Annotated in this window: 54 protein-coding genes (2 of these 54 cut by a window edge); 26 read left to right on the top strand and 28 right to left on the bottom strand. The window is 73.6% G+C overall.

The genetic code is table 11. The features are described 5' to 3' along the window. Positions 1–632 carry the 5' portion of a glycosyltransferase family 2 protein gene (locus AMOR_RS24175; protein WP_248354970.1) on the bottom strand. It extends 307 nt beyond the left edge of the window, so only the first 632 of its 939 coding nucleotides appear in the window; the start codon lies at positions 630–632; the stop codon falls past the left edge of the window. A 119-nt stretch (positions 633–751) separates the two neighbouring features. On the opposite strand from AMOR_RS24175, the gene AMOR_RS24170 reads away from it, so the two are divergent. Both AMOR_RS24170 and AMOR_RS24165 read left to right on the top strand, forming a co-directional pair. Continuing rightward, positions 752–1,678: a glycosyltransferase family 2 protein gene (locus tag AMOR_RS24170; RefSeq protein ID WP_248354968.1), complete on the top strand. Its 927-nt coding sequence runs from the start codon at positions 752–754 to the stop codon at positions 1,676–1,678. A 131-nt stretch (positions 1,679–1,809) separates the two neighbouring features. Further along, positions 1,810–2,496 carry a transglycosylase SLT domain-containing protein gene (locus AMOR_RS24165; RefSeq protein ID WP_248354966.1) on the top strand — a complete coding sequence of 229 codons (687 nt, stop codon included), beginning with the start codon at positions 1,810–1,812 and terminating at the stop codon, positions 2,494–2,496. A 10-nt stretch (positions 2,497–2,506) separates the two neighbouring features. Here AMOR_RS24165 and AMOR_RS24160 read toward each other — a convergent pair whose 3' ends face one another. Together AMOR_RS24160 and AMOR_RS24155 are read right to left on the bottom strand one after the other, a co-directional pair. Further along, on the bottom strand, positions 2,507–3,721 hold the full coding sequence (locus AMOR_RS24160; protein WP_248354964.1) for a DUF1015 domain-containing protein: 1,215 nt from the start codon (positions 3,719–3,721) through the stop codon (positions 2,507–2,509). A 59-nt stretch (positions 3,722–3,780) separates the two neighbouring features. After that, positions 3,781–4,002 (bottom strand): hypothetical protein, encoded by a 222-nt coding sequence (locus AMOR_RS24155; RefSeq protein ID WP_248354963.1) that lies wholly within the window; start codon positions 4,000–4,002, stop codon positions 3,781–3,783. Between the two features lie 119 nt (positions 4,003–4,121). On the opposite strand from AMOR_RS24155, the gene AMOR_RS24150 reads away from it, so the two are divergent. The 3 genes from AMOR_RS24150 (at position 4,122) to AMOR_RS24140 (ending at position 8,726) form a co-directional block, all read left to right on the top strand. Continuing rightward, positions 4,122–4,940: a hypothetical protein gene (locus AMOR_RS24150; protein ID WP_248354961.1), complete on the top strand. Its 819-nt coding sequence runs from the start codon at positions 4,122–4,124 to the stop codon at positions 4,938–4,940. 272 nt (positions 4,941–5,212) lie between these two features. Further along, the gene (locus tag AMOR_RS24145) at positions 5,213–7,072 is read left to right on the top strand and encodes a CxxxxCH/CxxCH domain c-type cytochrome (RefSeq protein ID WP_248354959.1); all 1,860 of its coding nucleotides are present in this window, start codon (positions 5,213–5,215) and stop codon (positions 7,070–7,072) included. Positions 7,073–7,283: 211 nt separating this feature from the next. Further along, complete coding sequence (locus AMOR_RS24140; protein ID WP_248354957.1) at positions 7,284–8,726, top strand: CxxxxCH/CxxCH domain c-type cytochrome; 1,443 nt, start codon at positions 7,284–7,286, stop codon at positions 8,724–8,726. Between the two features lie 85 nt (positions 8,727–8,811). Here AMOR_RS24140 and AMOR_RS24135 read toward each other — a convergent pair whose 3' ends face one another. The 10 genes from AMOR_RS24135 to nifA form a co-directional block, all read right to left on the bottom strand. Then, entirely contained in the window at positions 8,812–9,108 is a 297-nt protein-coding gene (locus tag AMOR_RS24135; RefSeq protein ID WP_248354955.1) for a nitrogenase-stabilizing/protective protein NifW, read from the bottom strand. Continuing rightward, positions 9,081–10,592, bottom strand: coding sequence for a nitrogenase cofactor biosynthesis protein NifB (nifB, locus tag AMOR_RS24130; RefSeq protein ID WP_248354953.1), 1,512 nt, complete (start codon positions 10,590–10,592; stop codon positions 9,081–9,083). The genes AMOR_RS24135 and nifB overlap by 28 nt, the downstream gene beginning before the upstream one ends. Then, positions 10,589–11,041: a NifX-associated nitrogen fixation protein gene (locus AMOR_RS24125; RefSeq protein ID WP_248354951.1), complete on the bottom strand. Its 453-nt coding sequence runs from the start codon at positions 11,039–11,041 to the stop codon at positions 10,589–10,591. Before AMOR_RS24125 ends, nifB begins: the two co-directional genes overlap by 4 nt. Positions 11,042–11,583: 542 nt before the next feature. Next, positions 11,584–11,829 carry a ferredoxin III, nif-specific gene (gene fdxB / locus AMOR_RS24120; RefSeq protein ID WP_248354949.1) on the bottom strand — a complete coding sequence of 82 codons (246 nt, stop codon included), beginning with the start codon at positions 11,827–11,829 and terminating at the stop codon, positions 11,584–11,586. 56 nt (positions 11,830–11,885) lie between these two features. After that, positions 11,886–12,269, bottom strand: a complete 384-nt coding sequence (nifX, locus tag AMOR_RS24115) for a nitrogen fixation protein NifX (RefSeq protein WP_248354948.1) — start codon at positions 12,267–12,269, stop codon at positions 11,886–11,888. Position 12,270: 1 nt separating this feature from the next. Further along, on the bottom strand, positions 12,271–15,027 hold the full coding sequence (locus AMOR_RS24110; protein ID WP_248354946.1) for a bifunctional nitrogenase iron-molybdenum cofactor biosynthesis protein NifEN: 2,757 nt from the start codon (positions 15,025–15,027) through the stop codon (positions 12,271–12,273). 69 nt (positions 15,028–15,096) lie between these two features. Further along, on the bottom strand, positions 15,097–16,566 hold the full coding sequence (gene nifK / locus AMOR_RS24105; protein ID WP_248354944.1) for a nitrogenase molybdenum-iron protein subunit beta: 1,470 nt from the start codon (positions 16,564–16,566) through the stop codon (positions 15,097–15,099). A 67-nt stretch (positions 16,567–16,633) separates the two neighbouring features. Continuing rightward, entirely contained in the window at positions 16,634–18,079 is a 1,446-nt protein-coding gene (nifD, locus tag AMOR_RS24100; RefSeq protein WP_248354942.1) for a nitrogenase molybdenum-iron protein alpha chain, read from the bottom strand. A 28-nt stretch (positions 18,080–18,107) separates the two neighbouring features. Next, positions 18,108–18,977, bottom strand: coding sequence for a nitrogenase iron protein (gene nifH, locus AMOR_RS24095; protein WP_248354940.1), 870 nt, complete (start codon positions 18,975–18,977; stop codon positions 18,108–18,110). Positions 18,978–19,351: 374 nt separating this feature from the next. After that, positions 19,352–20,992 (bottom strand): nif-specific transcriptional activator NifA, encoded by a 1,641-nt coding sequence (gene nifA / locus AMOR_RS24090; RefSeq protein WP_248354938.1) that lies wholly within the window; start codon positions 20,990–20,992, stop codon positions 19,352–19,354. A 204-nt stretch (positions 20,993–21,196) separates the two neighbouring features. Between nifA and AMOR_RS24085 the strand changes: the two genes are divergently transcribed. Then, positions 21,197–21,970: an NYN domain-containing protein gene (locus AMOR_RS24085; RefSeq protein ID WP_248354936.1), complete on the top strand. Its 774-nt coding sequence runs from the start codon at positions 21,197–21,199 to the stop codon at positions 21,968–21,970. Positions 21,971–22,033: 63 nt separating this feature from the next. Here the strand turns inward: AMOR_RS24085 and AMOR_RS24080 are convergent, their stop codons facing one another. Further along, positions 22,034–22,945, bottom strand: a complete 912-nt coding sequence (locus AMOR_RS24080; protein ID WP_248354934.1) for a hypothetical protein — start codon at positions 22,943–22,945, stop codon at positions 22,034–22,036. 101 nt (positions 22,946–23,046) lie between these two features. Here AMOR_RS24080 and AMOR_RS24075 point away from each other — a divergent pair, with 101 nt between their 5' ends. Continuing rightward, complete coding sequence (locus tag AMOR_RS24075; RefSeq protein WP_248354932.1) at positions 23,047–24,186, top strand: acyltransferase family protein; 1,140 nt, start codon at positions 23,047–23,049, stop codon at positions 24,184–24,186. Positions 24,187–24,259: 73 nt separating this feature from the next. Here AMOR_RS24075 and AMOR_RS24070 read toward each other — a convergent pair whose 3' ends face one another. Next, positions 24,260–24,661, bottom strand: coding sequence for a hypothetical protein (locus AMOR_RS24070; protein ID WP_248354930.1), 402 nt, complete (start codon positions 24,659–24,661; stop codon positions 24,260–24,262). A 210-nt stretch (positions 24,662–24,871) separates the two neighbouring features. On the opposite strand from AMOR_RS24070, the gene AMOR_RS24065 reads away from it, so the two are divergent. Then, positions 24,872–25,687 (top strand): 3'-5' exonuclease, encoded by an 816-nt coding sequence (locus AMOR_RS24065; RefSeq protein WP_248354928.1) that lies wholly within the window; start codon positions 24,872–24,874, stop codon positions 25,685–25,687. Here the strand turns inward: AMOR_RS24065 and AMOR_RS24060 are convergent. From AMOR_RS24060 to AMOR_RS24050, 4 genes are all read right to left on the bottom strand, one after another. Continuing rightward, positions 25,684–26,373 (bottom strand): adenine nucleotide alpha hydrolase, encoded by a 690-nt coding sequence (locus AMOR_RS24060; protein ID WP_248354926.1) that lies wholly within the window; start codon positions 26,371–26,373, stop codon positions 25,684–25,686. The genes AMOR_RS24065 and AMOR_RS24060 overlap by 4 nt on opposite strands. Positions 26,374–26,576: 203 nt before the next feature. After that, positions 26,577–26,708 carry a hypothetical protein gene (locus AMOR_RS29670; RefSeq protein WP_256468104.1) on the bottom strand — a complete coding sequence of 44 codons (132 nt, stop codon included), beginning with the start codon at positions 26,706–26,708 and terminating at the stop codon, positions 26,577–26,579. A gap of 52 nt (positions 26,709–26,760) precedes the next feature. Further along, positions 26,761–27,864 (bottom strand): DNA topoisomerase IV subunit A, encoded by a 1,104-nt coding sequence (locus AMOR_RS24055; protein WP_248354924.1) that lies wholly within the window; start codon positions 27,862–27,864, stop codon positions 26,761–26,763. 94 nt (positions 27,865–27,958) lie between these two features. Next, positions 27,959–30,037 carry a DNA topoisomerase VI subunit B gene (locus tag AMOR_RS24050; protein WP_248354922.1) on the bottom strand — a complete coding sequence of 693 codons (2,079 nt, stop codon included), beginning with the start codon at positions 30,035–30,037 and terminating at the stop codon, positions 27,959–27,961. Between the two features lie 136 nt (positions 30,038–30,173). Between AMOR_RS24050 and AMOR_RS24045 the strand changes: the two genes are divergently transcribed. Next, positions 30,174–31,106: a zinc metalloprotease HtpX gene (locus tag AMOR_RS24045; RefSeq protein ID WP_248354920.1), complete on the top strand. Its 933-nt coding sequence runs from the start codon at positions 30,174–30,176 to the stop codon at positions 31,104–31,106. Between the two features lie 3 nt (positions 31,107–31,109). Here the strand turns inward: AMOR_RS24045 and AMOR_RS24040 are convergent, their stop codons facing one another. From AMOR_RS24040 to AMOR_RS24030, 3 genes are read right to left on the bottom strand one after another with little or no spacing between them, the layout of a single operon-like run. Then, entirely contained in the window at positions 31,110–31,565 is a 456-nt protein-coding gene (locus AMOR_RS24040) for a hypothetical protein (RefSeq protein ID WP_248354918.1), read from the bottom strand. Between the two features lie 11 nt (positions 31,566–31,576). Continuing rightward, positions 31,577–32,605 carry a zinc-binding dehydrogenase gene (locus tag AMOR_RS24035; protein WP_248354917.1) on the bottom strand — a complete coding sequence of 343 codons (1,029 nt, stop codon included), beginning with the start codon at positions 32,603–32,605 and terminating at the stop codon, positions 31,577–31,579. 17 nt (positions 32,606–32,622) lie between these two features. Continuing rightward, positions 32,623–33,051 carry a hypothetical protein gene (locus AMOR_RS24030; protein WP_248354915.1) on the bottom strand — a complete coding sequence of 143 codons (429 nt, stop codon included), beginning with the start codon at positions 33,049–33,051 and terminating at the stop codon, positions 32,623–32,625. Between the two features lie 117 nt (positions 33,052–33,168). Between AMOR_RS24030 and AMOR_RS24025 the strand changes: the two genes are divergently transcribed. The 3 genes from AMOR_RS24025 to AMOR_RS24010 all read left to right on the top strand — a co-directional run bounded on the left by AMOR_RS24025 (position 33,169) and on the right by AMOR_RS24010 (position 34,386). Then, complete coding sequence (locus AMOR_RS24025; protein ID WP_248354913.1) at positions 33,169–33,582, top strand: NUDIX hydrolase; 414 nt, start codon at positions 33,169–33,171, stop codon at positions 33,580–33,582. A gap of 88 nt (positions 33,583–33,670) precedes the next feature. After that, positions 33,671–34,165, top strand: coding sequence for a peroxiredoxin (locus AMOR_RS24015; protein ID WP_318653826.1), 495 nt, complete (start codon positions 33,671–33,673; stop codon positions 34,163–34,165). Between the two features lie 2 nt (positions 34,166–34,167). After that, a complete protein-coding gene (locus tag AMOR_RS24010; RefSeq protein WP_248354911.1) occupies positions 34,168–34,386 on the top strand; it encodes a hypothetical protein in 219 nt (72 codons plus the stop codon). 90 nt (positions 34,387–34,476) lie between these two features. Here AMOR_RS24010 and ygfZ read toward each other — a convergent pair whose 3' ends face one another. The 4 genes from ygfZ to AMOR_RS23990 form a co-directional block, all read right to left on the bottom strand. Continuing rightward, entirely contained in the window at positions 34,477–35,406 is a 930-nt protein-coding gene (gene ygfZ, locus AMOR_RS24005) for a CAF17-like 4Fe-4S cluster assembly/insertion protein YgfZ (protein ID WP_248354909.1), read from the bottom strand. Between the two features lie 167 nt (positions 35,407–35,573). Continuing rightward, a complete protein-coding gene (locus AMOR_RS24000; protein ID WP_248354907.1) occupies positions 35,574–36,434 on the bottom strand; it encodes a DMT family transporter in 861 nt (286 codons plus the stop codon). Between the two features lie 75 nt (positions 36,435–36,509). Continuing rightward, positions 36,510–37,535: a tRNA epoxyqueuosine(34) reductase QueG gene (gene queG / locus AMOR_RS23995; protein ID WP_248354905.1), complete on the bottom strand. Its 1,026-nt coding sequence runs from the start codon at positions 37,533–37,535 to the stop codon at positions 36,510–36,512. Positions 37,536–37,544: 9 nt separating this feature from the next. Next, positions 37,545–38,501 carry a hypothetical protein gene (locus AMOR_RS23990; RefSeq protein WP_248354903.1) on the bottom strand — a complete coding sequence of 319 codons (957 nt, stop codon included), beginning with the start codon at positions 38,499–38,501 and terminating at the stop codon, positions 37,545–37,547. A gap of 143 nt (positions 38,502–38,644) precedes the next feature. On the opposite strand from AMOR_RS23990, the gene AMOR_RS23985 reads away from it, so the two are divergent. The 12 genes from AMOR_RS23985 to AMOR_RS23930 all read left to right on the top strand — a co-directional run bounded on the left by AMOR_RS23985 (position 38,645) and on the right by AMOR_RS23930 (position 50,454). Then, complete coding sequence (locus AMOR_RS23985) at positions 38,645–39,502, top strand: DNA-methyltransferase (protein WP_248354901.1); 858 nt, start codon at positions 38,645–38,647, stop codon at positions 39,500–39,502. Positions 39,503–39,601: 99 nt separating this feature from the next. Beyond that, positions 39,602–40,450 (top strand): CDP-alcohol phosphatidyltransferase family protein, encoded by an 849-nt coding sequence (locus AMOR_RS23980; RefSeq protein ID WP_248354899.1) that lies wholly within the window; start codon positions 39,602–39,604, stop codon positions 40,448–40,450. Between the two features lie 153 nt (positions 40,451–40,603). Further along, positions 40,604–41,674 carry a CarD family transcriptional regulator gene (locus tag AMOR_RS23975; RefSeq protein ID WP_248354897.1) on the top strand — a complete coding sequence of 357 codons (1,071 nt, stop codon included), beginning with the start codon at positions 40,604–40,606 and terminating at the stop codon, positions 41,672–41,674. Next, positions 41,671–42,216 carry an archaemetzincin gene (locus AMOR_RS23970; RefSeq protein WP_248354895.1) on the top strand — a complete coding sequence of 182 codons (546 nt, stop codon included), beginning with the start codon at positions 41,671–41,673 and terminating at the stop codon, positions 42,214–42,216. The genes AMOR_RS23975 and AMOR_RS23970 overlap by 4 nt, the downstream gene beginning before the upstream one ends. A 10-nt stretch (positions 42,217–42,226) precedes the next feature. Further along, entirely contained in the window at positions 42,227–43,261 is a 1,035-nt protein-coding gene (locus tag AMOR_RS23965; protein ID WP_248354893.1) for a serine/threonine-protein kinase, read from the top strand. Continuing rightward, positions 43,261–44,952, top strand: coding sequence for a glycosyltransferase family 39 protein (locus AMOR_RS23960; RefSeq protein WP_248354891.1), 1,692 nt, complete (start codon positions 43,261–43,263; stop codon positions 44,950–44,952). The genes AMOR_RS23965 and AMOR_RS23960 overlap by 1 nt, the downstream gene beginning before the upstream one ends. Positions 44,953–45,139: 187 nt before the next feature. Beyond that, on the top strand, positions 45,140–45,637 hold the full coding sequence (hoxE, locus tag AMOR_RS23955; protein ID WP_248354889.1) for a bidirectional hydrogenase complex protein HoxE: 498 nt from the start codon (positions 45,140–45,142) through the stop codon (positions 45,635–45,637). After that, positions 45,634–47,307 carry an NADH-ubiquinone oxidoreductase-F iron-sulfur binding region domain-containing protein gene (locus tag AMOR_RS23950; protein ID WP_248354887.1) on the top strand — a complete coding sequence of 558 codons (1,674 nt, stop codon included), beginning with the start codon at positions 45,634–45,636 and terminating at the stop codon, positions 47,305–47,307. The genes hoxE and AMOR_RS23950 overlap by 4 nt, the downstream gene beginning before the upstream one ends. Further along, positions 47,304–48,020: a bidirectional hydrogenase complex protein HoxU gene (hoxU, locus tag AMOR_RS23945; RefSeq protein ID WP_248354885.1), complete on the top strand. Its 717-nt coding sequence runs from the start codon at positions 47,304–47,306 to the stop codon at positions 48,018–48,020. Before AMOR_RS23950 ends, hoxU begins: the two co-directional genes overlap by 4 nt. After that, positions 48,017–48,568, top strand: coding sequence for an NADH-quinone oxidoreductase subunit B family protein (locus AMOR_RS23940; RefSeq protein ID WP_248354883.1), 552 nt, complete (start codon positions 48,017–48,019; stop codon positions 48,566–48,568). The genes hoxU and AMOR_RS23940 overlap by 4 nt, the downstream gene beginning before the upstream one ends. Positions 48,569–48,574: 6 nt before the next feature. Further along, the gene (locus AMOR_RS23935; protein WP_248354881.1) at positions 48,575–49,999 is read left to right on the top strand and encodes a Ni/Fe hydrogenase subunit alpha; all 1,425 of its coding nucleotides are present in this window, start codon (positions 48,575–48,577) and stop codon (positions 49,997–49,999) included. Continuing rightward, positions 49,996–50,454 carry a hydrogenase maturation protease gene (locus tag AMOR_RS23930; protein ID WP_248354879.1) on the top strand — a complete coding sequence of 153 codons (459 nt, stop codon included), beginning with the start codon at positions 49,996–49,998 and terminating at the stop codon, positions 50,452–50,454. The genes AMOR_RS23935 and AMOR_RS23930 overlap by 4 nt, the downstream gene beginning before the upstream one ends. A 221-nt stretch (positions 50,455–50,675) precedes the next feature. On the opposite strand, the gene AMOR_RS23925 is transcribed toward AMOR_RS23930, so the two are convergent. After that, positions 50,676–51,866, bottom strand: coding sequence for an acyl-CoA dehydrogenase family protein (locus AMOR_RS23925; RefSeq protein WP_248354877.1), 1,191 nt, complete (start codon positions 51,864–51,866; stop codon positions 50,676–50,678). A gap of 56 nt (positions 51,867–51,922) precedes the next feature. Here AMOR_RS23925 and AMOR_RS23920 point away from each other — a divergent pair, with 56 nt between their 5' ends. Both AMOR_RS23920 and AMOR_RS23915 read left to right on the top strand, forming a co-directional pair. Beyond that, positions 51,923–52,816, top strand: a complete 894-nt coding sequence (locus AMOR_RS23920; RefSeq protein ID WP_248354875.1) for a hypothetical protein — start codon at positions 51,923–51,925, stop codon at positions 52,814–52,816. A gap of 470 nt (positions 52,817–53,286) precedes the next feature. Then, positions 53,287–54,249 carry a tetratricopeptide repeat protein gene (locus AMOR_RS23915; RefSeq protein WP_248354873.1) on the top strand — a complete coding sequence of 321 codons (963 nt, stop codon included), beginning with the start codon at positions 53,287–53,289 and terminating at the stop codon, positions 54,247–54,249. 18 nt (positions 54,250–54,267) lie between these two features. Here AMOR_RS23915 and AMOR_RS23910 read toward each other — a convergent pair whose 3' ends face one another. Next, positions 54,268–55,536: the 3' portion of an alpha/beta hydrolase family protein gene (locus tag AMOR_RS23910; RefSeq protein ID WP_248354871.1), read on the bottom strand. Its footprint extends 540 nt past the window's final position; 1,269 of the gene's 1,809 nt are visible here — the last part of the coding sequence; its start codon lies beyond the right edge, outside the window — the gene reads right to left on this strand; the stop codon is at positions 54,268–54,270.

Here is a 55,536-nt window from a genome sequence, read left to right as displayed (position 1 = left end):
GGCAGGCCGCGGAGCGTGCTCGGGTACGCGAAGTCGTGGCGGACGACCGCCGCCGTGGCGAGCCCGATCGTGCCCAGGGCGCGGAGCCGGTGGCTGAAGTCGAAGTCCTCGCCCGCCGCGCTCGGGAACCGCTCGTCGAACCGGACCCGGGCGAGGGCCCCGGCACGGACGGCCATGTTGCAGGTGTTCGCGTACAGGAGCGTCGCGTGCCCCGGGACGATCCACCGCCCATTCAGGGACCCCGCGAAGTCGTGGTAGCGGTCGAGCAACGTCCGACCGAGCGCGCACGTCACCCCGCCGGCGGCGACGTGCCCGCTCGAGTCCAGGAAGGCCGCCATCGCTTGGCACCAACCCGGATCGGGTACGCAGTCGACGTCCGTGAAGAGCACGACCGTCGCCCCGAGCTCGAGGGCGCGGGCGACCCCGCGGTTGCGCGCGGCGGCCGGCCCGGCGTTCCGTTGTCTCAGGATCTCGGCGCGCTCGGGGAGGGTCGGAAACGCGAGCGGACTGCCGTCGTCGATCACGACGAGGCGGCTCACACCGGGCTGCGACAGAACGGCACTGGCGCACCTGGCGAGCTGGTCGGGCTCGTGCGGACGCGACAGGAAGGCCGGGATCACGACGATGTACATATTGCGGGTTCCCCTGGGTCTCTCAGTGTACCCGCAGCCACGCAGGGGCGCCGAGGCGACAGGCGCTTGCAAGAACGCGCCCTCTCGGGATAAGCCTCGACGGGCTCGGGGGGAAGGACATGCGTCTCGGCGGCTTCGTCATACACAGCAGCAACGCCTTTACGCTGCGTCGCTGTCTCGATTCCCTCGCGGCCGTCTGCGACGATCTGGTCGCGGTGGACACCGGGTCGACGGACGGGTCTGCCCGGCTGGCGGCGGGCCGCGGGTTCCGCGTCCTGCACCGGAAATGGGAAGGATATGGCGCCGCCCGCGCCGAGGCCGTGGCCGCGCTCGGCGACTGCGACTGGATCCTCTTCCTCGACTCGGACGAGTGGCTGGAGCCAGAGGCGCTCGAAGCGATCCGCCGCTTCAAGTCGAATCCCCCGGACGCACCGTGCGTCGAGGTCACCCGGCACGACTGGGCGGAGCTCGACGGCCGGCGGTTCCTCTACCGGAGCGAGCACCACGTCCGGCTCGTGCGCCGCGACCACGCCCGCTGGGACCGGTCCATGATCGTCCACGAGGCGCTGCCTCCGGCGCGCACGGTCTCGATCGGCGCGTCCGTCGAGCACCTCTTCGCGACGTCGATCGACGGGATGCGGAGCAAGGTGGACCGGTACGCGCTCCTCTGGGCGCTGCGGCACTACCGCGAGGGCCGCCGCGCGAAGTGGCCGCCGGCGCAGTGGGTGGCCCATCTGTTCCGCGAGCTCGTGCTCAAGGGCGCGCTGATGTGCGCGCGCCCGGAGGCATGGCGCCTCGCGGTGACGATCTCCGGGTATCACGCCCGGAAGTACCAGCTCCTCCGCGAGGTCGCGGATGGACGCCACGACCGCCTCCTCAAGCTGCTCGAGACGGGCCGGCTCGTCGAGCTGTTCGAGGCGCTGCCCGGCGCGCCCTCCGTCGGGCGCGAGGCGCTCGAGCCGCGGTACGAGCCGGCCGCCCCCGAGGCGGACGAGGCGCTCGAGCCGCGGTACGAGGCCAGCGCGGGAGCGTTCGAGGGGAAGTGACGCGAGGCCGGCGCCGGCCGCGGTCGCCTCGTCGGCCGCGCTGGCCGACCCGGCCGCGCTGGCTCCGGTGGCCGCGCCGCCTCCGTTGGCCCGCGCTGCCGCGCGCCGCATGGATCGCGCTCGCCCTCGCCGTGCTCCTCGCCGCGGACGTCGCGTACCAGCTCGCGCGAAAGCCCACGGAGCTCCTGGGCCTCGTCGCGGCGCCCCGGCCGAAGGCGCCGGACGCGACGTGGGCGGAGTACGGCGCCCTCTTCGACGCCCACTCGACGGCCCTCGTCCGGCCGGAGCTGCTCGCCGCCCTCGCGCAGGCCGAGAGCGCCGGCGATCCGCTGGCGCGGACGTACTGGCGCTGGCAGTGGAGCTGGAACCCGCTCGACTTCTACGCGCCGGCGTCGAGCGCCGTCGGTCTCCTGCAGATCACCGACGGGACGTTCGAGCAAGCGCGCCGGCTCTGCATCCACGGCCACGAGGTAGCGCGCGACGGGCCGTGGTCCGACCCGCGGACGTGCTGGTTCAACGGGCTCTACTTCCGGACGCTGCCGGGCGACGCGATCGAGATGACCGCGGCAATGCTCCACCTCGCGATCGAGCGGATCCTCGCGGAGCAGCGGGTCGCGCGCGCGAGCCCGGACCAGGTCGACCGGCTCGCGGCGGTGATCCACCTGTGCGGCCCGGAGCGCGGCGCCGCATACGCCCGGCGCGGCTTCCGCGCGGTTCCCGGCGAGCGCTGCGGCGATCACGACCTCGCGGAGTACGTCGGGCGCGTCGAGGGGTTCGCGCGGACGTTCGGGCGGATGAGGATGCGGGCGGAGCGGTGAGCGACTCGCCCTAGAACGCGTGCACGAACAGCCCGCTCCGCAGCTTCGGCTCGAACCACGTGCTCTTCGGCGGCATGAGCTTGCCCGCGTCGGAGACCGCGATGAGCTGCTCGATGCGGGTCGGGAACAGGTGGAGCGCGAGCGACCAGCCCTCCTCCTTCACCCGGCGCTCGAGCTCGGCCGCGCCGCGGATGCCGCCCACGAAGTCCACGTCCTTCGACGTGCGCGGGTCCTGGATGCCGAAGAGCGGCGCGAGGAGCTGGTCCTGCGCGATGGAGCAGTCGAGCGCGGCGACGGGATCCTTCGCCTCGAAGCTGCCGGGGCGCACGCGGGCGCGCCACCAGCGGCCGCCGAGGTAGACGCCGAACGAGAGCGGCGCGTCCGGGCGCGGCTCGCTCGCCGGCTCGACGTCCATGACGGCGCGCAGCGCCGCGAGCAGCTCGTCCGGCGAGCGGCCGCGCGGATCGCGGACGAGGCGGTTGTACGCGAGGATCTGCATCTGGTCGTGGGGGAACACGACCGCGAGGAAGACGCCGTGCTCCCCGGGCTGGCCGCGCCGCTTCGCGTGGACGCGGGACGCCGCCGCCGAGCGGTGGTGCCCGTCCGCCACGTAGAGCGCCGGCACGGCGCGGAAGAGCGCCTCGATGCGCGCGCCGATGGCCGGCGGGACGACCCAGAGCTGGTGGCCCACGCCGTCCGGCGTCACGAGGTCGTACTCCGGCGCGGCCCGCTTCACGTCCTCGACCGCGCGATCGATCTCCGCGACGGCGCGGTAGGTGAGGAACACGGGCTCGTCGTGCGCGGACAGCGTGTCGATGTGCCGGACGCGATCGTCCTCCTTGTCGGCGCGCGTCTTCTCGTGCTTCTTGATGACGTCCCGGTCGTACTCGTCGACGGACGCGCACGCGACCAGGCCGGTCTGCCGGTGCTCTCCCATCCGCTGTGCGTAGACGTACAGGCGCGGCTCCGCCTCCTGGCGCAGCACGCCGCGGCGGACGAGCTCGGCGAGGTTCTCGGCGCCCTTCGCGTACACGGGATCCGAGTGCTCGTCGGTCCCCTCGGCGAGGTCGATCTCCGGCCGCGAGACCCGCAGGAAGCTGTCCGCGTTCCCCTTCGCGAGCGCCCGCGCCTCCTTCGTGGAGACCACGTCGTAGGGGGGCGACGCCACCTTGCCGGCCAGGCCGGCGGGCGGACGAAGGGCGCGGAAAGGGACGACCGTGGCCATCGCGTGTGCCTCCGAAGCTCCGGCGCGCTCGCCGGGGCGCTTCTTCTAGCAGAACGCGATCAGCCCCACAGCTTCTCTTCGCGGTGCTTCAGGACGCGGCCGCAGACGCAGCAGACCGCGATGCGGCCTCCGGCAGCGGCGCGGCGTCCGTCGGCGTACGTGTGCTGGCAACCATCGAGCAGCCGCGCCTCCTCCGCGCGCAGCGCCGCGAGCGCGGCCTCGTGCTTCTCGATGTCGGCCCGCAGCTCGTCCCGGCGAGCGAGGATCTCGGCCTGCGTCACGGCGCACCTCCGGAGGTTCGCCCCTCCCGCCGGTCAGTGTACTTGATCCGGCGCCTCTGTCTCGACCCCGGCCCGGACGGCCGTGGTAAGAACGACCGCCGACCGCCCCCGGAGAACCCATGAGAAAGGCCGCCCTGGCCGTCGCCCTCGCCCTCGGTCTGCCCGCCGCCGCGCCCGCGAAGCCGGCCGCGGCGCGCGCGGACGCGATGACGCCCGAGGAGAAGGCGTTCTGCGCGAGCGAGCTCGAGGTCGTCGAGAAGCGGACGCGGGTCTTCCAGGCGCAGGGGCTCGGGGCGGCGGAGATCGACCGCCGGAACGAGGGCCCTCGCCAGAACCTCGCCGACTGCCGCCGCCGGTTCCAGTCCGATCAGCGCCGGATCGCGGAGGAGCAGGAGGATCTCGCCGAGGTCGACCGCCGCGCCGGCCCGACCGCGACCGAGGTGGAGCGGGAGCGCGTCTGGAGGCAGCTCCGGCGCGAGCGGCTGGCCGGGAAGAGCCCCGCGTCGCTCACCCCCGAGGAGAAGGCCGAGCTCCAGGCCGGCGTGCAGGAGGAGCTCGCCGCGACGCACCAGACCCTCGACACCGTCCACGCGCGCGACCCGTTCTTCATGCGCCAGGTCCACTCCGCCCTCGCGTGCTACCACGGCGATCGGCGCGAGGATCTCCGCGCGGCGCTGAGCCACGAGGAGAGCCTCGTGAAGGTCGGGACGGGTGACAGGACCCGGCTCTACGCGCTCCGCGCCGACCTGAAGCAGTCCGAGGAGGTGCTCGCGCGGAGCCGCGAGGCTGCGCGCACGCTCCCCGACGGGCTCGCGCGCTGCTCCGAGCCGCAGACCGCGGTCCTCGCCCACTGCCTCGGCATCCGCTTCGAGGGCAAGAAGAACGAGCCGGCGTGCGAGTCGGAGCAGATCCAGCAGTACATCCGCTTCATCAAGTAGGTCCGCCCTCCCCCCGCGCGCCGGGCCGCGCAAGGTTTGCAGCAGCGGGGATTTTCGCCGCGTACCTTGCGCGTGTGACACGAAGATGTCACACGTCCGCCCACCCGAGCGAGCGGCTGTTCCCCGCGGAATATTGGGACCTTAGCCGATTTTTTACACTCTGGGCACGTGCATTGCTCTGACGCACGCCCTCTCGCTTCGTCCGCCGCCCGGCCGAACGACCGACCGCGTCCTGCTGCGGCCGGCCGTTCGCCGGAGAACCCGGAGACCCGATGCCCAGGAAGCTCCCGACGTTCGTTCTCGCCGCCGCGCTCCTCGGTGCCGTCGTGTCCTGCGACGCGGCCCGCCCCGTCGCCGGCTCGACCGATCCCACCACCGCGTCCGGCACGGACTGCACCCACTGCCACGGCGACCCGAACCGCGCCGACGCGAGCGCGCTCGTCCGCGCGGCGCCGCCCGTCTCGGTGGACGGCAGCGACGGCGGCGCCCACCTGGCGCACCTCCGCGGCGGTGCGCTGCGCGGCCCCGTCGACTGCGCCGAGTGCCACGTCGTGCCGACGAGCACGCGCCACTTCGACGGCAAGATCGATCTCTCCTTCGGCCCCCTCGCGCGGAGCGGCGGCGCCCAGCCCGTCTTCGCCGGCGGCTCCTGCGCGAGCGTCTACTGCCACGGCGCGACGCTGAGCGCCGGGGGCAGCAACATCGCGCCCGTGTGGACGGCGGGCGCGTCGCAGGCGGCGTGCGGCACGTGCCACGGCGCGCCGCCTCCCGCGCCGCACACGACCAGCACCGCGTGCGAGAGCTGCCACACCGGCTACACCGCGACCTCCGTCAACCTCGCGACCCACATCAACGGGACCATCGAAGTCGCGGGGGCGGCCTGCACGAGCTGCCACGGCGACGCGACCCGCGCCTCGAACTCGGCCGCCCCGCCCCTCGGCACGAAGGGCGAGACCGCGACCACCACCCGCGCCGTCGGCGCGCACCAGGTCCACCTGAACGGGAACGCCCTCGGAAACGCGGTCGCCTGCACCGAGTGCCACACGGTCCCCACGTCCACGAGCCACTCGAACGGCGTCGTCGACATGACCTGGGGCACGCTGTCGAAGACCGACGGCGCCGTCCCGACCTGGACCGGCACGACCTGCGCGAACTACTGCCACGGCTCGAACCTGAACGCCGGCGGCACGAACACCACGCCGAGCTGGACCGGCGGATCGGCGCAGGCCGCCTGTGGCACCTGCCACGACGCGCCGCCCCCTCCCCCGCACACGACGAGCATCGACTGCGGCAGCTGCCACGCGGGCTACACCGCGACGACGGTGAACCTCGCGACGCACATCAACGGCACCATCGAGGCATCGAGCGCGCACCCGGCGGGCTGGTCGGCGAAGGAGCAGCACGGCTACACCGTCAACAGGCAGGGGCTCTCGACCTGCAAGATCTGCCACGGCACGAACCTCGACGGCGTCGGCGGCACCGGCCCGAGCTGCGCGTCTTGCCACCAGAGCGCTGGCATCACGAGCTGGCAGACGAGCTGCACGTTCTGCCACGGGAACCGGACCTCCAGCGCGGCGAACCCGCCAGTCGACACGCAGGGCGGCACCGCGGCGACGAACGTCTCGGTCGGCGTGCACGCGGCCCACGTCGGGACCACGATCACCGCCCCGATCGGCTGCGTCCAGTGCCACCCCGACCGCACGGGCTCGAACGTGATCACCGACGCCGCCCACATCGACGGCGACGGCGTCGCCGAGGTGGTCTTCGGCGCGCTCGCGAAGACCGGCGGCGTCACCCCGGTCTACTCGCGGGCGAGCGCGACGTCCGCGACCTGCTCGTCGACGTACTGCCACGGCAACTTCTTCGGCGGCGCGACGACCGCCGTGCCGAGCTGGACGTCCACCACGCAGGCGACCTGCACGACCTGCCACGGCGCACCGCCGTCGGTCGGCGCGCAGGGCCACCACTCGTTCCGCGCCTGCAGCGACTGCCACGTGAGCTACACGAGCACCTCGGTGAACGTGTCGCTCCACATGAACGGCACGCCGGACGTGGGCAACCGGATCACGAGCTACAGCACCACGACGCACACCTGCACCAATAGCTGCCACGGTAACGAGACCTGGCGGTGACCGGCCGCCCGGCCCCGGGGGTCCTCCCCCCCGGGGCCGGCGCCGCGATCCCTCGGCATGCGGGTCGGTGGGAGCGGGGCAGCCCCGGCGAGCCGCGCCCGGCTTGATCACGGACAAGCTCCGCGCGCGCGGACGGGGGCATTCTGCCCCGGAATCGCCCGGCGTTCCGGGCGCCTGCATCGTCCTGCCGAGGAGCCGAGGACTCTCGACCATGCGCACCCACCGAATCGCATCACTCGCGGTCATGCTGGCCGCCGCCCTGACGGGCTGCAACTCCGCGCGTCCGCTCGCGGAAGGCACCGCCAGCAACTGCACCGGCTGCCACGGCGGCAAGGACAACTCGACCGGCGCGCCGCCCTACGACCGGAACGGCCTCGACAAGACCCCCGCCGTCGGCGCGCACACGACTCACCTCGACGACGGCGTGACCTGCGACTCCTGCCACGTCGTGCCCGAGAACGTGAACTCGCCCGGCCACATCACCGGCGGCCCGGCGACGGTGACGTTCGGCCCCGCGGCCAAGCTGAACGGCGCGAGCCCGCAGTACGACCACGCCACCCATGCCTGCTCCGGCACGTACTGCCACGGCGCGACGCTCCACGACGGCGCGAAGACGACCGTCGGCTGGAGCGACATCGGGCAGGTGGACTGCACCTCCTGCCACGGCTACCCGCCGGTCAGCGTGGCGCCGCACTCGTCGGCGACGCTGGTCTGCCACTCCTGCCACGCCGACACCGTCGACGCGAACGAGACGCCGATCCCGGGCGGCAAGCACATGAACGGCACCGTGGACGTGAACGGCCACCCCGCGAACTGGGTCACGGTGAACGCGAACAACGTGATGATCCACGGCCTCGCCGCGGACTATCACGACCCGGCGTACCCGAACGGCCTGAACGACTGCCGGACGTGCCACGGCACGAACCTCGACGGCGGCATCGCGAACGTCTCCTGCGACAAGTGCCACACGAACGCGACCGCCGCCTGGCGGACGGACTGCACGTTCTGCCACGGCACGTCGACGCGCAGCCAGAACCCCGCAGCGCCGCCCGTGGACACGCAGGGGAACACCACGCCGGCGAGCCTCGGCGTGGGCGCCCACCAGACGCACCTCTTCGGCCGGACGGAGAACCCGATCTCCGACGGCGTGCTCTGCACGGACTGCCACACGGTCCCGACGGACATCTCCCACGTGAACGGCCAGGTGCAGCTCGCCCTGAAGCAGCCGGGGACCGCGAACGCCATCGGCGCGTTCGACCCGAACACCGGGAACTGCTCGAACGTGTACTGCCATGGCAACTTCCGGAACGGGAAGGCGCAGGCGTCCACGACGACGCCCAACGTGCCGGTCTGGACGGCGACGTCGGGCCAGAACGCGTGCGACACCTGCCACTCGGCGCAGACGACGAACCCGACCGACGGTCACGTGGTGACGGCGCACCTGAACCTCGGGTGCAGCTCGTGCCACGGGACGGGGTACGGCACGCCCCTGCAGGACAACACGCCCGCGCAGCCGACCCTCGTGAACCCGACACTGCACGTGAACGGCACCGTGAACACCGAGACCGCGCAGTCGAACTTCGGGTACAGCACGACGGCGCACACCTGCTCGCAGGGGTGCCACGCCGCCGACGCGGCGCACACCTGGTTCTAGCGACCCGCACCGCCTGAAGACGTGAGGAGGCCGGGGGTCCGCCCCCCGGCCTCTTCTCTTTTTCGGGGATCCGCGCGCGGCGGCGTCAGCGGGCCCGCGGGGAGCCGAGCTGCACGAGCGGCCCCACGTCCCGCCGGAGCCGCGGCTCCCGGGCGCCGCGCTCGCGGAGCGCCCGGTACGCCGCCGCGAGCGCGTCGCGCGCCGCCGCGACCCGCGCCTCGTCGGAGGCTCCGATCCAGCCGGTGATGGCCTCCAGCTCGAGGCCGAACCGTCGGAGCACGGCGAGCCGGATCGGGGCGAGGGCCGCCGCGTCGAACGGCACGTCGAGCGCCGCGAAGTAGTCCTCGGCCTCGGTCAGCCCGTGCAGATCGTCGAGCCGCATGACGCCTCCCCGGCAGTCTCCGCCGACGTCGGCCGCGGCGTGCGCTCGCCGCGCGCGACCTCGGCCGCGAACCTCGCGAACCACGCGAGCGCCGCCTCCTCGATGAACGCGTGGGCGTGCTCGCTCACCGCCTCGATCCCCGCGGCGGCGAGCTTCTCGCGCGGGCACCGGCCCACCTTCGCGACCAGCACCGCGGTGCAGTCCGAGAGCGCCGCCAGCGCACCCTCGAGCGCGTCGTCCTCGCCCTCCCCCCCGACGCAGTACGCGTCCACGCGCCGGAGGCCGACGAGGCGGGCGCCGGCGCGTGACACGTCGTAGACCTGGAACGAAGGCGCGTGCCCGAAGTGCTCGTTCACGCGCCCTTCCCCGCGCGTGGCGACCGCGACGCGCGCCCGGAGATCGGCCGGGACGCTCGCGACCGCGCGGAGCCGCTCGGCGCGGGCCCCGGCTGCGCGATCGCGGAGGCGCTCGACGGCGGCGCGGTGGGCGGCGCGCACCTCGGCCGCGTCCTGGGCCGGTCCGGGCGGGAGGCGCGCGAGCGTGAACTCCTGGCTGCGATCCTGGCCGAGGAGGCCCACCGCGTCCGCCCGGCACTGCCGGCAGTGGCGCATCACGCGCGCGTCGCCCTCGCACGCGCGCTGCACCGCCTCGAGCTCCTCCGCCGTCGGACCGCGCTGGCCGGTGAGGCCGTAGTGCGTGCCGTGCGCGGGGTCGCTGATGAGCGGCATCACGTTGTGCACGAACGCGCCGAGGCCGCGGACGGCGCGGTTCACCTCGACGAGGTGGCGGTCGTTCACGCCGGGGACCAGCACCGAGTTCACCTTCACGAGCATCCCCGCCGCGACGGCCCGGCGGACACCCTCGAGCTGGCGCCCCGACAGCACCTCGGCCGCGGCGCGCCCCTCCAGCCGCCGCCCGCCGTGGACGATCCACGGGTGGATCCGCGCGCCGACCTCGGGGTCGACCATGTTGATCGTGACCGTCACGTGGTCCACCCCGGCCGCCCGGAGCTCGTCCACGTGGTCCGGCAGCGCGAGGCCGTTCGTCGAGACGCAGAGCCGGAGGTCCGGCGCGGCGGCGCGCACGAGGGCGAGGGTGCGGAAGGTGCGCTCCGGGTTCGCGAGCGGGTCGCCCGGCCCCGCCACGCCCACGACGGCGAGCTGCGGGAGCTCGGCCGCGACCGCGAGCACCTTCCGCAGCGCCTCCTCGGGCGAGAGCCGCTCGGAGACGACGCCGGGACGGCTCTCGTTGGCGCAGTCGAACTTGCGGTTGCAGTAGTGGCACTGGACGTTGCACGCGGGCGCGACCGCGACGTGCATCCGCGCGAAGTGGTGGTGGGCCTCCTCGCTGTAGCAGGGGTGGTTCCGGAGCTTCTCCGCGATCGCCTCGGGCAGGACGGCGGGTGCCTCGCCGAGCCCGCACCCTCCGGAGAAGCGGCAGTTCGCGGCGGCCGGGACCTCGGGGGAGACGACGGGGAGCTTCACGGCGCACCTCTCGCGACGTCGGGGAACCGCTCGATGAGCTCGACGCCCTCGGCGACGAGCCGCTCGCCCGCCTCGGCGAGCGCCTCGACCGAGTCGAAGCCGAAGGCGATCACGTCGCGGAGCGTCCGGCTGAGCACGACGAGCCGGCCCGCGATCAGGACGACGCGGCCGAAGCCGTCGTGGTGCATGCGGAGCATCGGCTCGCAGTGCACGCCGGTGCGCCGCTCGATGGCGGCGCCGACCGCGGCGTGGAACACGTCGATGCGCCAGAACACCTCGGGGTCGGGCGCGCCGGAGAGGGGCGCCGCCCGACGCGACCGCGGGACGACGAGCGGCGCGAGGAGCTGGAAGTCGCTCTCGCCCTCCCCGCCATCGGCCTCGCGGAAGCGGCGCACCAGCTCGCCGAGGAATCCGCCCGCGTACGCGTCGCCGCCGGTCACGCCAATCATCGACCGCCCTCCGGGAGGTGCTGGCCGATGGCGGCCGGGTACGTGCTCGAGGACGTGGCGCTCATCGGCGGTCCCCGGACGGTGTTGCAGGGCGCGCGCCAGCGAGCGGGAGCGGAGCCCGCGCGGGGCGTTCGTTCCGCGTCGCCCGCGCGAACCATGGGAAACGCGCGATAGCCGGCGCGGATGCGGTGCCCGGCGCGGCCGCGGCGCGCGCCGCCGCTCGGGCGAGCGGCGGGCCGCGAGCACGGCGGACGGCCGCAGCGCCCGGAAACCGCGCGAGCCGTGAGCGCGGCGCGGGCAGCGCAGGCGCCCTTCGACTCCGCGGCGCTGCACGCCGCGACGCCCAGGGCGAATGGAAGGACGCCCCGCTCGGCGCGAGCGGGTTCCAGGGCGAGGCGACGGGCGAGCGGATTTCGAGGACGAGGCGGCGGGCGAGCGGGCGCGCGCCGGGAGGCGCCGTCGCCGCGCACGAGCGAAGACGCCCCGCCGCGCGGGGTTCACCCGCGGGCGAGGCGTTCGAAGAGGACGACGCCGGGACGCGCCTACGCGGCGACGGGCTCGAAGGAGAACGCCTCCTTCTTGCACGTGCGGCCACAGGCCTCGCACCCGATGCAGTCGTCGGGGTTCGCGACCGTCACGAACATCTTCGCGGACTCCTCCTCGTCGACCTCCTTCGGCTCCAGGACTCCGTGGGCGCAGATCTTCACGCACCGGCCACAGCCGATGCAGCGCTCGTCGTCCACCGACCGGACGAACTTCGGGGTCCATTCCTTCTTACCGCGGGTCAAACCCTGGATGTACGCCACAGTGCCTCCTTGCACGTTGCTCGCGCGCGCCGCGCGCGTCACTCTTCCGCGGCGGCCGCGACGCCGCCGTTCATCGCCCGACGCAGCCACGGGGGCGGGTTCCCCTTCAGGACCTCCTGGAGCCGCGCCACGAGGTCTCCGATCGGGACCTCCGCCTGCGTCTTCATCGGGTGGATCCGCCGCGAGACGAGCTTCGCCGCGGCGGGGCCGCCGATCTGCACCGTGTAGACGATGGCGCAGTCCGCGACGGCCGCCGCGCGGGCGGCGATCCGGTCCTCCTCGTCGGCGGCGCTCGTGATGGCGCTCACCTTCCCGACGAGCTCGGCGCGGTCCGGCCCCACCTCCCAGACGTAGAACGCGCTCGCCATCCCGAAGTGCTGGTCCACCGCCTCGCCGGTGCTGCTCGTGAATGCGATCTTCATGTCAGTTGTGCGCGAGCTTCTGCGCCTCCGTCGCGTTGGCCTGGAACAGGTTCGCCACCTCGAACACCAGGTTCATCGTGCCGCGGTACCCGACCCACACCTTCTGGTGCGCGCCGAGCCGGTCGAACACCGGCAGCCCCGTGCGAAGGTGAGCCTTCACCCCGGCCTTCGCCGCCGCCTGCCGCCCGTTCGAGTTCGCGACGAGGAGGTCCGCGCCGCGCGCGGCGTCCTCGAGGTCCTCGAGATCGCCCACCCGCACGTCCGCGCAGGGGAGCGCGTCGAGGCCGCGGGTGCGCGTCGCGGAGAGGAGCGTGGTGAGCTCGCAGCCCAGGCCCGCGAGGAACCGCGCCAGGCCCTTCAGGTGGTCCGCCTCGAGCGCGATGACGACCTTCTTCCGGCCGAGCTGGTAGTGGCTGTCGACCATCGCGTCGAGCAGGCGGCTCCGCCACCGCCGCAGCGCCTCCGGCGCGCGCTGGCCCGAGATGGCCTGGAGGACGGCGACGAGGTGGTCGACCTCGGCGAGGCCCGTCAGCGAGGTGAAGCCGTGCGCGGGGATCCCGAACGCCTCCTCCAGCCGCCGCGCGGCGCGGGCGAGGGAGTCGCCGACGTAGATCGTCGCGGCGCTCCGGCCCGCCCTCCGGAGCTCCTCGACGGGGATCCCGCCGGTCGAGAGGGGCGAGACCACGTCGTCGACGTGGCCGTCGAGCGCGCTCGAGACGTCCGGGATGGTGACGACGCGCAGCCCGAAGGACTCGACGAGCGTCTTCACCTCCTCGACGTCCGCCGGCGTCAGGTGGGCGCCGGGGAGCAGGTTCACCTGGTCGGGGATCCGTTCGCCGCCCTCCGCCAACGTCGAGACGATGGCCTCGACCGCGGCGGCGTAGCCCTCCTGCATCGACCCCGAGTAGTCGGGGGTCGACGCCCAGACCACCGGCGTCGCGGCGAGCTCCGGGTTCTCCTTCCGGAACTGCACGATCGCGCTCCGCACGTCGTCGCCCATGGTCTCGGTGAGGCCCGAGGTCATCACCCCGACGACGCCGGGCTCGAACTTCTCGACGACGCGCCGGAGGCCTCTCTTCAGATTCTCCCAGCCGCCGAAGATGGCCGTGTCCTCGCTCATCGCGGTGGAGTTGAGGGCGATGGACTCCTTGAAGTGCCGGGAGAGCTGGAGCCGGATGAACGTGGAGCAGCCCTGGGCGCCGTGCAGCAGCCCGAGCATCCGATCCACCCCCAGGTAAGCAAGCGTGGCGCCGAGCGCGGGCGAGTTCTTCTGCGGGTTCACGGTCGCGGCCTTGGTCGGGACCGGGACGCGGGAGGCGGAGAGGTCCTCCGCCTCGAGCGCGGCGCGGTGGCCGGCGGCGCGCGCCCGCTCGGCCTCCAGCGCCTCCGGGGCGAGCTCCCACGGCGCCGGAGCCTCGAGCGCGCGCCAGATCGGGTTGTTCACCGTGAGATCGAGCTGCCTCGCGAACGTGATCATCCCGTCGTAGCCAGCGTACGGGTGCGCGCGACCGTGGTTGATGTCGAGGAAGGGCGTGCGGGTCTTCAGGGCGAGGAACTTCGTCTTTCCGCCGGCGACGATGAGGTCCGGGACCTTCTCGCGCATGACCGCGAGGAGTCCGGCCGTCGAGGTGTCCTCGATGATCCCGGCGTCCCTGTGCATGAGGGACTTCATCCGGTGGAAGTCCTCGAGCGTGGAGTTCTGCGTGCCCGCCGCCAGGATCTCGACGCCCAGCTCCCGCAGGGCGTTCACCATCGACCAGGTCTTCACGCCGCCGGTGAAGAGGACCGCGCGCTTCCCCTCGAGGCGCGCCCGGTACGGCGCGATCGCGGCGCGGCAGCGCCGCTCCTCGTCGGCGACGAGGGCCTCCACCCGGTCGCGCATCACCGTGGAGCCGTCGCCCTTCGCCTCGTCCAGCGCCGCGGCCATGTCCCGGAGCGCCTTGGCGGTATCCGTCATCCCGTAGAACGACTCCTCGAGGTACGGGATGCCCCACCGCTTCCGCATCTTCTTCGCGAGGTTGGTGAGGCTCTTCGAGCAGATGATGACGCTCAGCCGCGCGCGGTGCGCGTACCGGAGGTCCTCGAAGCGCGCGTCGCCGCTCACGCAGGAGAGGACGCGGATCCCGAGCCGCTCGAACAGCGGCAGCATCCCCCAGAGGTCGCCGGCGATGTTGTACTCGCCGATGAGGTTCACGTCGTAGTCGGTGACGGTGGCGGGCTCGGCCGTCCCGATCACGTGATCGAGCAGGACCTCGCCGGCGAGCCGGTTTCCGATGTTCTTGTCGCCGATGAAGCCCGGCGTGTTCACCGGGATGACCGGGATCGGCACCTCGTCCGCGACCGAGCGGCACACCGCCTCGAGGTCGTCGCCGGTCATCGCCGTGACGCAGGTCGCGTAGACGAACATGGCCTTCGCCTGGCCGGCATAGCGCGCCGCGAGGTCGAGGATCGCCCGGCGGAGCTTCTTCTCGCCGCCGAAGACGACGTCGTTCTCCAGCATCTCGGTCGTGAAGCCGCGCCGGTAGAGCTGCGAGCCCGAGGACCGCGCGCCGCGGTTGTCCCAGGAGTTGCCGGCGCACGCGATGGGTCCGTGGACCAGGTGGATCGCGTCGGTGATCGGCATGAGCACGACGCGGGCGCCGTCGTAGGCGCAGCTCCGCTCGGTGCCCTCCCCGGGCTCCGACTTCTTGCAGAACTTGGGGGCGCCCTTCTCCTGGGTCTCGCACTCGGGAGCGTCGTACCAGTCCGGCCGCGCCATGACGGATCCTCGGGGCCCCGGCCGCGCGCCGCGCTCGCGGCGCGGGCCGGGCCTTTTCACGTCGGGTGACTACCGCATCATCTCGAAGAAGCGGTCCTCGCAGGTCTCGTCGCGGAGATCGATGAGCTTGTTGCAGATCTCCGTGACCATGTTGATGACGCCCTGGTAGCCGACCAGCGGGTACCGGTGCTTGTTCACCCGGTCGAAGATCGGGAACCCGAACCGGAAGAGCGGGATCTTCGCGTCGCGCGCGGCGAACTTGCCGTGCGTGTCGCCGATGAGCGCGTCGACCGGATCGGTCATGAGCAGCGACCGGAGGTGCCACAGGTCGCGGTTCATCCAGACCTGGGCGCCCTTGCCGTACGGGGACGACTCGAGGAGCGCCTGCAGCTCCTTGTCGAGCTTCTTCGAGCCCTTCGAGCAGACGACGTGCCAGGGCGTGGCGCCCATCTCGAGGAGGAACGACACGTAGCCGAGCAGCTGGTCCGGGTCGCCGTACACGGCGAACTTCTTGCCGTGCATGTACTGCTGCGCGTCGGTCATCGCGTCGATGGCGCGGCCGCGCTCGGCCTTCAGCACGTCCGGCACCGGCTTCTCGAACAGCTCCGCGAGCTTCAGGAGGAACGCGTCGGTCTTCGCGACGCCCATCGGGAGCGGGAGCGAGACGTGCTTCCCGGCGTAGGACTCCTTCACGAACGCAAAGGTCTTGCTCGTGGCGTACGGCCCGACGGAGATCGTCGCCTTCCCGTTGATGGAGTCGGCGGCCTCGGCGAGCGGCGTGCCGCCCGGGTAGAGCCGGTACGTGCCGTCGTTGGGCGAGTCGAACGACTCGGAGATGTCCGCGAGGATCGTGTACGGGATGTCGAACGCCTCGAGGATCCGCTTGTACTCGCGGTAGTCGCCGGTGTTGGCGTCGAAGCCCGGGAGGAGGTTCAGCTTCCCGGTGCAGCGCCCCTCCACCTTCTTCCCCTCGGTGAGGGTCTGGAGGATCGCGAGGACCATCGCGTCGTAGCCGGTGACGTGCGATCCGTTGAAGCTCGGCGTGTTCGCGAAGGGGAGCGGGAAGTCCTTCGGGACGTGCCCCTTCGCCCGCGCGTTCTTGAGGAACGCGGTGAGGTCGTCGCCGATGATCTCCGGCATGCACGAGGTGAAGATCGCCATCATCTTCGGCTTGTAGAGCGCGAGCGCGTTTTCGAGCCCCTCGTGCAGGTTGTTCTGCCCGCCGAAGACGGCGCCGTCCTCGGTCATCGAGTCGGAGACCGCCGGCGCCGGCTCGCGGAAGTGCCGGTTCAGCGTGGAGCGGTAGTACGACGCGCAGCCCTGCGAGCCGTGGACGAACGGCAGCGTCCCCTCGAAGCCGTGCGCGGCCAGCTCGGCGCCGAGGGGCTGGCAGGTGTGGGCCGGGTTGATGACCAGCGCCTGCCGGGCGAAGTTCTTCTCGCGGTACTCGGGGGAGTCGATCCACTTCGCGACCCGCGCCTCCTCCTCGCGCGGGGTCGTCGTCACCGGCTTCACGGTGAGTCCGAGATTGTTCGACATGCAGCGCTCCTGTCCGGGCACCAATCCGTGCCACGGTGGGGTGAGACGTCGGATGTTCCGGTGACGGCTAGAACGGGCTCTTCACGAGCTTCCAGGTCGGGCTGTTCACGGCCATGTCGATGTCCCGGGCGAACACCGGGAAGCCCTGGTAGCCGTGGTACGGGCCGGAGTAGTCCCAGCTGTGCATCTGCCGGAACGGAAGGCCCATCTTCTGGAAGACGTACTTCTCCTTGATGCCGCTCGCGACCAGGTCGGGCTTCAGCGCGTGGACGAAGTGCTCGAGCTCGTGCTCGGACGCATCGTCGTAGATGACGGTCGCGTCGGGCATCTCGGGGCTGGTGCGCTCGTAGTCGTCGTTGTGGGCGAACTCGTACCCGGAGCCGACCACCACCATCCCGAGGTCCTCGTACGCGCCCACGGTGTGGCGCGGGCGGAGGCCGCCGACGTACAGCATCACCTTCTTGCCCTCGAGGCGCGGGCGGTACGTGTCGATCACCTTCTGCATCATCGCGTCGTACCTCGCGATGACCTTCTCGACCTTGGCCTTGATCGCCTCGTCGAAGCGCTCGGCGAGCTTGCGGAGGCTCTCCCGGATCTTGGTCGGGCCGAAGAAGTTCAGCTCGATCCACGGGATCCCGTACTTCTCCTCCATGACCTTGCACATGTAGTTCATGGACCGGTAGCAGTGGATCACGTTGAGCTTCACCTTGTGCGTCGCGGCGATGCGCTCCATCTCGCCGTCGCCGGTCCAGGTGGCCTTCACGTTCAGGCCGCACTCCTCGAGCAGCGCCTTCACCGACCAGACGTCGCCGCCGATGTTGTAGTCGCCGATGAGGGCGATGTCGTACGGCGTCTCCGGCTCCGCGAACTCCCGCGTCTCGATGATGTAGTCGCGGATCGTGTCGTTCGAGATGTGGTGCCCGAGCGACTGCGAGACGCCGCGAAAGCCCTCGCAGTTGCACGGGATCACCGGGAGGTCGAGCTCCTTCGACATCGTCTTCGCGACGGCGTTGATGTCGTCGCCGATGAGGCCGACCGGGCACTCGGACAGGACCGAGATGCCCTTCGCGAGCGGGAACAGCTCCTTCGCCTCCTTGAGGAGGACCGCCAGCTTCTTGTCGCCGCCGTAGACGATGTCCTTCTCCTGGAAGTCGGACGTGAACTGCATCGCGAACTGCGTGACGCCGTTCACGCCCGTCATCAGGTTGCGGCGCGTGCCCCACGAGTACCACCCGCAGCCGACCGGGCCGTGCGAGACGTGCACCATGTCGCGGATCGGCCCCCACACCACGCCCTTCGCGCCGGCGTACGCGCAGCCGCGCGCGCTCATCACGCCGGGAACCGTCTTCCGGTTCGACTTCACGCAGGCGCTGCCGGAGCCGGGGTCGTTCGGCGCGAGGTGCGGCGCGCGCTTCTTCTTCCCCTTCTCCGGGTAGGCCTCGAGGGCCTCGTCGATCATCTTCTGGGTCGACTCCTTCGTGATGCCGTCGACCGTCTTCACCGGGCTGGACATGTCTCGCTCCTGGAGTGGTGCGCTCTGGCTACGCGGAGGCCGCCTCTGCGACGCCGACGATGGACTCGTCCTCGTTCGCGATGATCCCGAACTCCATGAGCAGGTCCTCGAGCTCCTCCATCTGCAGCGGCGTCGGGACGACCAGCTTCTTGTTGTCGGCGATCTTCTGGGCGAGGGCGCGGTACTCGTCGGCCTGCTTGTGCTGCGCCGAGTACTCGATGACCGTCATCCGGCGCAGCTCCGCGCGCTGGACCTGGTTCTCGCGGGGGACGAAGTGGATCATCTGCGTCCCGAGCCGCTTCGCGAGGGCCTCGATCAGATCCGCCTCGCGGTCGGTGTTGCGCGAGTTGCAGATGAGGCCGGCGAGCCGGACCTTGCCGGTGCTCGCGTACTTGAGGATGCCGCGCGCGATGTTGTTCGCCGCGTACATCGCCATCATCTCGCCGGAGACGACGATGTAGATCTCCTCCGCCTTGTTCTCGCGGATCGGCATGGCGAAGCCGCCGCACACGACGTCGCCGAGGACGTCGTAGAACACGAAGTCGAGGTCGGGCGTGTAGGCCCCGTTCTCCTCGAGGAAGTTGATGGCCGTGATGACGCCGCGGCCGGCGCAGCCGACTCCCGGCTCCGGGCCGCCGGACTCGACGCACTTCACGCCTCCGAAGCCGACCTTCATCACGTCGGCGAGCTCGAGGTCCTCCACCGTCCCGCGCTCACGCACGAGGTCCATCACGGTCGCCTGCGCCTTCGCGTGCAGGATGAGGCGGGTGGAGTCGGCCTTCGGATCGCAGCCGACGATCATCACCTTCTTGCCGAGCGACGCGAGGCCGGCGACCGTGTTCTGCGTGGTCGTCGACTTCCCGATGCCGCCCTTCCCGTAAATCGCGATCTGCCTCATGTGTCGTGGTCTCCTGGCTCGTGGCTGCCGCGTTGCGCTACGTCCTGCACCAAGAGCAAGGGCCGTACCGCGCGCCGCGCGGCGCGGATCGCGTGGAAAACGGCGGATCCGTGCCTGCCGCTGCGCAGAGGGGCGGGGAATGTCGGGTTCCGGACGCGCGCCGTGTCGGGTTCCGGACGTCGCCGCGTGTCGGGTTCCGGACGCGCCGGACGAAAGCGCGTGGCTCGCGATGGATTCCAGTCCGTTCGTGCTGAGCGTAGCGCCCGCGCAGCGGGCGCGAAGTCGAAGCACGGCCTGGCCCGCCCTTCGACTTCGCGGCGCTCCGCGCCGCTACGCTCAGGGCGACCGGGTGCTTCCGAATCGTGCTCGGTCTTTCAGTAGCGCTGCATGGTGATGCCGTACTTGCGGATCCGCCAGCCGAGCTGGCGGACGGTCATCCCAAGCAGGCGCGCTGCCTTCGCCTGCACGAACCCGGTCCGCGCGAGCGCCTCGGCGATGCGCTCGCGCTCCCCCGCGGGCGCCGGGCCGTCGTCTCCGCTCGCGTCCGGGTCCTCGCCAGACCCCGGCGGCGGCGGCGACGCGGGCGGCGCCTCCGAGGAGGGGGCGGGCGCGGGCGAGGAGGCAACCGGGGCGAGCGTCGGCGGCGCCGGGCGCGCGACCTCCCGCGGCGCGTCGAGCGTCTCGAGGAGGCACCCCGCGCAGGCGAGGTCCTCGACGCCGACGACCTCGCGCGCCGTCGAGACGACGATCCGCTCGACGCAGTTCCGGAGCTGCCGGACGTTCCCAGACCACCGGCAACGGCGCATCTCCTCGACGGCGTCGGAGGCGAGCCGCACGTGGCGCCCGTTCTCCTCGTTCAGCTGGCGCAGGAAGTGGTCGACGAGCGGCACGACGTCCTCCGGCCGCTCGCGGAGCGCCGGGAGCATCACCGTCACCACCGAGATGCGGTGGTACAGGTCGAGGCGGAACGCGCCCTGCCGGACCGCGTCCTCGAGGTCCCGGTTCGTCGCCGCCACGAGGCGCACGTCCACCGTGACCGGCCTGCGCCCGCCGAGCCGCTCGAACTGGCGCTCCTGCAGCACGCGCAGGAGCTTCGCCTGCGCCGCGAGGGGCAGCTCGCCGATCTCGTCCAGGAAGAGCGTCCCGCCGTCGGCGAGCTCGAACCGACCCTTCTGCGCGGCGGTGGCGCCGGTGAACGCGCCCTTCTCGTGGCCGAACAGCTCGCTCTCCGCGAGCTGCTCCGGGATCGCGGCGCAGTTCACGGCCACGAACGGCCGCGCGGCGCGGGGGCTCGCGTCGTGGACCGCGCGGGCGAACAGCTCCTTGCCGGTCCCGCTCTCGCCGCGGAGGAGGACCGTCGCGCGGCTCTGCGCGACGCGCGCGAGCGTCTCGAGGATGCCGAGCATGCGCGCGCTGGCGGTCACGATCCCGGGCTGGGGCTCGCTCGCGGTGGGGGGCGCCGTCCGCTCCTCCGCGCCGGCGCGGTGCATGGGATCCTGGAGCTGCTGGAGCCGCACGCGGCTCCCGATCATCCCGGCCACGATCGCGAGCAGCCGGAGGTCCCGATCGAAGGAGATGGGACCCTCGCGGTGGCGCCGGTCGACCGTGAGCACGCCGAGCGTCGCGCGGGCATCGCGGACGGGGACGCCGAGGAACGCGCGCGGCTCCTCCTCGAGGTTGCGCCAGCTCCCGGTGCGGTTCAGGAACAGCGGCTCGGCGCCGACGTCGGGCACGACCATCGGCATCCCCGCCTGGAAGATCCGGCCGACGATCCCCTCCCCCGGACGCAGCCTGCCGAGGATCCGCTCCGCGTCGGCCATCTCCGGCGCCGCCTCGATGAAGACCTCGCCGGTGACCGGGTCGAACAGCGAGACGGTGCCGTTCTCCATCCCGAGCACGAGCCGGAGCACGTGCAGCACGGAGGTGAGCGCCTTGTTGAGGTCGGCCGAGTAGGCGAGGACGCGGGTGATCTCGTGGAGGGCCTCGGTCTCGAGATCGGCGCGCCGGGGCTCCACCCCGGGTGGCCAAAGCAAGGCGGGTGCCACCGAGGGTGCGGGCGCGCCCCCGCGCCGTACGGGAGATCGCGCGCCCCCTGCGCCCCGGCCGACGCCGCCGGGCCGCGGTTCGGGGCAGCGGCGTGCCCGCCGGACGGGCTCGAAGGCCCCCGCAGCGGGACGTTTTCCTTGCGCCTGGCCGCCCACCCTGCCACGTTGCGCCCCATGAAGCGCGAATCCGGCGATCAACGCATCGCCCTCTTCATCGACTTCGAGAACCTCGTCACCCGCACCGGCATCGCCGCGGAGACGTTCGACCTGCAGCCCGCCCTCGACACGCTCCTGGAGAAGGGCAAGGTCGTCTTCCGCCGGGCCTACGCCGACTGGACGCGGTTCGCGCCCGCCACCAAGCGGCTGCACGACAAGGGCGTCGAGCTGGTGGACGTCCCCCCTTCGACCCAGGCCGGGAAGAACGGCGCGGACGTCCGGCTGGTGATCGACGCCCTCGAGCTCTGCTATCTCCGCGAGCACATCGACAGCTTCGTCATCGCCTCCGGCGACTCCGACTTCTGCCCGCTCGCCTACAAGCTCCGCGAGAACGACCGCACCGTCATCGGGATGGCGGTGAAGGACGCGACGAGCCCGCTCTTCGTGAAGGCCTGCGACGAGTTCATCTACCTGCGCCCCGGCTCGTCGAAGCGCCGCGACGGCTCGCCGCCGACCGCGAAGGAGAGGGAGAAGGAAAAGGAGAAGGAGCGCCCGAAGGAGAAGGTGATCCCCGAGATCGCCCGGGACGCGGTGGCGTCGATCCTCTCGCGCGCCGCCGGCCCCGTGAACCCCTCCGCGATCAAGGCCGCGATCGTCCGCAAGGAGCCGGACTTCGACGAGCGCGAGCACGGGTTCTCGTCCTTCACGCGTCTCCTCGAGGCGATGGAGGCGGACGGGCTCCTCCGCCGCGAGCAGGGCGCGAAGGGGCAGTGGTACGTGCTGCCGGCCTAGGGGCGGCACCAGGCGTCGGATCCCCTGGCGTCGGTCCGCGGGAGAGCGGCGGGCTCGCCGGCGTCACGGGCGGCTCGCCGCTGACGTCGGCTCCGGTGCGGCGCGGCGGGGGGCGACGTCCACGTCTCCGCCCACGCCCACGATCGCGAAGGGCTCGCCGGCGCGGTTCCGGTCGCGCAGGTTCACTCCTGCGTACACGAGGATCCGCGGGCGGTCGAGCCCGAGCACCGGCCCGGCGGGCGTCCAGTACGCGAGCCCCCCGATCCGCTCCCGCGCCAGGTCGGCGCGGGCCGCCCACGTGATCTCGTGGACCGGCCCGACCAGGACCGCGGCGCCGGCGCCGGGCCACGGGACGAGGAGCGCCGTCCGGTTCTGGAGAACGACGTCATCGCGCCCGACGAGCGTGTCGTACTCGGACTCGTAGCGAAAGCCCGCCTCGGCGGTGAGCCGGTACAGCGCGACGTCGGTCTGGCTCCGAAGGATCACCAGGCCGGCCCGCGCGCGCAGCGTCGGGGCGAGGAGGAGGCGGTGCCCGAGGCCCGCGCGCTCCCGCCCCGCGAGCGCCGTGAGCTCGTCCCGCCCGAAGCGCGCGTCGGGCCCCGCCACCGCGAGGAGCGCGCCGTTCGCGCCGAAGAACCCGAACAGATCGTACTGCGCGCGGAGCTGGAGCGGCGCCACGGGGACCCACTCGCCGCCGAGCGAGAGCTGCGCCCACGCCGGGCAGAGGCCGAGCCCGGCGCTGGCGAGGGCGTACCGCCCCTGCGCCAGCGGCCCCGCGCCGTCCGGCTGATCCCACTGCCGCGCCAGGGTGGCGGACACGGTGACCCCCTCGGGGTTTCCGCGCGCGTACTGATCGAGCGACAGCGTCGTGCGCGGCTCGACGGCCCGCGCCGCGTCGGCGGCTGCGAGCGTCGCACCGAGGACGACGGCGGCCAGCGCCGCCCGGGCTGGCTCCCTCCTGCGCGGGCGCTCCATGGCCACAGACGAGGCCTCCGCGCGGGACATGTCAAGGCTGGCGCCGGGGACGGCGCGCCCGGGCCGTACCACCGTGGCGGCAGCGCGCACACCTTCCATCCGTGCCGTCCGCACCACCGCGACTCGGCGCCCTGACGGGACTCCGCTTCGCGGCCGCGCTCGCGATCCTGCTGTTCCACTACGGCGCCCCCCTCATCGCGGGCGCGCCCGCCTGGGCCGGGCGGCTGCAGGTGGGCGGCTACGCATGGGTCGGCCTCTTCTACGTGCTGTCGGGCTTCGTGCTCGCCCACGCCCATCCCGAGCCGATGGGGCCGCCGGAGCGGCGGGCCTTCCTGGCCGCGCGGCTCGCGCGGCTGTACCCGGCGTACGCGATCGCCTTCCTCCTCTCGGCGCCGTTCGCGGCCGAGCGCTGGTGGGACGGCGGGCCCGTCGCCGCGGCGAAGATGGGCGTCGTCGCCGTGGCGACGCTGCTGCTGGTCCACGCCTGGCTGCCGCCCATCGCCCGGCTGTGGAACGCGCCGGGGTGGTCCACTTCGGTCGTCGCGTCGTTCTACGCGGCGTTCCCGTTCGTCGCCGCGCGCCTCGGCCGGCTCCGGCGGCGCGGCCTGCTCGTCGCGCTCGGCGCCGCGTGGGGCCTCTCCCTCGCGTTCCCCCTCCTCTACCTCGCGCTCGCCCCGGACGGCCCCGGCGCCGTGGCGCGGCCGCACGAGCCTCCCTGGCTCCTCGCCCTCAAGTTCCACCCGGTCCCGCGCGCGGGCGAGTTCCTCGCCGGCGTCTCGCTCGGCCTCCTGCACCGCCGCGGCCTCGCGCTGCCGCGCGGCGGCGGCGCGATCGCGGGGGTCGCCCTCGCGGCGGCCGCGGCGATCATCGCCTCCGGGCGGGCGCCGTACGTCCTCCTCCACAACGGCCTGCTCGTGCCGCTCTACGCGATCGCGCTCCTCGGGCTCGCGCGCGGCGACGGCCTCCTCGCCGGCGTGCTCTCCTCGACGCCGGCGCGGACGCTCGGAGACGCCGCCTTCGCGCTGTACGCGCTCCAGGAGCCGCTCTGGCGCTGGGCGCGGCTCCTCGCCGGCGCCGAGCGGGCGCCGGCGTCGCCTGCCTTCGTGATCGCGTTCTGCGCCGCCGCGACCGGGATCGCGGTCGCGGTGTCGGTCTCGTTCGAGCGGCCCGTCCGCCGCTGGCTGCGCGCGCGGCTCTCGGCGGAGCCGCCGCGGCGCGGCGCGGAGGCGGGCGGGCGCTGAGGCCCCGTTCGCCCTCGGCCCGTCGAAGGCGCCCGCTCGTGGTTCGACACGCTCACCACGAACGGCGTTGCCGTCAGTGCTTGTCCACGTCCGCGGGATCGAGCCGCTTCGCGAGCCGGTCGAGCTCCCGCGCGAGGTTCTGCACGGGGGTGCGCGAGGTCGTGGCGATCGCGGAGACCGCGGAGCCGGGCATCTCCGCCACGCGCTTCAGGGCGGCGGCGCGGAGGTTCTCGGCCCGGGCGCGCAGCACGCCGAGGCGCTTGCGCAACCCCTCGACCGACCAGTCCTCGCTCGAGACCCGCGCGAGCGCCTCGTCGAGCCCGAGGAGCGCGCCGCTGCCGGCGCCGAGCGCCTTCCGGAGCCGCCCCCGTCCCTCCGACTCGAGCGTCTCGAAGCGGGCCTGGAGCTCCTCCAGCGGTCCCCGGTGCGTCGGCCTCTCCGGTGTCACTGCGGCGGTGCTCTGCGTCTCGGCCATGGTGTCCTCTCCGTGAAATCCGACGGGTCCGGGCCTTCGGTCCCCGGACCGAGGGTGGAATCGCATCCTCGTGAATGGGCGTGAACTCAGGCGATATCGTAGAGGGTCCCGGCCTCGACGCGGCGCGTCCAAAGGGGTGCTCGGCGAGCGCCGGCGACCGCGTCTCGCGCGGGGCGCGTGCTGTCAGACCGGGCTGCGACAGTGTTGCCCGTGCGCAGGTTCGTGACCCTCGACCTGGAGACGGTTCCCGACGAGGCCCTCGTCTCCGCCGTCGATGGCGAGCCCACCCGGCCGTACACGGAGCAGCTCCGCCGGGTGCTCGACGCGCGCCGCGCGCGCACCGGCGGCCGGAGCGACTTCCTCCCCCTGCCGTATCACCGCCCGATCGCGGCGTGCCTGCTCGAGGCGGTCGAGGACGGCGGCGTCGTGCAGGTGACGGACGCGGTCGCCTGGACCGATGCGCGCGAGCCGGAGGCCGAGCTGCTCGAGGGCGTCTGGCGGCGGCTCGAGGGCGCCTCGCTCGTGACCTTCCACGGGAAGGGCTTCGACCTTCCCGTCCTCGAGCTGCGGTCGCTGAAGCACGGCATCCCCACGCCGGCCTGGTTCGCCGCCGCCCGCCGGAGCGGCGGCGCGGATCACCACGATCTGAAGGAGCTCCTCGCCGGCGCCGCGACCGCCGCGCCCCTCGATCTCTACGCGAAGCTCGTCGGCCTCCCGGGCAAGGAGGACGTGGCCGGCGCCGACGTCCAGGCGCTCTACGCCGCCGGCGCGCTCGACCGCATCGCCGCGTACTGCATGAGCGACGTCGTGCAGACGTTCCTCCTGTTCCTGCGGCTCCGGCTCGTGGACGGGTCGCTCACACCCGACGGGTACGCTGAGAGCGCGGAGGCGGCGCGACAGACGCTGCCCCGGCTCCTCGCGCGCCGGCTCCGCCCCGCCGAGCGCACGGCGCTCGACGGCTTCCTGGATCGCTGCGCCCCGTTCTTCGCGACGGCGGCCGAGCCTGCGCCGGCGCGCGCCGGCTAGCGGGCCGCCGCGGCCGGCGCGTCCACGTCGGCGAAGACGAAGCCGTCGCGCTCGACCACCTCGCCGACCGCCGCCGGGACGGGCGCGCGGAACATCGGCCCCGCGCAGGCGAACGTGTGGAACTCGCCGTTCTCCCCGCACGGATCGACGCCCGGCGGGAGCGCCGCGAGCAGCGCCGCGTCGAAGCGGCGCCCCGCGAGCCCGCGGTCCACGCGCCGCGGATCGACGCAGGTCAGGATCGCCTCGAGGCCTCCCGCGATCATCTCTCGCGCGAGCAGCGCGGTGTCCCGGCCCCACAGCGGGAAGACCGGGGCGAGGCCCGTGCCGGCGAGCTGCCGCTCCCGGTAGGCGCGGATGTCCTCGAGGAACAGGTCGCCGAAGATCACCCGCGTGACGCCCTCGGCGCGCGCCGCGGCGACGGCCGCCGCCATCTCGGCCTCGTAGCGCTCGTTCGAGCACGGCCACGGGATGCGCACCTCGCGGAGCGGCAACCCCGCGGCGTCGGCCTGGCGCGCGAGGAGGGTGCGGCGGACGGCGTGCATCGCCACCCGGTCGAACGTCTCGGTGACGGTGGTGAGGAGCCCCACGATCTCGTGCTCGCCGGCGGCGCGCGCGAGGTGGAGCGCCCAGGCGGAGTCCTTCCCGCTGGACCAGGCGACGAGGGCCCTCGGTCTCGAGGTCGACATCCGCGCATCCTACGGCATGGCCTGCGCCGTGACCTACGGCGCGTTGCGGGAGCTTCGGCCGGGGCGGAGCGCGGGGCCGCCGTCCTCGGGCCGGGAGACGGCCCTCGCCGGCGTCCGCGGCACGCGTCCGGCGCAAACGCGACGAGGCCGGCGCCGGGACGATCCCGGTGCGCCGGCCTGGACGCGGCGAGTGACGCGGGCGGCTACTTCGCCCCGCGCTTCGCGCGGCGCTTCCGCTTGATGGACAGCTTCCGCTTCCCCTTCGCCGTGGCGCGCTTCGTCGCCGACCGGTTCGACACCTTCCGCTTGGTGCGGTTCCCACGCTTGGCGGGCATGTGATCCTCCTTCGAAGTCCTTCGTTGAATGGGCGGTTCTACACCGGGACCGCTACTCGAGCCAGTCGCGGTCGCGCAGCTTCCGCGGCAGGTACTCCTCGGTGATGAAGCTGATGCCGCGCCGGGACAGGGCCTCGAGCTCGTACTTCTCCCCGGAGCGGACCATCTCCTCGATCTCGCGCTGCCACTGGCTCGCCTTGAACCACGGGTAGGCGAGCATCTGCTTCGCCCGCGAGTTGTCCTGATCGTTCATCGGGATCGAGACGTTCGACGGGAGCTTGTACTTGGCCTTGTCGAACGAGGAGAGCCCGATGAAGCGGGCGCCCGGGACGGCCATCCGCATCGACTCGTAGGCGAGGTTGATCGAGCCCTGCTTCAGCACCGAGTAGATGTAGAAGCCCCAGGGATCGTTGTCGACCAGGACGTACACCGGCAGCTTCAGCTCGCTCGCCATCCGCTGCACGATGCGACGCACCCCGCGCGGCGGCTGGCCGAGGCCGGTCACGATCATGCACTTCTCGCGCTGCCAGAACTTGTCCTCGTTGAAGCGCTTCCAGACCGCGTCCTTCTCGATGAGGAGGACGTACTTCGCCTCGGTCTTCCCGAACTGGACGACGTGCTCCTCGACGATCGAGGGTACCGACCAGCCGCCGGAGCCCATGCGCCGGAGGTCGATGGTGTCGCCGGTGTCGCGGATGGTCATCGGCCCGACCATCGAGCCACGGCCGGACGCGAAGAGGTGCAGCTCCTCGCGGAGCGAGTCGATGGCGACCTCGAGGTCCTCGATGATCGGGTCCGACTCCTCCTGCTCCTCGAAGGTGTTCTGCTTCGTGTCCCCGAGGCCGTGCTTCGTCATGTAGTACAGGTCGCGGATGCTGGTCGTCTTCCCGGCGTCGATGAGCTCCTTGCACGCCTCGGAGACGAGGAACGTCTGCATGAACTTCTTCGCCATGGAGACGTTGAAGAAGTAGCGCTTCTGCTTCTGATCCTTCAGCTCGATGAGCCGCCGCTTCGCGTTGAACTGCACGTTCGCGAGGGAGCGGATCGGGATCTCGACGAACGGGTTCTTCCCGCCCTTCACGCTCCGCAGCACCGAGTCCGCGAGCTTCTCGATCTTCTGGACCGTCTTCTTGTCGACCTGGTCGAGGCGCGCCATACCTTATCCCCGTTCACCCTGAGCGTCCCTCGACTCCGCCCCGCTGCGCGGGGCTACGCTCGGGATGAGCGGGGGGTCGAAGGGCTGCACCGGTTTACTCGTCCTCTTCTTCCGAGCGCCGCGGGCGCTTCGTGATCTTCTTCGACTGCTCCTCGAGCGCCGCGTCCTGCTCCGCGAGCTCCTGCTCCGTCACCTTGTCGGCGAGCCGGAGGAAGTCGCGCTTGATCGGCTCCGGGCTCTTCTTCGTGATCTTCCCGATCGCCTGCGCGACCTCCTGGATGTAGAGCTCGAAGATGCTGCGTCGCTGCGCCTGGTAGTCGGCGTGCTGCTTCTTCCGGATGTGCGCGGCGAGCTTGCGGCCGCACTCCTGCGCGGCGAGCTGGATCTCGCGGGTGATCTCCGGGTAGTGCGCGACGGCCTCCTTCGCCTCGCTCGTGAACGGCACCCAGACGCTCGCGATGTGGACGAGGAGCGCCATCGGGCCGACCGGGAGCGAGCCCTTCGGCTGCGAGAGGAGGTAGTTCCGCCAGTCGGTCTTGACGATCGCCTCGGTCATGCCGCACGCGCTCTTCTGGAACAGGAGCGGGACGCGGTTCGCGAAGCGGAAGAGCTCGATGGGCTTGTCGGCGGGCCACGAGCCGCCGTACGCGAGGCCGACCTCCACCTGGAACGGGTTCCCGCGGTACACCTTCGGCGGCCGCGTCACCGTCGCGATGAAGTAGTTGTGCCCCTTGATCTTCTCGACGCCCTCCTCGGGCGGCGCGTCGGGCACCTCGGGCGCCTCGGCCTTCGCCTCCTTCTCCTTCTTCGAGGCCTTCTTCTTCTTCGCCTGGTCGAGGTCGAGCTGCTCGTCGTCCTCCGGGCCCTCGGTCTCGATGACGGTGAGGAACGAGACGAGCCCCTTCTTCATCAGCGTGTCGCCGATGGGCGAGAGCACCTGCGTCGGCGGCGCCATGATCTTCGTGTCGCGGATCGCCTCGTGCAGCTTCGCCGCGAGCGTCCGGTCCTCCGCGAGGTCGCGTGGGCGGACCTTCGCCTTGAACCCGGCGCGCTTCACGATCTCGTTCGCGACGGTGGCCGACACCCGGGAGAACGCGGTCTGCAGGAACCCGCGCACGTCGTGGCTCTTCGAGTCCTGCGCCATGAGCATCAGCGCGCCGAGCTCGACGCCGTGCGGGTGCGGCTTGATCTCGAGGGCCTCCTTCGGCAGCTCCTCGACGGCGCGCGGGAACGTGAGCGGCTCCTGCCGCGGGCGGACGTAGTGGAAGGTCGCGTGCGGGTTCGAGAGCGCGGTGTGCTCGACGTACCGGTTCACGAACCGCTGCCCCTGCTGCCAGTTCGCGACGATCTCCAGCTCGACCCGGGTGCCGTGCTCCTGGTGCCAGTCGGCGAGCTCGCGGTCCTCGGTGACGACCGGGTTGTTCTTCCGGGTGTCGATCTGGATCTCGAAGAAGTGGGCCGGCTTTCCCTTGCCGATGCGCGAGGTCACGCGGATGGGCTGGCCGGTCGTGAGCTGGCCGTACATCGCGGCGGCGCTGATGCCGATGCCCTGCTGCCCGCGGGACTGCTTCAGGCGGTGGAACTTGGAGCCGTAGAGGAGCTTCCCGAAGATCTTCGGCGCCTGCGCCTTCACGATGCCGGGACCGTTGTCCTCGACGACGACGACGAAGCGCCCCTCGCCCTTGGTCAGCTCGCCCTCGCCCTTCGCGTTCAGGGCGAGGTCCCGGACCTCGATGGTGATCTCCGGGAGGATGCCGGCCTCCTCGCAGGCGTCGAGCGAGTTGTCCACGGCCTCCTTGATGGTCGTGAGGAGCGCCTTCGACGCGTTGTCGAAGCCGAGGAGGTGCCGGTTCTTGGTGAAGAACTCGGAGATGGAGATCTCGCGCTGCTTCGCCGCCATCTGCTCGGCGGTCGCGCGGCGGCGCGGCGCCTTCGCGGCGAGAGCGTCGGGCGCCGCGGCGTCCTCGGTCGCGACCGCCGCGACGGGCGCGTCCGGCGCGGGGGCCACGGCGGCGGCCGCGCGGGCGCGCCGCGGCGGGGGTGGCGGTGGGCGCGCGCCCTTCCGGGCCGCGGGCTCCACCGGGACGAGCTCGAGCTGGCCGGCACCCCGGCCGGCCGGTTTGGTCTTCGCCGTCTTCGACGCCTTCGCCGCCACGACCTTCCGACCCGCCATCACGCGTAACCTCGCGATATCGCCTGCCCATCGCCCTTTAGCACGCCCCGGCCCCGTTCGCGAGAAAGCGGCACCCGCCGGGCGCTCGGGCGGCCGGCCGGATTGACGAAGCCCGACCGGTGGTTACAGGAGGGCCATGCCCTGGAACGACGCTGCCCAGCCGCGCGGGATGCCCACCTCCACGAGGATGCCGGGCGTGGGCCGGAACTACGCGAAGACGGCCATGCTGATGGCCTTCCTGATCGCCCTGCTCGCCATCGGCGGCAACGTGGTCGGCGGCGCCCAGGGGATGCTCCTCTTCGGGAGCATCGGCCTGCTCTTCAACTTCCTGTCCTACTGGTTCTCGGACAAGCTCGCCCTGATGGCGCACCGGGCCCAGCCGGTGACGCGCGAGCAGCTCCCCGAGGTGTACGCCATCGTGGAGCGGCTCACCCGCAAGGCGGGGATGCCGATGCCGCGCCTCTACGTCATCCCCTCGGAGACCCCGAACGCCTTCGCGACGGGCCGGAACCCGTCGCACGCGGCGGTCGCGGTGACCGAGGGCATCCTCCGGATCCTGAACGCGCGGCAGCTCGAGGGCGTGCTCGCCCACGAGCTCTCGCACGTCCGGAACCGCGACATCCTCATCTCCACGATGGCCGCCGCCATCGCCGGCCTCATCTCGACCATCGGCTACATGGTCCGCTGGGGCGCGCTGCTCGGCGGGATGCGCCGCGAGGACGACCGGGGCGGATCGGTGCTCGAGATGCTCGCCTGGGCGGTGCTCGCGCCGATCCTCGCGCTCGTCATCCAGCTCGCGGTCTCCCGCTCGCGCGAGTACGGGGCGGACGCCTCCGGCGCGGAGCTGGTCGGGGACCCGGAGCCGCTCGCGGAGGCGCTGCTCACGCTGGAGCGCGGCAACGAGGCCATCCCGTACCAGTTCGGCGGCCCCGCGACAGCGCACCTGTTCATCGTGAACCCGTTCCACGGCGCGGCGGAGCGGGTGATGAGCCTGTTCTCCACGCACCCGCCCATCGAGGAGCGCGTGCGGCGGCTCCGCGAGATGCGGCCGGGGGTGCGGTTCGCGTAGCGGCTACAGCCCGGCCGTCGTGAACGCGCAGCTCGTCGGTCCGCTGGCGACCGTCAGCGTCGCGGACCTGGTGCCGTTCGACGCCGGATCGAAGACGATCATCGTGTAGTCACCCGGCGTCGTCGGCGCGTTGAACGTGCAGGTCACGCCGTTCACGGCGCAGCTCGGGCTCGGGCACGAGTTGGCCGGCTCGCACGAGTCGGTGATCGGGTCGAGAGCGATGGTGTTCGACGATCCGAGCTGCGACAGGTCCGCGGTGCAGCTCGCCGCCGTCTGGTTGCAGGTCGGGCAGATGTTGAGCCGGACGCCGACGGTGGCACCGGGAGCGACGGTACAGCTCTGCACCTGATCGACCCTGGGCGTCTCGGTGGGACAGCTCGTGTTGCTCTGGCCGCAGCCCGCCACGGCGAGCGCGACGGTGGCGATGGCGCCGAGGCGCGTCAGGTTCCTTCCGTTCATGATCCCCTCCTCTAGGGCGTGAGCACGATCTTCCCGAACTGCGCGCGATCGGCAAGCAGCGCCTGCGCGTCGCGGACCGCCGCGAGCGGGAGCACCCGGTCCACCACCGGCCGGAGCTTGCCCTCGACGACGAACCGCAGCACCAGGGCGAGCTCCGCCGCGCTCCCCATCGTCGAGCCGAGGATCGAGAGCTGCCGGTAGAAGACGTGGCGCAGGTCCGTCACCGGGTCCCACCCGGTCGTCGCGCCGACCGTCACGATCCGGCCGCCGAGCGCGGCGGCGAGGATCGAGCCCTCCCAGGTCTTCTTCCCGACGTGCTCCAGCACGACCTCGACCCCGCGGCGGTCGGTGAGCCGCCTGACCTCGTGGACGAAGTCCGTCGTCTCGTAATTCACGAGCTCGTCCGCCCCGAGGGCACGCGCCTTCTCGAGCTTCGCGTCCGAGCCGGCGGTGGCGATGACGCGCGCCCCGAGGAGCTTCGCGATCTGCACCGCCGCGACGCCGACGCCGGAGCCCGCGGCGTGCACGAGCACGGTCTCGCCCGTCCGCACCCGCGCTCGGCCGGCGAGGGCGTGCCACGCCGTGAGGAACGTGAGCGGCACCGCGGCGGCCTCCTCGAACGAGAGCGCCGGCGGCTTCGGGAGGGCGTTCCGGGCCGGGACCACGATCCGCTCCGCCTGGCCGCCGGCGACGTGCTCGCCGATGATGGTGTACCGGCGGCAGAGGTTCTCCTCGCCGGCGAGGCACCGCGGGCAGCGGCCGCACCCGATGCCCGGCGAGAGCACGACCGCGTCGCCCGGTCTCGGCGCGTCGACGCCGGGGCCGACCTCCGCGACCACGCCCGCGACGTCCGAGCCGAGCACGTGCGGGAACGACACGTGGAGGCCCGGCCACCCGCGGCGCACCCACAGGTCGAGGTGGTTCAGCGCGGCCGCGCGGACGTCCACCGCGACCTGGCCCGGCCCGGGCCTCGGCTCGGGGACCTCGCCGACCTCGACCACCTCGGGGCCGCCGTGGGCCCGGATCGTCGCCGCGCGCATGCGGACATCCTAGACGGCTACTGGCAGACCTGTCCCTCCGCCGCGCGGCTCGCGCAGATCGGCGCGCTCGTGCCCTTCGCGTCGAGGTCCGACTTCTTCACCCGCACCTCGCAGATGAGGCAGCAACCGCCGGCGGCGTTGCAGAGCGACGTGTCCGTCGCCACCCACTCCCAGAACACCTGGCCCACGGGGTTCGTCGCCGAGGCGGTGCCGCACGTGTCCGGATCGAGCGTGCCGATGTCCGTCTCGCTGAGGAGGACCTGGCTCCCGACGTCGGCCCCGCTGAACGACTCCTCGGCCTGGAGGAGCGTCCACCCGTTCGCCGCGGCCGAGGCGCAGTCGGAGCGGATCTGGTGGAACAGCTTCGCCTGCCGGCTCTCGCCGCACGCGAGCGTGGCGACGAGGAGCAGCGGCGCCAGGGCCGAGCTGCGGGAGATCCGGTCCATGACCCTGCAAGTACCCCCGCGCGCCAATCCTTGCCAGGGGCCCGTGGGGGCGGCTAGACCTCCGGGGGTCTTGGAGGGGCGGCGCTGGTATCGCCGTCCCGCCCGTGGAGCGCGCCCATGATCGTCCGGATCGACGTCGTCCCCATCGTGCTCGAGGCGCGGCGGATCGTCGTCGCCGAGGTGATCGGCGGCTTCCACGGCCAGGCGCAGCTCGGCCGCTTCTGGCTCCCGTCCGGCGTCCTCGACGCCGGTGAGCAGCCCGGGGAGAAGGCCGCCGCGATCGTGAAGGCGCAGCTCGGGCTCGATCTCGAGGACCTGGTGGTCGTGGGGACGCGGGCGGAGCGGGTCGGCGACGCCGACCACCTCGCGCTCGTGTTCGCCGGCGCCGTCGCCGGCGGCGACCCCGCGCCGGGCGCTCCCGTGTCCGGCTGGTCGGCGCGGACCCTCGCGGAGCTGCCGGATCAGGTCGGCTTCTACCACCGCGACGTCGTCGAGGTGCTCGTCTCGCGGTACGAGCGGCTCCGCGCGTGATGGCCGCGCCCGCAGGGGAGGCGGCCCGCCCGGGACTCGTTGCCCCGCCCGAGCGGCGCAGCTAAGGAACCGCGCGGAGGCTCTCCCGATGATGCTGCCGCTGGTCGCGATGCTCCTCGGCGCGACGCCGCTCAAGGTCGGCGACAAGGCGCCCGACTTCACCCTCCCCGATACCGACGGGAAGCCGGTGATGCTGTCGAAGCTCCTCGAGCAGGGTCCGGTCATCCTCGCCTTCTACCCGAAGGCGTTCACCGCTGGTTGAACGCGCGAGATCTCGGCGTACCGGGATCGGTACGCGGACGTGGTCGGGAAGGGAGCCCAGATCGTGGGCGTGTCGGTGGACGACGTGGCGACTCAGAAGAGGTTCAAGGAGGAGACGAAGGCGCCCTACCCGCTGCTCTCGGACGCGGGCGGCAAGGTGGCGAGGCAGTACGGAGGGCTGATGATCTTCGGCCTCGCGAACCGCGCCACGTTCGTCCTCGACAAGGACGGCACGGTGAAGCAGATCGTAACCGGGAGCGACGCCATCGATCCGGCGGGAGCGATCGCGTCGTGCCCGGTGCACAAGAACAAGGGGACGTAGCCATGCGGCTCATCGATGCGTTCGTGTCGGAGGTCCGCCGGCGGCTGCTCGGGATCTCCGCGGAGGAGATCCGGTACACGTTCGAGGACGTGCGCGGCGAGATCCGCGCGCTCCGGGCAGAGCTGAAGGACGAGCTCGCGATCGTACGGCGCGAGCTGGACTCGCTGCCCGAGCGCCAGGACCGGGCGAAGGGCCCCGAGATCCCGGTCGCGGAGGCGTAGCAGCCCGGTCGTGCTCGGCAACTCGGAGAGAAGTCCTCCCGGGCTTTCGGGCACGTGTACGGGCACGGCCACGGGCACGACGGCGGTTGGCTACACGCCCGGTCCCGCCCCGGCCAGACCGTCCTCTACGATCACCTTCCGGACGACGGCGTCGCCGGCGCTGCCCGCCGCGACGCGCTCGCCCTCCTTCCAGTACGCCCGGCGGAGGTAGCCGAGGCCGACACGCCCCTCCGGCGTGTCGACGGCGCTCGTCACCACGCCGACCTCGGCGCCGCCTGCCGCGAGCGGCGTGCCGGGCCCGGCGCCGGGCGGCAGCGCGAGCTGCACCAGCCCGCGCTGCAGGTGGCCCCGCGCGGTGGCCCGGAGCACCACCTCCTGCCCGATGTAGCAGCCCTTGCAGAAGGAGATCGCCGCGCGCGTGAGCCCCGCCTCCATCGGCAGCCGCGTCGCGTCCAGGTCCGCGCCGAACCGGGCGACCCCCCCGAGGATCCGCAGCACCTCGAGGTCCTCCGCGGTCAGCGGCGCGGCGCCGTCCGCCACGAGCGCGGCGCGGAGGGTCTCGGCGTCGGCCGGCGCGAGCCAGAGATCGATCGCCGGCGCCCCGCGGCGCGCGGTCGGGACACGGCGCGCGCCGCCGCGGTCGCCGAGCCGGGCCGGAGCGTCGGGGCCGAGCACGGGCAGGACCCGCAGCGACTCCGAGACGTCCTCGAACACGACGTCGTCCATGATGACGAACTTCTCGAGGTGGGCGCGGGTCTCGGCGCCGGCGGCTGGATCCAGCTCGAGCAGCAGGCCGTCCGCCTCGCCCAGCACGTGCCCCTCGCCGAGGAGGTGCCCCTTCGCGTTCAGGAAGGCGGCGTAGGCGGCCTGCCCGGGCGCGAGCTTCAGGACGTCCTGCGTGGACATCCGGTGCAGGTAGTCCCGCGCGTCCTTGCCGGTGGCGCGCAGGAACGTCCGCGCGAGGACGGGGCCCACGGCGAGGGAGGTGCGGGCGGCGGTGAGCGGGTCGGGCGTCGTCATCGGACGCTTGGATAACACGCGGAGGTGGAGGGCGCCGCGAGGCCCACGAGCTCGTGCCCGTCACCGTGCCCGTACACGTGCCCGACGACCCGTTCCCGTGACCCGCGTCCCGTGGCCCGTGGACCCTGGACCTTGCCCGATCCACGGACCCTACCCCCGCTCCGACCCTACCCCCGCTCCGTCAGCACCACTCCCGCCAGCACCATCGCCCCGCCCGCGAGGAACGGCCCGGTGAGCCGGTCGCCGTACAGCCCCCACGCGAGCAGCGCCGTGAGCACGGGCTGCAGGTTCGACCAGATCGCCACGCGGCTCGCCTCGGCCCGCGCGAGCGACCAGTAGTAGAGCAGGTACGCGACGACGCTCGTGAACACCACGAGGTACAGGAGGGCCGCCCAGCCCGCCGGCGAGAGCCTCGCGAACCGGTGCAGGTCGGACGCCACGAAGCCGACCGGCAGGTACAGCACCGTCCCCGCCACGATCGCGGCGCTCGTCGACACGACGGGCCCGTACCGCTCCGCGTACACCTTGCCGCCGACGGCGAAGATCGCCCACGCCACGACCGCGAGCAGCATGAGCAGGTCGCCGGCGAGCATCCGCGACGACCCGCCGAGCGCGACCGAGCCGCGCGCGCCGAGCACGACGAGCACGCCCGCGAACGCGACCCCGATCCCGAGCACCTTGAGCGCCGTCGCCCGCTCCCCGAGCCGCACGCGCGCGAAGAGGAACACGAAGATCGGCGTGAGCGCGTACAGCAGCGCCGCGTGCCCCGGCGTCGACCAGGCGAGCCCGGCGAGGAAGAAGCCCTGGTTCAGCGGGACGGCCACGAACCCGAGGAGCCCGAGCCCGAGCAGGTCGCGCCGCTCGATGCGCACGTGCCGGCTCCAGAGGAGCAGGCCGAACACGAGCCCGGCGAGCGTGAACCGCGCGAGCGCCACCTCGAAGGGCGAGAGCTCCCCGAGCGCCCGCTTCGCGGCGAGGTAGGTCCCGGCCGAGATGACCGAGTGCAGGAGCATCACGAGGTGAACCATCGGCGGCCGGAATCTAGCCGACCGGCGCCCGGCGCGCGAGCCGGCCTCCGCCCGCATGGCCGCCGCGCGCCGCCGTCACCCGAGCCGCGCCACCGCCCACCGCGCCGCCTCCCGCACGGCCTCGTGCGGGCTCCCGGCGAGCGCCGCGACCGCGGCGCGGTACCGGCGGTCGCCGGACCGCCCCGCCGCGAGGACCGCGTTGCGCACGAGCCCGTCGTAACGCGCCCGCGCCAGCGCCGTGCCCCAGAAACGCCGCCGGTACTCGTCCTCGGTCAGCGCGAGCAGGTCGTCGATCCCGAGGGCCGCCTGCTCGGGGCGGGGCGCGAGCCCGGGGTCGCCGGCCACGGCGCCGGCCCGGTTCCACGGGCAGGCCGTCTGGCAGTCGTCGCAGCCGAACATCCACCGCCCGAGGCCGCCCGCGACGTCGCCGGGGATGGGCCCGCGCCGCTCGATCGTCCAGAACGAGATGCAGCGGCGCGCGTCGACGAGGCCGGGCTCGGGGATCGCGCCCGTCGGGCACGCCGGCAGGCACGCGTCGCAGCTCCCGCAGCGCTCCGGGTGCGGCGGGTCCGGCTCGAGCTCCCGGTCGAGGAGCGCCGTCGCGAGCACCACCCAGCTGCCGTGCTCGGGCGTGATGAGGCAGCCGTTCTTCCCGACCCAGCCGATCCCCGCCCGCTGCGCCCAGGCCTTCTCCATCACGGGCGCGACGTCCGCCGTCGCGAGCACGCGGGCATCCGGGTCCACCTCCGCGATCCCCGCGGCGAGCGCCTTCAGCTTCTTCTTCACGACGGCGTGGTAGTCGCGCCCCCGCGCGTACCGCGCCACCTCCCCCGCGCCGGGCGGCGGCGCCGGGTCGCCGGCCGCCGCGCCGTACGCGAGCGCGAGCGCGACGACGCTCCGCGCGCCGGGCAGGAGCCGGGCGGGATCGAGCCGCTCCGCGCGCTGCGTGCGGAGCCAAACCATGTCGGCCTCGCCGCCGCGGGCGAGGACGCGATCGAGCGGCGCCGGGTCGAGCGGCTCCGCGCACGCGATCCCGCACTTCGAGAAGCCGGCGCGGCGGGCGGCCGCCTTCACCGCGGCGCTGTCGAGGGGCCCGGCCACGCCCGGGTTCTAGCGGCTCCGCTGCGCCGCCGCCGCCGCCGCCGCGCGCGGCGGCGGGGGCGCCGCGGGGACGACCCGCTTCGCGAGGAACGCCGCGAGCCCGCCCGCGGCGGCGCCGGCGATGCCGCCGAGGAGGACGGATCCGAGCGTCGTGCCGATGGCGGACGTCGGCGTCGCGTTGTCGGCGACCAGCAGGCCGAACGCGACCGCCATGCCGGCCACCGCGGCGCTCGAGCCCTTGCGGAGCCGCGCCTCCGCGGCGGCCGCGAGGAGCACGACGGCGATCGCGAGCGTCCAGTGGAGCGCCGGCGGGATCCGGTCCGGGAACACCGCGACCTGGAGGTCCCCGGCACGCTCGCCGGAGAGTCGATCGAGCACGAGCGCCGGCGCGCCGCCGGCGAGTCGCGTGGCGACGTACGTCGAGGACCGGTCGTGCGCGACCTGGGTGCGGCCGCTCCGGCCGACGCGCGCCGACGAGTAGGTCCGCTCGAGCTTCCCCTCCGCGGGCGGCTCCGTGCCGGTGATCCGGAAGCGGACCTCGGGCGTGCCGGTCTGCGGGAGCGGCACGTGCACGAGCAGGCGCACGTGGGACGGCGTGGACGCGGGCAGCGCGATGGTGGCGCCCCGCTCCGGCAGCGAGCCCTCGATGAGCGGCGTTCCCGGCGTGACGGACTCGACGGGCGGCACGACGGCGAGCACCAGCGCCCCCGCCGCGGCGATCCCCGCGAGGATCCGCGCGACGCCGTCCGCGCGGGGCGCGAGCGCGGGCTTCACGACGTGCACCGCCGCGAGGAGCCCGGCGAGCACCGCGACCACCGCCGCGGTCGCGCCCTCCGGGAGATAGCCGAGCAGGTAGAGCCCGGCGGCGATGCCCAGGGCGACGAGGCCGGCCACCGGCAGGATCCAGCCGGTGAGCGCCTCCTCCAGCCAGAGGGTGAACGGCGAGGGGGGACGGGGATCGGGCATGTCGGGTCGGGCTCCGGTCGCGGACGGGGAGACGTCTTAGCGCAGTCGCCCGGGGCCCGTCACGGCCCCCGGATCTCACCCTCGGTGCGGCGAACCCGGCGAAAAACTGGACGCGATCGATATCGCCCATACGCTGAGCCGATATGGCTCGACGCCTCGATCTCCACGCCTGGGACAAGCTCCCCGGCACCACCGAGCAGGGCCCGGGCTGGGCCATCGTCCAGGGGGACTGCCTCGAGGCCCTCGAGCGGCTGCCTCCGCACTCCGTGGACGTGGCGTTCGCGGACCCGCCCTACATGCTGTCGAACGGCGGCACCACCTGCCAGAGCGGCCGCCGGACGAGCGTCAACAAGGGCGCGTGGGACGCCTCGCAGGGGCTCTCGACCGACACCGCGTTCCAGGCGCGCTGGCTCGAGGGCGTCCGCCGCGTGCTGAAGCCCTCGGGCACCCTGTGGGTGTCGGGCACCCAGCACGTGATCTTCTCCATCGGGTACGCGATGCAGGAGATGGGCTACCACCTCCTCAACACCGTCACCTGGTACAAGCCGAACGCCTCGCCGAACCTCGCGTGCCGCTTCTTCACGCACTCGACCGAGCTGCTGCTCTGGGCGAGCCCGATGAAGTCGCGCCCGCTGGCGCACCGGTTCAACTACCGCGCCATGAAGGAGGCGAACGGCGGCAAGCAGATGCGGGACCTCTGGCAGATCTGCGAGCGGCCGGAGCCCGAGGGCGAGCAGGTGGTGTGGTCGGTGCCGACGCCCGGTCCCAGGGAGAAGGTCCACGGCCGCCACCCGACCCAGAAGCCGCTCTCGTTGCTCCAGCGCGTGCTCGCCGCGAGCGCCGCGCCCGGCGACCTGGTCCTGGACCCGTTCTCCGGGTCGGGGACCACGGGGGTCGCCGCGCTCCGGATGGGCTGCCACTTCCTCGGGCTGGAGCGCGATCCGGCCTACGTGGAGCTCGCCGCCCGCCGTCTCCGCGCCACCGCGCTGGATCCCGAGTAGCCGCGCAGGCGGCCCGCCGCCCGCCCAGGTCCCCTACGAGCGGGCGTGACCCGTCCGGCGCTCGTGTCTTGGACCCGTTCCGGTGGATAGATTCGGAGCGTGAACCCGCGCGCGGCAGAGGCACTCGTCCCGTTGCTCGGTCTCGTCGCGTTCCTGCTCGGGACGCTCGGGCTGTTCGCCGCGCGCGCCTTGATCGTCGGGCGGCCGCACACGCCGGACATCGAGAAGCGCCAGCACACCATCCTCGCCAAGTTCTTCCAGGAGTGGTGGATCTGGCTGTGGGGCCCCGTCGAGCGGTTCTGCCTGCGGCTCCATCTCTCTCCGGACGTCATCACGCTCCTGAGCACGGCGGTCGCCGCCGGCGCGGCGGTGCTGCTGGGCTACGGATGGCTCTCCGTCGGCGGCTGGGTGTTCCTCTTCGGCGCGAGCCTCGACTTCATCGACGGCCGGGTCGCCCGGGCGACGGGCCGCAGCACGAAGGCCGGGGCGTTCCTCGACTCCACCATGGACCGGGTCGGCGAGCTGCTGGTCTTCGGCGGGCTGGCGATCTGCTTCCGCGGGTCCGCCGCGCTGTTCGCGGCGCTCGCCGCCGCCGGCGCGTCGCTCGTCGTGTCTTACGCCCGGGCGCGCGGCGAGGCGCTCGGCGCGGGCGACGTCGCGAAGGTGGGCGGGATGCAGCGACCCGAGCGGATCGTCGTCACCGGCGTCTCCTGCGCGCTGTCACCGCTCGTGGACGCCGGATGGGGCCTCGGCGCCGGTCGCGCGGTGGTCGCGAGCGCGCTCGCCGCGCTCGCCGCGCTCGCCACGGCGACCGCCCTCCGCCGCACCTGGGCGATCTACCGGGCGCTGCGGGCCCTCGAGCCTGCGACCGAGACGCGCCCGCCGTTCCGGCTCGCGGACGTCTTCCGCCTCGATCCTGCCGCCCGCCGCCGCAAGGCGGCCCGCTGAGCGCCCCGCCTCGCCCGTCGCCCTCGTGCCGCGCCGCCGGCCTGGCCGTCGCGAGGCGCCTCTCCCCGGTCGGCGTCCCGGGCGGGCCGACGCCGCGCGCGCAGGCCCGCGGATCGATTGCCGGTACCTGGATCGCGTGGTAAAGCCGGAGACGTGAGAGGCCCCCCCGCCCGTCACCCCGACGAGACCCGCGAACAGCTCCCGGCGCCCGAGGGCGTCATCGCCGACGCCACCGAGCTGAAGCCCGGCGACCGCGTCGTCTACCCGAACCAGGGCGTCTGCGCGGTCGTCGGCGACGAGGAGATGGAGATCGCCGGCCACAAGCAGCAGTTCGTGCGGATGGCGCGCGAGGAGGACGGCTCCGCGATCTCCGTCCCGAAGAACAAGGTCCCGTCCATCGGGCTGCGCCGCGTCGCGACGGGCGCGCAGATGGAGGGCGTGTTCCACTACCTCGGCGCGCAGTACGACGATCCCGAGCTCGACTGGAAGGTCCGCCACCGCGACAACGCCGACCGGCTCATCGCGGGTGGCGTGCTCGGCGTCGCCGAGGTGGTGAAGGGCCTGCACGCGCTGTCCCGGATCCGCCCGCTGCCGACGAAGGAGCGCGAGCAGTACGACAACGCGCGCCACCTGCTCGTGCACGAGGTCGCCGTCTCGCTGGCGGTCCCGGCGGGCGTCGCCGAGGACTACATCGACTACGCGCTCATGCCGCCCGCCGGCGTGAAGTTCGACCTGAAGCCGCCGCCCACGCCGGTGCTCCTGCCGTCGAGGCCGAAGAAGCGGCGCCCCACCACCGAGGAGGAGGGCGGCGAGCTCGGCGATCTCGGGCTCGGCGATCTCGGCATCGACCTCGGCGTGCTCGACGGCGCGCTCGAGGAGGGCGCCGTCCCTCCGGAGGCGGCGGTCGAGGGCGTGCCCGCGGTCGAGGGCGAGGCCGAGACGGAGGGCGTCGCGGAGGAGGCCACCGGCGAGGGCGGCGCGGAGGAGGCGGTCGACGAGGAGGCGGGTGAGGAGGAGCCGTCGCCCCGCGCCCGGAAGCCCGCCGCCGACAAGAAGGCGAAGCCCGCGAAGGAGAAGAAGGCCGCCGAGAAGCCCGCCGCGAAGAAGGCGGCCGCGAAGAAGCCCGCCGCCGAGAAGCACGCGGCGAAGAAGCCGCCGGTGAAGAAGCCCGCGGCGGAGAAGGCCCCGAAGACGGCGCCCAAGCGCGGGGGGAAGAAGAAGTGATCCGCGTCGTCACGCTCGAGAAGATCGACCCCGCCGACCTGGCGTTCCTCACGCGCACGCTCTACCAGGCGTTCGGCCTCGGCACCGAGCTCGCCGGCGACCGGCCCGTCCCGGCCGACGTCGAGACGGAGGACGGACGGCTCGACGCCGTGAAGCTGCTGAAGGACGTCGCGCCGGTGCGGACCTTCGCCGACGACAAGGTGCTCTACATCGTCGGCGCGCCGCTCGCGCTCCCCGCCGGACCGCTCGGAGAGCCGCCGTGCTGGGGGTTCGCCGACTACGGGAAGGACCGCGCCGTCATCACCACCGCGAAGCTCCCCGCCCGCGGCGTCACCGAGACCTCGATCGAGAACTGGCGACGCCGGCTCGCGCGCGAGGCGATCCACGCGGTCGGGCACCTCTGGGACCTGCACCACTGCTACGACGCGAAGTGCGCCATGCACCCCTCGTGGTCGCAGTCGCTGCCCGCCAACCCCGAGATGGACCTCTGCAGCTTCTGCCGCGAGAAGAGCGAGCGGAAGATCCGCCTCGCGAAGACGTGAGGCCTTGACCGTGGATCCCCAGCGACCCGACGCACCCGCGCCGCGGGCGCGCCCCGGGATCGCCGCGCGGGCGGTCGAGCGGCTCCGGGCGTCCGCGCGGAACGCGGCGCACGGGGCGACGGTGGTCGCGCGCTTCCTGTGGGCCCGGCGCCCGCCGGCCCTGCGCGCCGTCGGGGCCGCGTTCGCCCTCGCCCTCGCGATCGCCGGCGCCGCCGGCATCCTGTTCGAGGGCGGGCTCCCCGACCGCCTCCCCGCCGCGATGGACTGGGCCGCCCTCCGCGCCCTCGTCGAGCGGGACGCGCGCCCGGGCGACGCCCTGGCGCTCTCGCCGGCGTGGGCGGAGCGGGCGCGCCTCGCCGCGCCCGGCACCGTCCCGGTCCTCACGCCCGCGTCCTGGGCGGACGACGACGTGCCGGGCGTGAAGCGCGCCTGGCTCGTCTCGGCGCCGCGGGCGCCGGGGTTCTCCTGGCGCACCGAGAAGGCGCTCCTCGCGCGCGCGTCGCGGAACGATCCGCCGATCCCGCTCGGCGCCCTCGAGGTCACGCGGTACGAGCTCGCGGCGCCGGAGCTCCCGCTCGCGTTCCTCCCCGACCGCCTCTCCCGCGCCGAGGTCCAGCTCGGAGACGCACCGTGCGCCCGCGACGGGGTCGGCTTCCGCTGCCCCACGGCGGACGGCGGCACCGTCGAGGTGGTGCGCACGATGCGCGAGGTCGGCGGCGCTCCGCGCCCGTGTCTCACCGCGCCGGCGGAGGCGGGCGCCGGCGCGCCCCTCACCATCACCTTCCCCGCGCTGCCCATCGGCCGCACGCTCCGCGGCCACGCCGGGATCGCCGGCGACCCCGCCCGCGCCCGGGACGCCGCGGTGCGGATCGCGGTGCGCATCGACGGGGAGGAGGCCGGCGCGGCCGACGTCGCCGGCGCCGGCTGGCGCACGTTCGCCATCGACACCGGGCGCTTCGCCGGACGGATGCGGGAGGTCGCCCTCGTCGTCGGCGCGCCCGGGCCGACCGGGCCGCTCTGCCTGGACGCGGTGACCCTGCCGTGATGCCCGCGCTCGCGACGAGGGGATCGCCCCCGGCGTCCCCCGCGCCCGCGCCGGATCCCGACGGCCGCCTGGCGCGCGTCGCCGCCGCGCTCCGGTCCGGCAGGGGCCGCCTCGCGGTCGCGTGGGGGCTCGCCGCGTTCCTCGGCCTGGCGGTGGTCTCCGCGGGCGCCGGGATCTCCGGCGACGAGGCGGCCGTCATCGGCGCCGCACACGGCGCGCCGCCAGCCACCGCCGAGCCGGCCCCGCCGAGCGGACCGCCGCTCGCGCCCCTCCTCGCGCGCGCCGGAGACGCCACCGCCGGACGGATCGGCGTCCCGCACCGCTTCGCGCTCCGCCTCGCGGCCGCGCTCGCCGGCGCGCTGCTCGCGGCGCTCCTCGCCCTCCTCGGCCACGAGCTCGCCGGCGCGCCCGGCGCGATCCTCGCGCCGGCGCTGTACCTGCTGGTCCCGCGGCACCTCGTGCTCGGCGCGGTCGCGACGCCGGACGGCCTCGCCGCCGCGCTCGGGCTGGGCACCGTCTGGGCGTACCGGCTCGCGGGTCGCTCCCGCCGCCGCCTCGGCGCCGCCGTCGCGGCGGGCTGCCTGTTCGGCCTCGCGATCGCTGCCCGGCTCGACGCGTGGATCCTCCTCCCGGTCCTCGCCACGCACGCGGCGCTGCTCCGGACGATGCGGCGCCGCGCGGCGGCCGCCGCCGCGGCGGCCGACGACGCGGACACCGCCGCAGCGGATCCCACCGCAGCCGCCCTCGAGGCGCGCCTGCGCGGGATCCCGCTCGCGGTCGCGGCGATGGCGCTGGTCGCGCCCCTCGTCCTCGCGGCCCTGTGGCCGGCGCTCCTCGTCCACCCTCTCCGCGTGCTCGCCGGGACCGTCCACTCCGCGGCCGGCCTCCCCTACCTCGGCGCGCGCCTCGCGGCCGCGCGGCCGCCCCTCGGGTACCCCCTCGTCGTCACCGCGCTCTCGGTGCCGGCCGGCGTCCTCCTCTGCTACGCGGGCGGCGTCGCGCACGCGGCCTGGCGGCTCCGGCGCGCGCTCCGCCGGGGCGAGGCGGGGGTGGACCCGGGCGACGAGCTGCTGCTCCTCCTCGGCGCCACCGCCCCGCTCCTCGCGGCGCAGGCCGGCGTGGCGCCGCTCGTGGGGGGCGTCCGTCCGTGGCTGCTCGCGTTCCCGTTCCTCGCGGTCCTCGGGGCGCGGGCGCTCCTCGCCGCGGCGCGCACCGCGTGGCCTTCACGCGCCCGGCCGGTCGCCGCGTCGCTCGCGCTCCTCGTCCTCTACCCGGCGCTCCGCGCCTCCGTCCACGCGTGGCCGGCGCTCGGCGGCGCGTGGAGCGCGCTCGCGGGTGGCGCGCCGGGCGCCGCGTCGCTCGGCATGCAGCGGCAGGAGCCCGGCGAGGCGGCGCGGGCGATCCTTCCGGAGCTCGCGGCGCGCGCGCGGCCCGGCGCCCGCGTCCTGTGGCTCGGCGTCGCCCCGGAGGCCGTCGCGGTGTACGCCGCGGACGGAGCGCTCCGGCCGGACCTCGGCCTCGCCGCCGACGCGGCGAGCGCGGATCTCACCGTCGCGGTGCTCGACGGCGGCTCGCGGGACGCGGAGTACCAGGCCTGGTCCGAGCTCCGGACCTCGCACCCGGTCACCGGCGTGTTCCTCGACGAGGTCCCCCTCGTGCTCGTGTACGCGCGGCCCGGCGCCTGGCGGTAGGGTGCGCCCTGCCGCGCCGCCCTTTCCGGATCCAGGGCGCTGCCGGCGCTCGGGGCGAACGGAAGGAGTGGGCGGGCGGGCGGACGCGCGGACGCCCGCGCGCACCGTGCGGCGGCCGGGCGCGCGCCCCGCGTGACCGCGCAGGGAGCGCCGCCGCCCGCTCCGCGGCGGAGCGACAATTCCCGCCATGGCTCCGTCCCCCGCGCCGGCCGCGGCGAGCGGCGGCGACAAGCGGCTCGAGCTGCTGGACGCCGCGATGCGGCGGCAGCAGTTCCAGCCCGACGCGCTCCTCGAGGTGCTCCGCACCGCGCAGGAGCTGTACGGGTTCCTCTCGCGCGAGACCCTGCGCCACGTGGGCCGGAGCCTGCGGCTCCCGCTCTCGCGGGTGTACGGCGTCGCGACGTTCTACGACCACTTCACGCTCCGTCCGAGCGGCGAGCACACGTGCACCGTGTGCCTCGGCACCGCCTGCTACGTGAAGGGGGCCGGCGGCATCGTCGCCGCGCTCCGGAGGGACCTCGGCGTCGGCCCCGGCTCGACGACGCCGGACGGCAAGGTCTCGTTCGAGGTCGTGCGGTGCGTGGGGGCGTGCGGCATCGCGCCCGCGGTCGTCTACGACCACCGGATGGCCCGGGCGCAGGCGCCCGCCGCCGTGCTCGAGCGCGTCAGACGGTGGCGCCGATGAGCCGGGAGGAGCTCCAGCACATCGCGGAGCGGCGCCGCGCGGCGCGGGCGGCCCGGCGCTGCCGGATCACGGTCTGCGGCGGGCTCGGCTGCGAGTCCGTGGCGGGCGCAGCCGTCCTCGAGCGGCTGCGCGCGACGGTGCGCGACGCCGGGAAGGCCGAGGAGATCGAGGTCCACCTCACCGGCTGCCGCGGGCTGTGCGAGGCCGGGCCGATCGTCGAGGTCGAGCTCGGAGACGCCGCGCGGCGGGAGCGCCGCCTGTACCTGCGCGTCGACGAGGCGGCGGCGGAGCGGATCGCCCGGGCCCACGCCGAGGATCGGCCGGTCGAGGACCTCCGCTCCCACCACGACGACCCGTTCTTCACGCGCCAGACGCCGGTCGTGCTCGCGCACGCCGGCGAGATCGATCCCGAGGACATCGAGACCTGCATCGCGGCCGGCGCGTACTCGGCGCTCGAGAAGGCGCTCACGCAGATGGCGCCGCGCGAGGTCGTCGAGGAGATCGTGCGGAGCGGCCTGCGCGGCCGAGGCGGCGCGGGGTACCCGACCGGCCTCAAGTGGAGCACCGTCGCGAAGGCGGAGGGCTCCCGGAAGTTCGTCGTGTGCAACGGCGACGAGGGCGACCCGGGCGCGTTCATGGATCGCTCGGTGCTGGAGGGCGATCCGCACGAGGTGCTCGAGGGCATGGCCATCGCCGGTTACGCGGTCGGCGCCGACCACGGCTATCTCTTCGTCCGGGCGGAGCACCCGCTCGCGATCGCGCGGCTCCGCACGGCGATCGCGCAGGCGGAGCGGCTGCACCTGCTCGGGAACCGCATCCTCGACACGCCGTTCGACTTCCGCGTGGACCTGCGGATCGCCGGCGGCGCCTACGTCTGCGGCGAGGAGACCGCCCTCATCGCGTCGATCGAGGGGAAGCGCGGCTCGCCGCGCCCGCGCCCACCCTATCCTGCCGCGTCCGGGCTCTGGGGCATGCCGACGCTCATCAACAACGTGGAGACGCTCGCGAACGTCCCCGCGATCGTGGCCCAGGGCAGCGCGTGGTTCGCGTCGATCGGCACCGAGCATTCGAAGGGCACGAAGGTGTTCGCGCTCGCCGGCGACGTCGTGAACACCGGGCTCGTCGAGGTGCCGATGGGCATGACCCTCCGCGAGATCATCTACGACGTCGGCGGCGGCATCCCCGGCGGGAGGCGGTTCAAGGCGGCCCAGACCGGCGGGCCCTCCGGCGGCTGCATCCCGGCGCGGCACCTCGACCTGCCCGTCGACTACGAGTCGCTCCAGGCGGTCGGCACGATGATGGGGTCCGGCGGCCTCATCGTGATGGACGAGTCGGCGTGCATGGTCGACGTCGCCCGGTTCTTCATGGACTTCTGCCGGGAGCAGTCGTGCGGGAAGTGCGTGCCGTGCCGGGCGGGCACCGTGCAGCTCCACGCGATCCTCGAGCGGATCACCCGCGGCGCGGGCACGCGCGACGACCTCCAGCGGATGGAGGAGCTCATCGAGCTGCTCCGCGCGACGAGCCTCTGCGGCCTCGGGCAGGCGGCGCCGAACCCCGTCGCCTCCACGCTCCGCTGGTTCCGGGACGAGTACCTCGCGCACGTCGTCGACCGCCGCTGCCCCGCCGGCGTCTGCGAGATGCAGCCGTCCGCGGTGGAGGTGCCGGCGTGACCGTCAAGACGCTCACGCTCGACGGGAAGCCCGTCTCCGCCGGGCCGGACGAGACCATCCTCGACCTCTGCCGGGAGCACGGCGTCCCGCTCCCGACGCTGTGCCAGCTCGACGGCCTCTCCGCCGTCGGCGCCTGCCGGCTGTGCCTCGTGGAGGTGAAGGGCTCGCCGCGCCTCTTCCCGGCGTGCACCACCCGCGCCGAGGAGGGGATGGAGGTCACGACCGCGAGCGAGCGGCTGCTCCGCTACCGGCGGCAGATCGTCGAGCTGCTCTTCGCCGAGCGAAACCACGTCTGCGCGATCTGCGTCGTGAACGGCGCGTGCGAGCTGCAGAAGGTCGCCTACCAGGTCGGGATGGAGAGCGTCCGGTTCGAGTACCGCCACCCGCCGACCACCCTGGACGCGTCGCACCCGCGGTTCGTCATCGATCATGGCCGGTGCATCCTCTGCACCCGGTGCGTCCGCGTCTGCGACGAGATCGAGGGCGCGCACACGTGGGACGTCGCGGGGCGCGGCGCCGCGTGCCGCGTCGTCACCGACCTCGCCTCGCCGTGGGGCGAGGCCGAGTCGTGCACGAGCTGCGGGAAGTGCATCCAGGCCTGCCCGACCGGCGCCCTCTTCGAGAAGGAGCAGGCGGCGCGCGGGATGGTGAAGCACCGCGAGTTCCTCACCTACCTCAAGAATGCCCGGGAGAAGAAGCAGTGGATCCGGTGACGCCGCAGAGGACGAGGCCCCGCCTCGCGACCGTGTGGCTCGGCGGCTGCTCGGGCTGCCACATGTCGTTCCTCGATCTCGACGAGCGGCTGCTCGACCTCGCCGCGCGCGTGGACCTCGTGTACGGCCCGCTCGTCGACGCGAAGGTCTTCCCGGAGGACGTCGACGTGACGCTCGTCGAGGGCGCGGTCGCCACGGACGAGCACCTCCGGCTGCTCCGGCTCGTGCGGGCGCGGACGCGCGTCCTCGTCGCGTTCGGCGACTGCGCCGTGACCGGCAACGTCACCGCGATCCGGAACGCGCTCGGCGGCGCCCTCCCGGTGCTCGACCGGGCGTACCGCGACCCGCGCGATCTCCGGCCCGGGCTGCCCGAGGCGCCGGGGATCCTCCCGCGGCTCCTCGATCGCGTGCTCCCCGTCCACCAGGCCGTGAAGGTGGACGCGTTCCTGCCCGGCTGCCCGCCGCACCCGGACCTCATCCACGACGTCCTCGAGGACGCGCTCGCCGGCAGGGCGCCCGACCTCTCCGGACGGCTCCGCTTCGGGTAGGCCGCCATGAGCGAGCGCATCGTCATCGACCCGGTGACCCGCATCGAGGGGCACGCGAAGATCACCATCCAGCTCGACGACGCCGGCGAGGTGACGGGCGCGCGCTTCCACGTGACCGAGTTCCGCGGGTTCGAGCGGTTCTGCGAGGGCCGGAGCTTCCGCGAGATGCCGATGATCACCTCGCGGATCTGCGGCATCTGCCCGGTCTCGCACCTGCTCGCGTCGGCGAAGGCGACGGACGCGCTCCTCGCCGTCGAGATCCCGGAGACCGCGCGCGCGCTCCGGCGGCTCGTGAACCTCGCGCAGCTCGTGCAGTCCCACGCGCTCTCCTTCTTCCACCTGTCCTCGCCGGACCTGCTCCTCGGCGCCGACGCGGCACCGGAGCGCCGGAACCTGTTCGCGCTCGCGGCCGAGCGGCCGGAGATCGCCCGCGACGGCATCCGGCTCCGGCGGTTCGGGCAGGACGCGATCGAGGCGATCACCGGCCGGCGGATCCACCCGACCTGGGCGGTGCCGGGGGGCGTGGCCCGCCCCCTGGCGCCCGCGGCGCGGGAGCGGATCCTCGCGGGCCTGCCGGAGGCGCTGGAGATCGCTCGGCGCACCCTGGACGGCTGGAAGCGGGACCTCGAGCGGCACCAGGAGGAGGCGCGCGTCCTAGGGAACTTCCCGACGCTGTTCATGGGCATGGTGGCGGAGGACGGCACGCTCGAGCACACGGACGGCAAGCTGCGCGTCGTGGACGAGACCGGCGCGATCGTCGCCGACCAGCTCGATCCCCAGCAGTACGAGCGCTGGATCGGCGAGGCGGTCGAGCCCGACTCGTACCTCAAGGCCCCGTACTTCCGGCCGCGCGGCGAGGCGGACGGGACGTACCGGGTCGGCCCGCTCGCGCGCCTGAACGTCGCGAGCCGCTGCGGGACGCCGCTCGCGGACGCCGAGCTCGCGGAGTTCCGGCAGCTCGGGCGTGGCGCGGTGCTCTCCTCGTTCCACGCGCACTACGCCCGGCTCGTCGAGATCGTCCACGCGCTCGAGCGCATGCGGACGCTGCTCGACGCCCCCGAGATCCTCGGCGAGGACGTCGCCGCGATCGCGATGCGGAACCGCCTGCGCGGCGTCGGCGCCTGCGAGGCGCCGCGCGGCACGCTGTTCCACGACTACGAGGTCGTGCCCGGCGGCCTGCTCACCCGCGTGAACCTGCTCGTCGCGACCGGCCAGAACGCGCGCGCGATGAACCGCGCCGTCGCGCAGATCGCGCGGCATTACCTCTCCGGCCGGAAGCTCGACGAGGGACTCCTCAATCGGGTGGAGGCGGGCATCCGGGCGTTCGACCCGTGCCTGTCCTGTTCGACGCACGCCGCTGGTAGGATGCCGCTGAGCGTGGAGCTGCTCGGGCCGGACGGCGCGGCGCTCGACGCGGTGGAGCGGTCATGAAGATCCTCGCCCTCGCCCTCGGGACCACGCTGCGCGGCGACGACGGCGCCGGCCTCGCGCTCGCCGAGGGGCTCGACGCGGTCGTCCCCGGCGTGGAGGTGCTGGAGATCCAGGAGCTCCTCCCCGACCACGCGGAGGTGGTCTCGCGCGCGGACGGCGTGCTGTTCCTCGACGCGTCCGTCGCGGGCACGCCCGGCGAGATCCGGGCGGCGCGCCTGCTGCCCCGGACGGCGCGCGCGGCCGTGATCCACGCGCTGATGCCCGAGGAGCTGCTCGGGCTGGCCCGTGCGCTCTTCGGGCGATGCCCGCCCGCGGCGCTCGTCACCATCGGAGGCAAGGAGTTCTCGTTCGGCGACGCGCTATCGCCCGAGGTCGAGGCCGCCCTCCCCCTCGCGCGTGAGCGCGCCCGGGAGATGGTGGAAGGCTTCACCACCCCGACGAGCGAGGTCGGGTGACAATCGGGTTCAATGTCGCACGCCATCGAGGCACTCACCGAGCGTGACGCCCCGCAGCGAGTCCCCGACCGACGGGATTACACGCGACTTCCTGCCGTGAGAAAGTCCCACCCGCTCGTCGTCGTTCTGGAGGGGGCGGGGGGCAAGGCGGTCGGCGGTCTGCGTCCGGGGGGAACGCGACCGCCAGACCGCCGATTCTTTTCCTGGACCCGGTTTCCCCGTCAGGCGAACGCGTCGAGGCCCGTCGCCGCCCGTCCGAGCGCCAGCGTGTGGACCTCGTGCGTCCCCTCGTACGTGTAGACCGCCTCGAGGTTCAGCATGTGCCGCATCGGCGGGTAGTCGTCGACGACGCCGCTCGCGCCGAGGATCTCGCGGCAGGTGCGGGCGGCGTCTCGCGCCATCCGCACGTTCGCGCGCTTCGCCATCGAGACCTGGATCGCGGTGGCGCCGCCGCCGTCCTGCAGCTCGCCGAGGCGCAGCGCGAGGAGCTGCGCGCCGACGATCCCCTCCCACACGTCGACGAGCTTCTCCTGGACGAGCTGGAACGAGCCGATGGGACGCCCGAACTGGACGCGCGCCCGGGCGTGATCGCGGGCGCTCTCGAAGCACGCCAGCGCCGCGCCCACCGCGCCCCAGGCGATTCCGTAACGCGCCTTCGTGAGGCACGAGAGCGGCGCCCGCAGCCCGAGCCCCTCCGTCCCGGGCAGCACGTTCTCCGCCGGGACCCGCACGGCGTCGAGGTGCAGCTCGGACGTGACCGACGCGCGGAGCGACAGCTTCCCGGGGACGTCGCGGACGGTGAACCCGGGCGCGCCGCGCTCGACGAGGAAGCCGCGGATCGAGCGCGGGTCGTCGGAGTCCACCTTCGCCCAGACCAGCGCGACGCCCGCGAGGCTGCCGTTCGTGATCCAGGCCTTCGTCCCCGACAGCACGAAGTCGCGGCCGTGGCGGGTCGCGCGCGTCCGGAGGCTCGCCGGGTCCGAGCCCGCGTCGGGCTCGGTGAGCCCGAAGCAGCCGACGAGCTCGCCGCGCGCCATCGCCGGCAGGAGCCGGCTCCGCTGCTCCTCGGAGCCGTACGCGTGGATCGGGTACATGCACAGCGCGCCCTGCACCGAGGCGAAGCTGCGGAGCGCGGAGTCGCCGCGCTCGAGCTCCTGCATCGCGACGCCGTACGCCGTCGCGGACGCGCCCGCGCAGCCGTAGCCGTCGAGCGTCATCCCGAACAGCCCCAGCGCCGCCAGCTCCGGGACGAGCTCGACCGGGAACGTCCCCGCCCGGAAGTGCGCCTGGATGCGCGGTAGGAAGCGCTCGTCGACGAACCGCGCGACGGTGCGGCGGACGAGCCGCTCCTCTTCGGAGAGCCGCTCCTCGACGCGGAACAGGTCGGCGGGGGCGGGATCGGGGATCGCCATGCGGGGGCTCCTCGTCGCGCCTTTCGCGGGCGCCGTCCTCTCTCTATCATCCAGGCGTGCGCCGCGCCCCGCCCGCGCCGAAGACGCCCCGGCCCCGCCGCGACGCGGCGGACCGGCGACCGCGGCGGCGCACCGCGAGCGAGCTCGAGCGCGCCGCGGCGGGACGGCCGCCGCCCTCGCCCGCGCCGCTCCCCGCGAGCGAGCCGCTCGCGATGCTGGTGCGCCGCGGCCTCCACCCGCGCCCCTCCCCGCCCGACCTTCCCTTCCCGGCCGACCTGTCCGGCCCCGCCGCCGAGCGGATCGCAGAGCGGCTCTCGCATTACGCGTTCCGGCTGTTTCTACGCGGCGTCATCCTCGCCCGCGGACCCTTCCGCGCGGAGGAGACGACCCGGTACGTCACCGCGGCGCAGGCCGGCCGCATGGCGGTGGAGCTGGTGCGGCTCGGCCTCGCCGAGCCCGTCGGCGACGGCCGCTACCGGCTCCGGCACCCGGCGCGCACGTTCGGCGGCACGCTCGAGTGGTGGATCGGACGGGAGCTCGCGCGGCGGCTCGCGGTCCAGGTCGCGACAGGCGTCCGCTCCGGAGCGCCGGGCGTCGGGGGAGACCTCGACGTCGTGGCCTCCGTCGAGGGGAAGCTCGTGTACGTGGAGCTCAAGTCGTCGCCGCCGAAGCACGTCTCGCGGGAGGAGCTGCGGGCGTTCGTGGCGCGGGTCCGAGCCTTGCGCCCCCACCTGGCCATCCTGGCGGTCGATACCGCGCTGCGGCTCGGGGACAAGGTGCTGCCGGACCTGGCTGCTGCCGTCGACGGGGCGGCGCCGGTGAGGCTCGGGCGGGAGAACTACCGGGTGGCGCCGAGGCTGTACGCGGTGAATGCGCGGCAGGACCTGGTGGAGAACCTGTGCGTGGTGATCGCGGATGGGCTCCGGGAGCTGGCGCCGGACGCGTCGTGAGCGCGAAATGGGCGTCGCCGTCAGCGGCGGTGGATGAGGGCGAGGAGCGCCCGTCAGTTCGGGCACAGGCGGTACTCGACGCCGGCCGCGCATCCCGCGGTCGCACACCCGGGTGACGCGGCCTGCGCCCGGTCCTGGGCGATCACGTCACAGAGGCTTTCTCCGGCGGCGACGCACTGCGGTGTCGGCTGGACACCAGCACAGCATCCACAACCGCACGCTACGTACGGCGCCTCGGCTGCGCATCCCGCGTGGTCGCTCGGCGAACCGCAAGCCACCAGCACGACGAGCGCGACGATCGGCGGCACGCATCGCCACCGGAAGGACCCCCTGCCACTCACCGTGCACATGGCGGAGTGATAGCACACCTCGCCGTCGGTCGACGGATGGCGGCGCATGGGCCGGGCGGTCACGCGAAAGAAACGCTGGACGCCCACCCATCCCGACGCAAACATGACCTGCGCGCCCCCATGCCCCGCCTCCTCGACCGCACCCGCGCCCTCCTCCGCCGCCTCGCCGGCGGCGCCGCCGCGCCCGGTCATCCCCGCGAAGCCGTCGAGGCCAACGAGCGCGGGAACCGCGCTTCCGAGGCCGGCGACCTCGCGGCTGCGGAGAAGGCCTACCTCGACGCGGCGCGGCTCGCGCCGGGGTGGTCGTCGCCCTGGTTCAACCTCGGCATCCTCTGGAAGCACCAGGCGCGCTGGGAGGAGACACGGGATGCGTGCCGGCGCGTGCTCGCCCTGGAGCCCTCGAGCGCGGGCGCCGCCTGGAACCTCGGCATCGCCGCGACCGCGCTCGGCGACTGGGCCGAGGCGCGCCGCGCCTGGCGCGACGCCGGCGTCTCGATCCCCGACGGCAAGGGGCCGATCGAGCTGACGCTCGGTCCGGTCCCGATTCGCGTGAGCACCGCGGACGCGCCGGAGGTCGTCTGGTGCGAGCGGATCGATCCGGCGCGCGCGCGCGTGGTCAGCATCCCCACGCCGGACACCGGGCGGCGCCACGGCGACCTCGTCCTGCACGACGGCGCCCCGAACGGCTGGCGGATGCTCGGCGACCGCGAGGTCCCGGTGTTCGACGAGCTCGCGCTGATCGTGCCGTCGCGCTTCGCCACGTTCACCGTCGACGTCGACCTGCCCTCGGAGGAGGACCGGACGGCCCTCGAGGCCGCGCTCTCCGCGCGCGAGCTCGTCGCGGAGGACTGGACCACGCAGATGCAGCTCCTCTGCAAGGCGTGCAGCGAGGGTCGGCCGCACGCCGCTGGCGAGGGCCACGTGCACCGCGAGGCGGCGGGCTGGAAGGTCGAGCACACCATCGGGATCGCGGCCGAGGCGCTTGCGCCGATCGAGGACGCCCTCGCGGAGTGGGTGCGCGGCGGTCCGGGCCGCGCGCACGGCGAGATCGTCAGGGCGCTCGCGGGCGCCGCCCTCGCCTGAGCGGGTCGCGCCCCTGCCCTACCGCCGCACCGGCACCGACAGCCGCGCGTTCGCGAGCACCGTCACCGACGGAACGAGGCTCGGCCGGAGGTACGGCTCGTCCACGTTGGTCACCTCGACCCGGATCACGTGGTCCGCAGGCGCCTGCCAGAGGTTCCCCCACGTCGGGATCGACACGCGGACGAAACCGAGCGGCCGCCCCGGGGCGCCGCTGTCGAGGGTGTACGTGCCGCGCGTCACGAGCGCCTTCGTGCCACCCGGCGCCACGTCGAAGATCCGGGCGTCGAGCTGGACGCGGTAGGCGAACGTGATCGCGGTGAGGGTCACGGAGGGTTCGCCGGCGACGAGGAGCGGACCCCCGCCCGAGAGCGTCGCGACCGGCACGTTCCACGCGGAGACGTCGCCGGGGACGATCGTGGAGTCGGGCGGCACGGGGCAGGGATCGAGCTGCCCGCAGGCCGTGAGCACGAGGGGATCCCACTGGAAGCCGCCGAGGTCGATCGGGTTGAACGTGACGAGCCGGAGGCCGCGGAGCGACGCCGTGGATACGGCGTTCGCGAGGTCCGCGTACCCGGGCACGCGGATCACGTCGGCCGGATCGAAGGGCGTCGCGGCGGGCCGCGTGATCGCCGCCTGCACGTCGTACGCGGGCTGATCGCCGGCGCCCTTCATGAAGAAGTCGAGCCACGCGACCACCTCTTCGAGGAGGTGGGCGACCTCGCCAGGCTTGTTCGCCGCGCGCGGGTGCCCGACGTCGCCGAGATACAGCGCCACCGGGTAGCTCGGATCGAGCGCGCGGAGCGTGTCGTACATCCGGAGCGCCTCGCCCGCGGGGAAGAGGTCGTCGGTCCAGCCCTGGACGAGAAAGATCGGGAGCTGCGGCTGGCCGGCCTGCGCGTTCGCGTCGACGCGCGCGAGGAACGCCTCCTGCCAGTAGACGGACCGGAAGCCCTGGAGACCGTCGGCGACCTCCTGCGCGGATGAGCTCTCCGCATACGGCCGCTCGTTCCCGGTCATGACGAGGTTCCAGCGCAGCAGGTAGTCGGGGTAGTTCGGGTACGGCCGGTCGAGGTGCGTCCGGATCCCGCCCACGAAGAGCGCCTGCACGTAGGAGAGCTTCTCCGCGCCCGCGATGGTCCCTGCCTCCTGCGGGCGGCCGTTCGGAACGAGCGCGTCCAGGAGATCGGTCCAGCTCGCGATCGGGATCACCGTCCGGACGGTGATGGGCGCGCCGCCGGGGCTGTCGAACTCCGGCTGGAGCGCGGCGAGCCACGCGTGGGCGCCGCC

Origin of the sequence: Anaeromyxobacter oryzae (assembly GCF_023169945.1) — a bacterium.
Taxonomy (GTDB): domain Bacteria; phylum Myxococcota; class Myxococcia; order Myxococcales; family Anaeromyxobacteraceae; genus Anaeromyxobacter; species Anaeromyxobacter oryzae.
Note: the sequence above shows the minus strand (reverse complement) of the source record. Positions and strands in the feature narration are given on the sequence as shown.

Excerpts from the sequence above, each read along its gene's own strand:
- nifX (WP_248354948.1), bottom strand. The coding sequence starts at position 12,269 with ATGAAGATCGCATTCACGAGCAGCACCGGCGAGGCGGTGGACCAGCAC.
- nifH (WP_248354940.1), bottom strand. The coding sequence starts at position 18,977 with ATGAGGCAGATCGCGATTTACGGGAAGGGCGGCATCGGGAAGTCGACG.
- AMOR_RS24070 (WP_248354930.1), bottom strand. The coding sequence starts at position 24,661 with ATGGCCGAGACGCAGAGCACCGCCGCAGTGACACCGGAGAGGCCGACG.
- AMOR_RS24030 (WP_248354915.1), bottom strand. The coding sequence starts at position 33,051 with ATGGACCGGATCTCCCGCAGCTCGGCCCTGGCGCCGCTGCTCCTCGTC.
- AMOR_RS23960 (WP_248354891.1), top strand. The coding sequence starts at position 43,261 with ATGCCCGCGCTCGCGACGAGGGGATCGCCCCCGGCGTCCCCCGCGCCC.
- AMOR_RS23935 (WP_248354881.1), top strand. The coding sequence starts at position 48,575 with ATGAGCGAGCGCATCGTCATCGACCCGGTGACCCGCATCGAGGGGCAC.
- AMOR_RS24060 (WP_248354926.1), bottom strand. The coding sequence starts at position 26,373 with ATGTCGACCTCGAGACCGAGGGCCCTCGTCGCCTGGTCCAGCGGGAAG.
- nifD (WP_248354942.1), bottom strand. The coding sequence starts at position 18,079 with ATGTCCAGCCCGGTGAAGACGGTCGACGGCATCACGAAGGAGTCGACC.
- nifK (WP_248354944.1), bottom strand. The coding sequence starts at position 16,566 with ATGTCGAACAATCTCGGACTCACCGTGAAGCCGGTGACGACGACCCCG.
- ygfZ (WP_248354909.1), bottom strand. The coding sequence starts at position 35,406 with ATGACGACGCCCGACCCGCTCACCGCCGCCCGCACCTCCCTCGCCGTG.
- AMOR_RS23925 (WP_248354877.1), bottom strand. The coding sequence starts at position 51,866 with ATGGCGATCCCCGATCCCGCCCCCGCCGACCTGTTCCGCGTCGAGGAG.
- AMOR_RS24050 (WP_248354922.1), bottom strand. The coding sequence starts at position 30,037 with ATGGCGGGTCGGAAGGTCGTGGCGGCGAAGGCGTCGAAGACGGCGAAG.
- AMOR_RS23930 (WP_248354879.1), top strand. The coding sequence starts at position 49,996 with ATGAAGATCCTCGCCCTCGCCCTCGGGACCACGCTGCGCGGCGACGAC.
- AMOR_RS24170 (WP_248354968.1), top strand. The coding sequence starts at position 752 with ATGCGTCTCGGCGGCTTCGTCATACACAGCAGCAACGCCTTTACGCTG.
- AMOR_RS29670 (WP_256468104.1), bottom strand. The coding sequence starts at position 26,708 with ATGCCCGCCAAGCGTGGGAACCGCACCAAGCGGAAGGTGTCGAACCGG.
- AMOR_RS24135 (WP_248354955.1), bottom strand. The coding sequence starts at position 9,108 with ATGCGGCTCGACGATCTGCACGGGCTGACCGAGGCCGAGGACTACTTC.
- AMOR_RS24110 (WP_248354946.1), bottom strand. The coding sequence starts at position 15,027 with ATGGCGCGGCCGGACTGGTACGACGCTCCCGAGTGCGAGACCCAGGAG.
- AMOR_RS24010 (WP_248354911.1), top strand. The coding sequence starts at position 34,168 with ATGCGGCTCATCGATGCGTTCGTGTCGGAGGTCCGCCGGCGGCTGCTC.
- AMOR_RS23990 (WP_248354903.1), bottom strand. The coding sequence starts at position 38,501 with ATGCCCGATCCCCGTCCCCCCTCGCCGTTCACCCTCTGGCTGGAGGAG.
- AMOR_RS24000 (WP_248354907.1), bottom strand. The coding sequence starts at position 36,434 with ATGGTTCACCTCGTGATGCTCCTGCACTCGGTCATCTCGGCCGGGACC.
- AMOR_RS24125 (WP_248354951.1), bottom strand. The coding sequence starts at position 11,041 with ATGATTGGCGTGACCGGCGGCGACGCGTACGCGGGCGGATTCCTCGGC.
- AMOR_RS23915 (WP_248354873.1), top strand. The coding sequence starts at position 53,287 with ATGCCCCGCCTCCTCGACCGCACCCGCGCCCTCCTCCGCCGCCTCGCC.
- AMOR_RS24035 (WP_248354917.1), bottom strand. The coding sequence starts at position 32,605 with ATGCGCGCGGCGACGATCCGGGCCCACGGCGGCCCCGAGGTGGTCGAG.
- AMOR_RS23985 (WP_248354901.1), top strand. The coding sequence starts at position 38,645 with ATGGCTCGACGCCTCGATCTCCACGCCTGGGACAAGCTCCCCGGCACC.
- AMOR_RS24080 (WP_248354934.1), bottom strand. The coding sequence starts at position 22,945 with ATGGAGCGCCCGCGCAGGAGGGAGCCAGCCCGGGCGGCGCTGGCCGCC.
- AMOR_RS24145 (WP_248354959.1), top strand. The coding sequence starts at position 5,213 with ATGCCCAGGAAGCTCCCGACGTTCGTTCTCGCCGCCGCGCTCCTCGGT.
- AMOR_RS24040 (WP_248354918.1), bottom strand. The coding sequence starts at position 31,565 with ATGAACGGAAGGAACCTGACGCGCCTCGGCGCCATCGCCACCGTCGCG.
- AMOR_RS24085 (WP_248354936.1), top strand. The coding sequence starts at position 21,197 with ATGAAGCGCGAATCCGGCGATCAACGCATCGCCCTCTTCATCGACTTC.
- AMOR_RS24055 (WP_248354924.1), bottom strand. The coding sequence starts at position 27,864 with ATGGCGCGCCTCGACCAGGTCGACAAGAAGACGGTCCAGAAGATCGAG.
- AMOR_RS24160 (WP_248354964.1), bottom strand. The coding sequence starts at position 3,721 with ATGGCCACGGTCGTCCCTTTCCGCGCCCTTCGTCCGCCCGCCGGCCTG.
- AMOR_RS24140 (WP_248354957.1), top strand. The coding sequence starts at position 7,284 with ATGCGCACCCACCGAATCGCATCACTCGCGGTCATGCTGGCCGCCGCC.
- AMOR_RS24150 (WP_248354961.1), top strand. The coding sequence starts at position 4,122 with ATGAGAAAGGCCGCCCTGGCCGTCGCCCTCGCCCTCGGTCTGCCCGCC.
- AMOR_RS23950 (WP_248354887.1), top strand. The coding sequence starts at position 45,634 with ATGAGCCGGGAGGAGCTCCAGCACATCGCGGAGCGGCGCCGCGCGGCG.
- hoxE (WP_248354889.1), top strand. The coding sequence starts at position 45,140 with ATGGCTCCGTCCCCCGCGCCGGCCGCGGCGAGCGGCGGCGACAAGCGG.
- AMOR_RS24045 (WP_248354920.1), top strand. The coding sequence starts at position 30,174 with ATGCCCTGGAACGACGCTGCCCAGCCGCGCGGGATGCCCACCTCCACG.
- AMOR_RS24025 (WP_248354913.1), top strand. The coding sequence starts at position 33,169 with ATGATCGTCCGGATCGACGTCGTCCCCATCGTGCTCGAGGCGCGGCGG.